The sequence below is a fragment of the Microcella sp. genome, from assembly GCF_046293215.1.
In the GTDB taxonomy this organism is placed as follows: domain Bacteria; phylum Actinomycetota; class Actinomycetes; order Actinomycetales; family Microbacteriaceae; genus Microcella.
The window spans coordinates 55,416-113,086 of sequence record NZ_JBKBPI010000010.1; the positions used below are offsets into that span (position 1 = coordinate 55,416).

Here is a 57,671-nt window from a genome sequence, read left to right on the forward strand (position 1 = left end):
TGTGTGCGGTCCATACGCAACGGCAGATGCCGCCGCGTGGAACGTGGACAGAACCTGGCGGGTGCCCTTCCCGAACGATCCGACGACGGATGCAGTGGCCTATCTCGCGCTCGGAACTCCCCCGGCAGTGGCGGATCGCTTCCAGGATTGCGCCGGATGGTTCACGATTGCTGCCCGAAACGCCGAGGGCCACCCGGTCGCCCTGGCCGCCGCGGTCGACCGCAGCGACACCCTCGTACTGCGCGTCAGTGGCGACCGCGACCACGCTCGTCTCGACCTGATTGCCCCCGCGGCGGTGGCCGAACCACGCGCGGTCCGAGCCCGCCCCGTTCACCCACGCCTGCACGTGGCCCACACCAATGGCGGTCACGACAGCGCTCACGCCTTCCTGCGTACGGCACTCAGCGCGGTGATTCCGACCGCGCACCGGGACGCTTCGACGCCCCTCATCGCCGATACCTGGGGTTTTGGCACCGCGATCACCGGCGACATCGTCGATGACTTCATCAGCGCGGCCGCTGACCTCGGCGCCGATATCGTCACCCTCGACAAAGGTTGGTCGGCGGCCGTGGGCGACTGGGAAGCCAGCTCGGCATACCCGGCCGGAATCGCCGGAATCGCTCAGTCCCTGGCGGATCGTGGCATGCAGCTCGGACTGTGGCTCGGGGTCGGCAACGCGGACCCCTGGTCGCGGATCGCGCACGAACATCCAGAGTGGATCGCTCAGTGGCGCGGCGTTCAGCAAACAGTGTCTCACCGAACCCATCAACTGTGCATTGGGCACGAGGCGGTGCGTCACGCGATCGCCGAGGCGATCGACCGCCTGGTCGCCGACGGGCTGGCATGGATCCTCCACGACTTCGAAACGATCAGCCGGTGCGACGCTGCGCACCACGATCACGACCCGGGCGACGGTGAACACGACGCGGTGACCGGCTGGTACGAACTGCTGCGCGGCGTTCGCGCTCGCCATCCACACGTGCGCATCGAGAATTGTTGGAACGGCGCCCGCCCGCTCGACCTCCAGATGATCGCCCACCACGACACAACAATCGGAGACGATTGGTGCGACACCGAGCACGCCATCACCGCCAAGCTCGGGCTCGGTCACTACCTGCCGGCGTCATGGTGCAGCGCCTACATGGCTGACGAAGTGGGTCGTCCCGACCGTGCAGCTCTCGCCGTCTTCGCAGTGGGGGGGCCATGGGTACTCATGGGCAATCTCGCCGCCTGGGATGACGAGCAACGCGCCCGAGCATCGCGAGCGATCGCCACGTACCGCCACTGGTCACCCCGGCTGTCACGACTGTACGTGGAGGCATCACCCATTGACGGCGACGGTGGTGACCGCCTGCCGCCCGCGGTGCAGGGAATTCAGCTGCGAGATGGCGCGGAGATGGTCGTCGCAATCGTGGTCGGTGCTGACGGTGTCGGGAAACACGCCGAGTGGACTGCTCCCGACGGCTCGACGGTGCTGGCATTCGTCGACGAGTTCACGGGAGAGGCGCGCCGCTGGGACCCGGAGGTCGCGCCTATGCGCATCTCGATCCCGACCGATGAACCGGACGGCCACCTGTGGAGCCTCAGACTCGGCCTGACGAAGCCGGTTACGGCCTGAGCTACGCGGCCGCGAATGCGAGGCCGGGGCGTTGCACCGCGAGGCGCAGCTCTTCGCCCACCTGGGGCAGTTCGACGGCCGGCAACCGCATGCGTACCCGCGGCCCCGTGACGAGGTCGCACGTCAGCATCGCGTCGTGGCCGGCGTATGAGATGCCCGACACCCGGGCGTCGGCGCCGGCAGCGGCCCGCGCGAGCAGGTCGGGGCGGGGAACGATCCACTCGGGCCTCAGCATGAGTCGCACGCGCTCACCGTCGCGGGGGTCGAAGCCCACGGCGGCAGCTTCGACCGAGCCGAGAGCGCACGACACGCGGCCCTGCCGCCACTCACCCTCCAGCTCGACAACGTCGCCCACGAACTGAGCCACCCAGTCGCTCGCCGGCTGCTGGTACACCTCTTCCGGTGTCCCAAACTGCTCGAGGCGGCCGTCTCGGATGACGGCGACGCGGTCGGCGAGAGTCAGTGCTTCTTCTTGGTCGTGGGTGACGAGCAGCGAGGTGGTGCCCTGCTGGCGCAACAGCTCGGCCACCTCACGCCGGAGCCCCACGCGCAGCTGCGTGTCGAGCGCCGCGAAGGGCTCGTCGAGCAGAAGCACATCGGGCCGGGGTGCGAGGGCGCGGGCGAGCGCTACGCGCTGAGCCTGGCCGCCCGATAGCTGGTTCGGGGCGCGGCCGATCAGCCCTCCCAAACCCACCAGCTCGGCGAGTTCGGCGATGCGGGCTGAGCGCTCGCGGCCCCGCGCACCCCCGCGTCGGGCACCGCCGCTGAGGGCAAAGCCGATGTTGTCGCCCACGGTGAGGTGCGGGAACAGGGATGCTTCCTGCGGCACCCAGCCCACGCCCCGCTTCTCGGGTGGCACCGTCGCGTTCCGGCTCGACAACTCGCGGTCGCCAACCGATATGCGCCCGGCGCTCAGGGGCAAGAGTCCAGCGATCGCCAGCAGCAGCGTCGTCTTGCCGCACCCCGACGGGCCCAGCACGGCAACAAGTTCGCCCGAGTTGACCCGCAGCGACACGTCGGCGACACCGACCGTCGACCCGTAGTCGACGCTCGCGTTCTCGACGACGAGCTCGCTCACAGCTCCTCCTTGGCGGTGGTGCGCACTCCGGACAAAATCATGGCCGGGACCGCGGCGACGAGCACCAGCAGTGCGGCGTAGGGCGCGGCCGCACCGAACTCGAAGACGACCGTCCTGTTCCACAACTCGGTGGCGAGCGTGTTGATTCCCGTCGGCCGCAGCAGCAGCGTTGCGGGCAATTCTTTCATGGTGGCGATGGCCACCAGCAGCGCCCCGACTCCCACCGCGGGGAGGGCGAGGGGAACAGTGACGCGCCACCAGGCAACGAGCGGGGACGCACCCGTCGTGCGGGCAACGGCGATCAGGCGCGGCGGCACGTCGCCGAGTCCCGCCCGCATCGTGCCAATCGCCTTCGGCATGAAGAGCACGGCGTACGCGAAGACCAGCACCACGACGCTCTGGTACAGCGCCGGCACGACAGCAAGGGCGAAGAAGACGAGTGACAGGCCGACGACGATCCCGGGAAGGGCGTGACCGAGGTAGCCCACCGACTCGATCGCGGTGATGAGGCGGCCACGGTAGCGGGCGGCCAACGCCGCGATGGGCAGCGCGAGAAGCGTCGCCACGATCGCCGCGGCGACGGCCACACCGAGTGTCGCGCCGACGGCCGCCAGGAGGCGCGGCACATCGATCGCGCGCAGCGTGTCGGCCTGCAGCAGGCGCGTCGCCAAGCCGAGCAGCGGCACAGCAACGCCGACGACCGGCGCGACGGCCACGACGGGAAGAAGCGAGAACAGCATCCCTCGCCCGACCGGGCGCGGGCGGACGGCCCGCGCGACCGTGCTCGGCAACTGACGGCGCGCCCCGCGCTCCCCGGCGACGACGACCAACGCCATGACGACGAGCAGCAGCGCAAGGGTCGCCGCCTGAGCGCGATCGAAGCTGGCGGAGTATGCCGAGTTGATTCCCCAGGTCAGAGTCGGGTAGCGCATCATGGCAACGAGCCCGAACTCGCTGAGCGAGTAGAGGGCCACCAGTAGGGATCCGGCAATCGCAGCGGGCTGAATTTGCGGCCAGGTCGCGACGAAAAACGCGCCGATCGGTCCCCGTCCCAGGCTGCGGGCGACGCCCTCCAGGTCACCCGTCGCACTGCGGAGGGCGGCGGCGACCGGAAGGGTGACATAGGGAACGGTCACTGCGGTGAGCAGCAACCAGCTCGGCACAAACCCGCTGAGCGTCGGAATGGACACCAGCCAGCCGTACCCGGCGAGATACGACGGCACGGCGAGGGGAAGCGAGGACACGAGCAGCCACGTACGCGGAAACGGCACGCGGATGCGCGTGAGCACGACGGCGACGGCGGTTCCGAGAACGAGGGCGGAGGCGGTCGTCGCGAGCGCCAAGCTCAGCGTGTTGGCGGCGTACTCGAGCACCCGGCCCCGCGAGAGGGTTTGGATGATCGACTCGATTCCCGTGCCGCCCGCCCGGACGACCAGGTACACCAGCGGGATCGCCGCGGCCGCTGCCGCGATTCCCGCGAGCACGACGAGGCCGACGGGGGGACGCGTGTCCGTTCCCGTCGGCCTCGAGCGCGCGAGTGTAGTCATGGATGTAGTGAAGCACTGCGGGGCTGGGATACGGCAGGGCCGGAAGCCCCGAAAGACACCCGGCCCCGCGTATCCGCGGTGATGGCCCCTAGATCAGGCCAACGCGGGCGAGCATCTCCTGCGTGGTGGACAGGTCGTCGAGATCGCTCAGGTCGAGCTCGGGGTTGAGCAGCGACTCGAGCGGGGGAACACCCTCGGGCTCGGCGATACCCGGCACCAGGGGGTACTCGAAGGTCTGCTCGACGAAGTAGTCCTGGCCCGCCTCCGAGATGAGGTACTCAACGAACGCGAGAGCGGCAGCGTTGTCAGCCGAGCCCGCCATGATGCCGGCGCCGGTCACGTTGACGATCGAACCGGGGTCGCCGGCGTCGAGGTACTTCAGCTGGGCGCGCATGTTGTCGGCGCCGACCTCGGCGGCCTGGCGGTACCAGTAGTAGTGGTTGATGAAACCGGCGTCGACCACGCCCTCGTTGACAGCGGTGAGGATCGCGCCGTTGCCGTCGAAGATTTCCGGGCCGGCCGCCTGAAGGTCGGTCAACCACTGTTCGGCGGCCTCGTCTCCCAGGAGGACGCGGTGGGCGGTGACCGCCGACTGGAAGCTGGCATTGGTGGGCGCCACTCCCAGCGAGCCGTCGAAGGTTCCGTCGACGTAGCCGTCGATCGTGCTGGGCAGCTCGGCCTCGTCGAACTGTTCGCCGTCGTACACGACGACGCGGGCGCGGCCGGTCACGCCGACCCAGCTGCCGTCGGTCGAGGTGAAGCCCTGCGGCACCGCACCGGCGATGTCATCGGGCAGCGGGGCGAAGAGGTCGGCAGCGCTGAGGGCGCCGAGCGCGCCGGCATCCTGCGACAGGAACACGTCGGCCGGAGTCGCCGCGCCCTCTTCCAGCAGCAGGGCGCCGAGTTCCGCGGTGTTGCCGTACCGCACCTCGACGGCGATGCCGGTCTCGGCCGTGAACTGGTCGATGAGGGGCTGCACGAGGGCTTCGTCGCGGCCGGAGTAGAGGGTGAACGAGCCGGCGTCGGCGGGCGGCGCCGTCGTCGGGTCAGCGGGATCGGTGCTGGGGTCCCCCGTGGCACAGCCGGCCATCAGGGCGATGACGGCGGTGAGAGCGGCGGGGGCGATGAGGCGGCGAGCGCGCATGCGAATATCGGCTCCAGAGAAGAGAGGAAGAACCTGGCGGAGACTCCGGCAGGCGGCGCCGACTGTGGCGCCGAGAAGTTAGGTTAGCCTAACCTCGCTCCGGATGCACACCCCGATTTTCAGAACCAGCTCGCGTCCGTCACGATCGACTCGCGAACGCCTCCAGTACGTCGGCCAGCTGATCGACCGCCCAGTCCAGATCGTCGCGCTCGATGACGATCGGCGGAGCCAGGCGAATGGTCGAGCCGTGGGTGTCTTTAGCGAGCACCCCGCGCTCGAGTAGCGCCTCGCACACCTCACGTCCCGTGGCGAGCTGAGGGTCAATGTCGATGCCCGCCCACAGCCCGACGCCGCGCACGGCGAGCAGGCCGTGGCCGACGAGTTCATTCAGGCGGTGCAGCAGGTGCGTGCCGAGTTCGCGAGACCGGCGCTGCATCTCGCCGGTCTCGAGCAGTTCGACGACGGCGAGCCCGACGGCGGCCGCGAGCGGGTTACCGCCAAACGTGCTGCCGTGCTCCCCCGGCCGCACGACGCCGATCACGTCGGCGCGTCCGATGACGGCACTCACGGGCACGATGCCGCCCCCCAGTGCCTTGCCGAGCACGTAGAGGTCGGGAATGATGCCCGCGTTGTCGCACTGGAACGTGGCGCCGGTGCGACCGAGGCCCGACTGAATCTCGTCGGCGATCAGCAGCACGTCGCGCTCATGCGTGATGCGGCGAAGGTTCGGCAGGAACTCCGCGGGCGGCACGATGATGCCGGCCTCGCCCTGGATCGGTTCGACGAGTACCGCGACCGTGCGTTCCGTGATGGCGTCGGCCACAGCATCCGCGTCGCCGTAGGGCACGGTGACGAAACCGGGCGTAAACGGGCCGAAGCCGTCGCGCGCCGCCGCGTCGGACGAGAAGCTGATGATCGTCGTGGTGCGCCCGTGGAAGTTCTCGCTCATCACGATCACCTCGGCCTCGCCGTCGGCGATACCCTTCACCCGGTGCCCCCAGAGGCGCGCCAGCTTGATGGCCGTCTCGACGGCTTCGGCTCCCGTGTTCATGGGCAGCACCATCTCGACGCCGGCGAGCGCCGCGAGCGCCTCGGCGAACGGCCCCAACCGGTCGTTGTGGAAGGCGCGGCTGGTGAGCGTGATGCGCTCGAGCTGGTCGCGCGCGGCCGCCACCAGATCGGGATGCCCGTGGCCGAAATTCACGGCCGAGTACGCGGCGAGGCAGTCCAGGAAGCGTCGGCCGGTGATGTCGGTCACCCAGGCTCCGCTGCCGCTCTCGACCACCACCGGAAGCGGGTGGTAGTTGTGGGCAAGGCGCGCGTCCTCGAGGGCGATCGCGGTGGCCGTGCGGTCGTCGAGGTGCGCGTGCTCCGTGCCGCGATCGTCGCTCACAGCGGTCACCAGCGCAGGTCGAGCGTGCAGCACTTGACGCCGCCACCACCGAGCAACAGCTCGCTCAGGTCGACGCCGATCGGGTTGTAGCCCCGTTCGCGCAGCTGACGGTCGAAGTCCGTCGCGCGGCTGGCGATGACGATGTTGTAGCCGTCACTGTACGAGTTGAGGCCGAGCACCGCGGCGTCTTCCTCCGTGCAGAGGATCGCGTCGGGATACCGCTCGCGCAGCAGGCCGAGCGAGTGCTCGTCGAAGGCGCTCTCGAGGTAGGCGATGTTCTGTCGGCCACCCTCAATGGGCTCGGGGTCGAGCACGGCGATGGCGGTGTCGAGGTGGTAAAAACTGGGGTTGATGAGGTTGAGGCTCAGCACCTCGAGGCCGGTCACCTCGGCGAGTTCGGCGTGGCTGCGGCTGTCGCTGCGGAAGCCCGTGCCAGCGAGAATGACATCGCCGACGAGCAAGAAGTCGCCCTCGCCCTCGTTGGTTTCGACCGGGTCGTGAACGCGGAAGCCGTTGTCGCCAAACCACTGCATGTAGGCAGGGCCCTCCGGCTGGCGCTCGGGGTAGGTGAATTTGGCGCCGTAGGCGACGCCCCCATAGGTGAAGCCGCCGTTCGCGGCGTAGACCATGTCGGGCAGCCCGGCGATGGGGTCGATGAGGTGCACCTCGTGACCGAGCTCGAGGTAGATGTCGTAGAGCTTCTGCCACTGCTGCACCGCGAGGCTCGTGTCCGTCGGGTTCTCGGGGTGCATCCACGGGTTGATCCGGTAGCTGACGGTGAAGTGCTCGGGTCGGCACATCAGCACGGTGCGCTTGGTCGGAATCCGCGAGGTCGTCGCGGGCGTGGTCGCGGGGGCGGGGGTTTGCTCGGTTACGGTCACGCCCTCCAGTCTCACACCTTCGGCGCGTGCGCGTCGGGGACCGTGCGCAATGATCGCGCGTCGCCACGGGCATCCACGCAATGGATGCGCGTAGCCTGACGGCATGGACGCGATCGATTCCCGCATCATCGACCAGCTTCGGCAGAACGCGCGGGCCGGCTACGGCGACATCGGCGACGTGGTCGGGCTCTCGGCGTCGGCCGTGAAGCGCCGCGTCGACCGGCTGGTCGCCGACGGGGTGATTCGCGGGTTCACGGTGCAGGTCGACCCGGCCGTCGAGGGTATGGCCGTCGAGGCGTACGTGGAACTGTTCTGCCGGGGCACCGTCTCGCCGGAAGACCTGCGGCGCCTGCTGTCGGCCGTTCCCGAGGTGGTTGACGCCGGCACGGTGACCGGCGAGGCCGACGCGATTGTGCACATGCGCTCGCGCGACATCCCCTCGCTCGAGGAGGCTCTCGAGCGGGTGCGTGCGGCGCCGAACGTCGACCACACGCGCTCGGCGATCGTGTTCTCGCGGCTCGTGCACCGCGAGTATCCGTAGGGGCCGTCGGCGTCGCATGACTCTCGCGTACACGGCCTGGGGTGACGCCCCGCCGAGCGTTCTGTTGCTGCACGGAATGCTCGGCAGCTCCGACAGCTGGTGGCGCGTCGCCCCCGTACTCGCCGATCGCGGGCACGGCGTTATCGCACTCGACCTCCCCGGCCACGGACGCTCCGCTCCCGACCGCGCGGCGACCGTCGCGCGCGTCGTGGATGCTGTGGTCACCACCTGGCGCTCACTTAGCGACGCTGCGCCCCGCCTCGCGATCGGCCACTCGTACGGCGGCACCGTGCTGGCGGCGGCGCTGCCGTCGCTCACGCCCGAGCGCGCGGTGTTCGTCGACTCGCCGTTCATCAAGCAGGGCGCACACGACGCCGATGAGGCACGCGCCTACTACTCGGAGAGCGTGGCGGCCCGCACGGCTGAGGGGCTTCGCGCGCGGCGCCCCTTCTACTCGGAGCGCGACATCGAGGTGGAGGCTCTCGCCGCCTCGCGCTTTGACGTCGAGACGGCGGTGGCGCTGTCGGCGTCGCCCGGCGACGACTGGACGCCCGACGGCTCGACGCCCGCGCTCATGGTGCGGCCGGCACCGAGCCCCTACATCACCGACGAAGTCGCCGAGGCCCTGCGCGCCCGCGGAATGGCGGTGACCGACGTTCCGGGCGCCGAGCACTCCCTCTGGTACAGCCACTTCGACGAGTTCCTCGCCGCGATCGACGACTGGTATTGACCCGGGCGCCTCGAACGCCCGCCTGTATTGGCAGACGGGCGTTCGCACGCGTTGGGCCAGGCCCCTCGCCAAGGTCAGGCGGTAACCGACTCGCGGGCCGCGCTCGACTCCCGCTCCGACTCGGTCGACGGGCCGCGCTCGACCAGGTACCGCGTGTAGGCGGGCACCGTGAGGAAGGTCGGGAAGACCTCCTGCAGCGCCACCTCGCGGAACACGTCCTCCGCCTCGGCGAGCTTGTGGCCCTCCGGGGTCGGCAGGTCGGCGAGCACCTCGCGCAGCAGGCGCTCCACCAGCTGGCGCGTGATCTGTTCGCCCTCCGCCGTGACCGTGTCCTGGTGGATCCACTGCCACAACTGCGAGCGACTGATCTCGGCCGTCGCCGCATCCTCCATCAGGTTGTCCAGCGCCACCGCCCCGATGCCGCGCAGCCACGCCTCCAAGTAGCGCACGGTGATCGAGATGTTGGCCCGCACACCGGCGAGCGTCACCTCTCCCCCGGCGGACCGGATGTCGAGCAGCTCGCGAGCCGTCACGTGCACGTCGTCGCGCATCCGGTCGAGCTGGTTCGGACGCTCACCGAGCACGCGATCGAACTCGGCACGGGCCACGGGAATCAGATCGGGATGCGCGACCCACGACCCGTCGAACCCGTCGGTGGCCTCGCGGCGCTTGTCGGCGGCGACGCGCTCGAGGGCACGCTCGGTGACCTCGGGGCTGCGGCGGTTCGGGATGAACGCGCTCATTCCACCGATGGCATGTGCGCCCCGCTTGTGGCAGGTCTGCACGAGCAGCTCGGTGTATGCCCGCATGAACGGCAGTGTCATGAGGATGCGGTCCCGGTCGGGCAAGACGAACCACTGGCCACGGCCGCGGTAGTTCTTGATGATCGAGAACACGTAGTCCCAGCGCCCGGCGTTGAGGCCCGCGCAGTGATCGCGCAGTTCGTAGAGAATCTCGTCCATCTCGAACGCGGCCGAGAACGTCTCGATGAGCACCGTCGCGCGAATCGTGCCGTGGGCGAGCCCCAGGCGGTCTTCCGTGAAAGTGAAGATCTCGTTCCAGAGGCGTGCCTCGCGGTGCGACTCGATCTTCGGGAGGTAGAAGTACGGCCCGCGACCCCGGCGCACCAGTTCATGCGCGTTGTGGAATGCATAGAGGCCGAAGTCGACGAGGCTTGCGCTTGCGGCCAGTTGCTGGCCGGTGCGGTCGGCGTGCTCGATGTGCTTCTCGACCAGGTGCCAGCCGCGGGGTCGCATCACGATCGTCGGGGTGCGCTCCGTATCGGTGACCCGGTACTGCTTCCCCTCCGGTGAGGTGAACTCGAGCTGATCGCGGATCGCGTCGAACAGCGAGAGCTGGCCCTCGATGATGTTTGCCCAGGTCGGGCTTGTCGCGTCCTCAAGGTCGGCCAGCCAGACGTTGGCTCCCGAGTTGAGAGCGTTGATCGTCATCTTCGGGTCACACGGGCCCGTGATTTCGATGCGGCGGTCCTCGAGGCCGGGGCCGGCGCCGGCGACGCGCCAGTCAGCATCCTCACGGATCGATGCCGTTTCGGGCACGAAGCCGAGGTCGCGGCCGTTTCCGAGCTCGTAGCGACGCTTCATGCGGTCGGCGAGCCGGTCGTGGCGGGGTCCGGCGAACCGGTCGTGCAGCTCCGCGACGAAGTGCAGAGCCTCAGGGGTGAGGATCTCGTCGTAGCGCGGTCGCATCGCACCGGTGATGGTCAGCGTGCCCAATGTGGTGGGGGTCGTCGTGGTCATGATCGTCTCGTTTCGTCGAGTCGGCGCGCCTCGGGCGCGGATCAGTGGAACTGCTCGGACTCGGTTGATCCCACGAGCGCGAGCGTTGCGCTCGTCGGGTTCAGGGCCGTGGCGATCCGGTCGAAGTAGCCGGTGCCGACCTCGCGCTGGTGGCGCGTGGCCGTGTAGCCGTCGACCTCGGCGGCGAATTCCGCCTCCTGCAGTTCGACGTAGGCGCTCATCTGCCGCTCGTTGTAGCCGCGGGCGAGCTGGAACATGGAGTGGTTGAGGGCGTGGAAGCCGGCGAGCGTGATGAACTGGAACGCGTACCCCATCGCCGATAGCTCGCGCTGGAACTTCGCGATCGTCGCGTCGTCGAGGTGCATCTTCCAGTTGAACGACGGCGAGCAGTTGTACGCCAGGCGCTTGCCCGGGTACTCGCGGTGAATGCTCTCGGCAACGGCGCGGGCGAGCTCGAGGTCGGGCTCGGACGTCTCGACCCAGATCAGGTCGGCGTACTCGGCGTAGGCGTGCGCCCGGCTGAGCACGGCCGGCAGCCCCGGCTCGACCTCGTAGAAGCCTTCCGCGGTGCGCTCGCCGGTGGTGAACTGGCGGTCGCGCTCGTCGACGTCGCTCGTCAGCAGGTTGGCGGCAAGTGAGTCGGTTCGGGCGATGATGACGCTCGGCACGTCGGCGACGTCGGCGGCGAGCCGAGCTGCTTGGAGGGTTCGGATGTGCTGGCTGGTCGGCACGAGCACCTTGCCGCCCATGTGGCCGCATTTCTTCTCACTGGCGAGCTGGTCTTCCCAGTGCACGCCCGCGGCGCCGGCCTCGATCATGCCGTGCATGAGTTCGTAGGCGTTCAGCGGGCCACCGAATCCGGCCTCGGCGTCGGCGACGATCGGCACCATCCACTCCCGCGCGTCCGGTTCGATCTGGCCGGCGCGCAGCAGAGCGTTGTTGATGCGCCGCACGACCGCCGGCACCGAGTTGGCCGGGTAAAGGCTCTGGTCGGGGTAGGTCTGGCCCGAGAGGTTCGCGTCGGCGGCGACCTGCCAGCCGCTCAGGTAGATGGCCTTCAGCCCTGCGCGCACCTGCTGCACGGCCTGGTTGCCGGTGAGGGCGCCGAGCGCGTACGTCCACTCACCGGGGTCGGTGGTGTTCTTCTGGATGAGCTCCCACAGCTGCTCGGCGCCGCGGCGGGCGAGCGTGCGCTCTTCGCGCACCGGGCCGCGCAACTCGATGACGTCGTCGGCCGAGTAGTCGCGGCGGACGCCGTCCCAGCGGGCGTCAGTCTTCCAGCTGGTCTCGAGTTCGGCGGCGGTCTGCGTCTGGTCGCCGGGGCGGGTGGTGCTCATGGGATGCTCCTTCGTCGGTGTTTCTCACGGTCTCGGAAGAACCGTCGGTAGGTCGTGTCATCGACTCTGAGCGAAATCGGGAGCCTCGAACCCAGAAATCTGGACTGAAATAGTTCGCTATTTCAGTTGCGCTGAAGAACCCGCGCTGGCAGGCTCGGCGCATGCTCGAGACCGCGACGACCGGCGACCAGGCTGGTGACGTGACCGATCCGTTGCTGCTGGGCAAGCGCATCCGCCAATTACGCACCGATGCGGGGCTGACGCTCGCCGACGTCGCGGGGGCGGTCGGGGTCGCGCCGTCGCACCTGTCGAGCCTCGAGAACGGCAAACGCGAGGCGAAGCTCAGCGAGCTGCAGACCATCGCTCGCACGGTCGGGGTGGGGCTCGATGCGCTGCTCACCCCGCAGGCGCCCAGCCGACGGGCGGCGCTCGAGATCGCGCTCGAGAAGGCGCAACGGGGGCCACTATTTGCCGGCCTGGGGCTCGCGCCGCTGCCGGTGCGCAAGAGCCTCAGCGATGAGGCAATTGAGACGATCCTCGCCCTGCACGACGAGTTGCAGCGGGTGCACCGCGAGCGAGCGGCGACCCCGGAGGAGGCGCGGCGGGCGAACGCCGAGCTGCGGCGAGCCATGCGCGAGCGCGGCAACTACTTCGGCGAGCTGGAGGCTCAGGCGGCCGCGCTGCTGACGGCCGTTGGTCACGACGGCGGTCCCCTGCCGCAACGCGTCGCCGCCGAGCTGGCGGCGCACCTCGGGTTCTCGCTGCACCACGTGAACGACCTGCCCGCATCGACGCGGTCGGTCACCGACCTCGAGAACGGGCGCATCTATCTGCCCGCGCACCTTCCGCCGGGCCGCGACCCGCGCACCGCGCTGCTGCAGGCCCTCGCCGGGCACGTGCTGGGCCGGCCCGAGCCCGCCGACTACGCCGACTTCCTGCGCCAGCGGGTCGAGACGAACTATCTGGCGGCGGCGCTGCTGATTCCGGAGCGCGACGCGGTCGACTTCCTGACGAGAGCGAAGGCGCGGCGCGAGCTCGCCGTGGAGGACCTGCGTGACGCCTTCGCCGTGTCCTACGAGACGGCGGCGCACCGCTTCACGAACCTCGCCACCGAGCATCTCGGGATTCCGGTGCACTTCTTGAAGGTGTCGACGAACGGGGTGCTGTCGAAGGCGTACGAGAACGACAGCGTGCAGTTTCCGACGGATGCCCTCGGCGCGGTCGAGGGGCAGGTCGTGTGTCGCAAATGGTCGGCCCGCCAGGTGTTCGACGAGCCCGACCGCTTCAGCGCGTACCACCAGTACACGGACAAGCCGACGGGCACGTACTGGTGCACCTCGCGCATCGAGTCGGGGTCGGCGGGCGAGTTCTCGATCTCGGTGGGCACGCCGTTCGCGCACGTGAAGTGGTTCCGCGGCCGGGAGACGGCCCGCCGGGGCGAGTCGACGTGCCCCGATCCGTCGTGCTGCCGGCAGGCGCCCGAGCCGCTCGCCGCCCGCTGGAGCGGGGCCGCCCGGCCGCAGGCGCGCATCCATTCGTCGCTGCTCGCGGCCGTGCCGGCGGACGCGTTCCCCGGCGTTGACCGCGGCGAGGTGTACGGGTTTTTGGAGCGGCACGCGCCGGGCGGGGCGTGACCCCTCTGTGAGAAAACGTCGACGGGTGGGGCGGTCGTGACTACGGTGGGTGGGTGATCGCCACCGAACTTGCCCTCGTCGTCGGCGGGCTTCTCGTTGCAGCAGGCCTCCTCTTTGCGCTTCTTGCGCACGTTCCGGCATACCGCGAGCGGCAGTTGATGCGGCGTTCCGCGCGCGCCGGGCTCGCCGTGCCCGACGACCTGGCGGCGCCGCTGATGCGCCGTCAGCGCTTCGAGGAGCTGGGCGCGGCAGTCGCCCTCGTCGTGTCTGGCGCGGTGGTGGCGGTGAACGCATCGGCGATCGGCATGGTGATGCTCGAACGCCCGGCCGTCGTGTCGCTCGCTGTGCCGCTCATCGCGGTCACGCTGCAGCGGTTCGGGGCGGTGCTGGGTCGGCGTCTGGCCGGGCCGATCCTCCCGGCGGTGCCCGTCGCCGACGCCGAGAGTGGAAACGTTGCCCAGCTCGCGGCCCTCGCGCAGCCCTGGGAGGAACGGTGGGCCTCGGCGTGGATCGTCATTGCTGCTGTGAGCAGCATCGGCACGCTGCTGTATGGGGCGCTCGTGTTGACCGGCGATTCCGGCGTGTTCGTGGCAACGGTCGCCGTAGGCGCCCTCATCATCACCGCAATCGCCGCAACCCTGCTTGTCGCGCGCCGCCGCATGGCTGTGCGCGGGCTGCCGGCGAGTCACACCCCTCAGGCCGACGAGAGCGGCATCGTCGACGAATCGTGGGTCTGGGCGCGGATCCTGGACGCGGAGCGCCTGCGCGAACCTCTCGAGTTCGCCTACGCGGCGACGACCGGCGCCATCGGGATGGTCGTCATCGCGCACGTGTCCCTCACGTCGGCGTCTACCGGCACGGCGGCCGTGATGCTGGGCGTCATCGCACTCGTCATTCTGGTCTCGGGGGGCCGTAGCTCGCTGTTCGTGCCCGCGGAGCGGTACGTGCGCGACCGCGCTCTCGAACCTGCTGCCTAGCACCTCCCTGAGAGCAACGCTCGTGGTCGACATCCGGTCCGATGTCTTTTCGGCACGCTCGTCGGCCCCGTCATCGCCTTCGGTGTCGACGTAATCGCCTGTATCGGCTGGCAGTTCTGGACGACCTTTCAACCGGAGCGTTTCAACGTCGCGACGCATGCCTGTGCCCGGCGCTAGAACCTGACGATCGCGCCACAGACCCGGGAGGCACTCGATCGGCGGTCGACCCCGCGCTGCCAGCTAGGTCGCGCGTTGCCGGGGACATCTGGCTCAACGCCGCCGTGGGTTTCGCGATGCCGATGCTGGCGGTACTCATCGCTATCGTGTCCGCGCGCGAGCCGTCTCGTCACGTGCAGCGCAGCCTCTGGCCGCTGTGCGCCCGCGACGCGCAGTAGCCTCGACCCATGCTGGTCAGGGTCGACGCCGAGGCGGGGGTGCCGCCGTACGAGCAGATTCGCGTGCAGGTGCGCGACGCTGTGCGCTCAGGCAAGCTCGCCGCCGGGGCGAAGCTGCCGACCGTGCGCCGTCTCGCCGATGACCTCGGCCTCGCCGTCAACACGGTCGCCCGCGCCTACCGCGAACTCGAGGGCGACGGGGTGATCGAGACCCGCGGGCGCAACGGCTCGTTCGTGCGCGCGCAGGGTGACGCGAGCGAGCGTGCAGCGCAGGACGCGGCGCGCGCCTACGCCGACACGGTTCGGCGCCTCGGCATCGACGATGACTCGGCACGCGCCTACGTCGACGCAGCCCTCCGCGACTGACGCCCACGACGGCCACGACGGCCACGACGGTCACGACGGTCAGACGGTATACACCGTTGTCAGCGCCCTCCAGAGAAGCGGAACGGGTGAAGCGCACTCACGCGTTCCGCTGTTGTGGAAGTCGCTGGGTCCGGCGCATGTCTGCCTGAGCGTGCGTGCCTGGGCGTGCGTGCCTGAGCGTGCCTGCCTGCGCGTGCGTGCCTAAGCGTGCCTGCCTGCGCGTCCCTGCCTGAGCGTGCCTGGCTGGGCGTCCCTGCCTGAGCGTGCCTTCCCGAGCGTGCCTGCCTGGGCGCGCCTGCCTGACACACTCAAGCGTTGGCGCGCCGATTCGCCTCAGCCGGCGCCGCCTAGACCTCCAGCTCCGCGAGCTGCGGATACGGGTTGCCGTAGCGGTGGGCCGTGATCGACACCGCCTGCTCGCGCAGGAACGGCAGCAACTCGACCCGCCCCGCGGTCGTCACGGGGCCCGCCCAGATGGCCACACCCGGATCACCGTCGATCGTGTGGAAAAGCTCGCGCGCAATGTCGGCTCCGGTGCGGCCGGTGCCGGCGACGACACCGTCCGACCCGACGAGGCGGATGCGCTCAGGCAGTTCCGCGCGGACGCGCGCAGCGAACGCGGAATCCGTCTCGACAACGACCCGTGCATCCGGGTCGGTACGCACGGCGGTGTGGAACTCGTCCTCGACGAGCGACAGCAGGGCGGGAGGCAGTGGTACCGAGACGCTCAGCGAAACGGTCGCCCGCGCCCTCGCAGCCGCGGCGAGAACGCGCACGAGGGAGGCGACCGATGCGCCCTCCGCCTGCCGCACCACGACCGATGCCGGCCGGTAGCGCAGCACGTTGCGCTCGACGCCCAGCGCCGATACGTCGCGCGAGACTCCGAACTCGGCCTGCCACGCCTTCTCGTCGCTGATGGCGCCGGCCCGCGCGGCGTCGAAGCCGACGAAGTCCATGCCGGGCTGCGCAGCCTCCAAGACGTGCGCCGCCGCCTCGCCGAGGTGGCGCAGCGACAGGTTCTTCTTCGGCTCACGAGCGACCGGCTGCCACGTGCCAAAGCCGTAGACGTACGAGGGCCCGCCGGCCTTCGTTGACCCGCCGACGCTCGAGCGCTTCCAGCCGCCGAACGGCTGCCGGCGCACGATCGCGCCGGTGATTCCACGGTTGACATAGAGGTTGCCGGCCTCGATGCCCTCCAACCAGGTGTCGACCTCGTCGGCATCGAGCGAGTGCAGCCCGGCGGTGAGGCCAAACGGCGTCGCATTCTGCAGCTCGAGAGCCTCGTCAAGGTCACGGGCACGCATGAGGCCCAGCACGGGGCCGAAGTACTCGGTCAGGTGAGCATCACTGCCGGGCGCGACCCAGCGCTTGACGCCGGGAGTCCACAGCCGGCCGCCGCCATCCAGCGCTCGGGGCTGCACGAGCCACTCTTCGTCTCCCTCGAGCTGGGTCAGGGCACGCAGGAGCTTGCCCTGTGCGGGCTCAATGAGCGGACCGACGACGCTGACCGCGTCGGTCGGCCAGCCCACCTTCATTGTGCGCACCGCGTCAAGAAGCTGCCGCTCAAACCGAGCCGAGTCGGCGACCGACCCGACGAGAATCGCGAGCGACGCGGCCGAACACTTCTGCCCGGCGTGACCGAACGCCGACTTGGCGATGTCGGCCGCGGCGAGGTCGAAGTCCGCCGACGGGGTCACGACGATCGCGTTCTTGCCGCTCGTCTCGGCCAGGATCGGCAGGTCGGGACGCCACGACCGGAACAGCGCCGCCGTCTCAAACGCCCCCGTCAACACCACCCGGTCGACGGCGGGGTGGCTGATGAGCTGTCGTCCCAGCTCGTTTTCCGGCACGTCGACGAGGCGCAACACCTCGCGCGGCACCCCCGCCGCCCACAGCGCGTCGACCATGACGGCCGCGCAGCGCCGCACCTGTGGGGCCGGCTTGATGATGACCGCGCTGCCCGCGGCGAGCGCCGCGAGCACACTGCCGGCGGGAATCGCGACGGGGAAGTTCCACGGCGGGGCGACGACGGTGAGCCGCACAGGCTCGAAGCGCGCCCCCTTCACGCTGTCCACCATCCGCGCGCTTTCGGCGTAGTAGTGGGCGAAGTCGATGGCCTCACTCACTTCAGGGTCGCCCTCGGCGAGCGTCTTGCCCGCCTCGGCCGTCATGACGGCAAGCAGCGCGGCACGGCGTTCGGCCAGTGCGCGACCCGCGGCGTGCAGCACCGTCGCACGGTGCTCGGCACCGGCCGCAGCCCACGTGGATGCGCTGCCCCGCGCATCCGCCATCATTCGTTCCAGCGCCCCCGCGTCGCGAACGGTCGCCTCGGCCAGCACCGCATCGCCGTGCGCGAAGACGGATGCATCGCTCGCCGCCGCCAGGATCTGTCGCCCCCACGCCCGGTTCGCGGGCAGCGACGGATCGGTGTCGGGTTCGTTGGCGAAGCCCTCGTCGACGCCGACTCCGCCCGGCAGCGGGTGCGGCGCATCCGTCGATCGATCTTGCACGCGGTGCACGGGCGGCGCCTCGGGCGCCTGTGCAAGGTCGGCGAGCGAGCGGCGGAACCGCTCTTCTTCTCGCGCGAACATTGTCGCGTCGTCGGCGAGTTCGAAGGCGCCGGAGAGGAAGTTGTCGCTCGAGGCGTTTTCTTCGAGTCGGCGAATCAAGTAGCTGATCGCCGAGTCGAAGTCCCGCGGATGCACGACCGGCGTGTACAGCAGCAGCCCGCCGGCGGTCTCTCGCACGGCGTCGGCCTGCGCGGGTGCCATACCAATGAGCATCTCAACCTCGACCCGGTCGGCCACGCCCCGCTCCTGCGCCAGTTGCAGCGCCCACGCGATGTCGAACAGGTTGTGCCCGGCAACACCGATGCGCACCGCGGAAATCCGCTCAGGGTCGAGCGCGCGATCGATCACGCGCTTGTAGTTGGCGTCGGTGGCCTGCTTGGACGGCAGCACCGCGCACGGCCAATCGTGCACGGCCGCCTCGACCCGCTCCATGGCGAGGTTCGCACCCTTCACCACGCGCACCTTGATGCCCGCACCCCCGGCAGCGCGGCGGGCCAGTGCCCACTCGGTCAGCCGGTCGAGCGCGGGCACCGCCTCGGGAAGGTAGGCCTGCAAGACGATGCCGCCCTCGTACTGCCCGAGACCGGGCCGGTCGAGCAGGCGCGTGAACACCTCGATCGTGAGATCGAGGTCACGGAACTCCTCCATGTCGAGGTTCAGGAAGGTGGGAGTTCCGCCAAACGCGGCGCGCTGGTAGAGCGGCGCAAGCCGCTCGACCACGCGCTCGACCGTTTCGTCGAACGACCACATCGACAGTTGGCTAACGATGGCCGACACCTTGACCGACACGTAATCGACGTCGTCACGGGCGACGAGTTCGTGTAAGCCTTCCAGGCGGCGATCGGCCTCCGCGTCGCCGAGGACGGCTTCGCCGAGCAGGTTGATGTTGAGACGGTCACCGTTCTCACGCAGCGTGCCGAGAGTGCGCGCGAGGCGCTCGGGTGTCGCGTCGATGATGAGGTGCCCGACCATGCCGCGCAGCACGCGCCGAGCGATCGGGATGATCGGCCAGGGCAGCAGCGGAGCGAAGCCGCCGCCGAGCACGATGAGCCCGCGCAGGTACCACGGCAAGAATTTCGGAACCCGTCGGCTGAGTCGCTCGAGCTCGCGAGCGGCGACCCGGAGGTCGTCGGGGCGGGCGACGCGGTCGACGAAGCCGATGGCGAAATCGAGGCCGTCCGGGTCTTGTAGCAGGCCGGCGAGCCGCTCGGCTGCAGGGTCGGCGGCGGCGTTCTGCGTATCGGCAAGCCAGGCGCGAACCTGCTGCACGGCGGCATCAGCGGACGACTCTGCGGTCGACGTCGTAGTCATGCCCTCTACTGTCTCACTCACGACTCTTCGGGTATAGCGGGCGTTTCCGCACAATTTCGTGCGAATATGACGAACAATAGATCGCTTCGAGAAGGGCATCGGGATGCTCGATCCCCGCCGACTGCGCCTGGTGCGCGAGCTGCGCCGCCGCGGCACGGTGCACGAGGTCGCCCGCGCGCTCTCGTACGCCCCGTCGACCGTCTCGCAACAACTCGCCCAATTGGAGCAGGAGGCGGGGACGCCGCTGTTCGAGCGGGTCGGCCGACGCCTGCAACTCACTCCCGCCGGCGAATTGCTCGCCGAGGGAGCCGGTGCCGTGCTCGACGAGCTCGAACGGCTCGAGCAATCGCTCGCTGAGGCGACGGAAGCCCCGAGCGGCACCGTGCGGCTCGCCGTGTTTCAGTCGGCGGCGCTCGGCATCATTCCCCGCGCCCTCACCCTGCTCGCCGACGAGCACCCCGCGATGCGGGTCGAGATCACCCAGCGCGAGCCCGAAAGCGCGCTCGACGAGGTCTGGGCCCGCGAGTTCGACCTCGTGATCGCCGAAGAGTATCCGGCACACTCGGCGCCCCGCCGCGACGAGCTCGACCGGGTGCCGCTGTGCCGAGATGCGCTGCGCCTGGCCACCGCCCCCTCGCCGCCCGCGACCCGTGCGCAGCCTCACCCCATCGCATCCCTCGCTGATACGGCGGCGCTGCCGTGGGTGATGGAGCCGCGCGGTACGGCCAGTCGTCACTTCGCCGAGCAGGTGTGTCGTCGCTCCGGATTCGAGCCCGACGTGCGGTTCGAGACCGCTGACCTGCAGGCACACATCCGGCTGGTGGAGGCCGGGCACGCCGTGGCGCTGCTGCCCGACCTCGTGTGGGGCGAGCGAGCCCCTAGCGTGCGACTCATCGACCTGCCCGAGGCGCCGAGGCGCACCGTATTCACGGCCGCGCGCCGCGCATCCGCGCATCGCCCGGCGATCGTGGCCTGCCGAGACGTGCTCAGCCGCGCCGTCGCATTCCTCCAGTGATCTCCCGAGGCGTGCACAGCATGCCCGCGCCTGCATAGGCTGGCCTCACCGCACCACCGCATTCCAGCACGCAGGAGCTTCCGTGACCACTCGTCGCGACGTCGTCATCATCGGAGGGGGCCACAACGGTCTCGCCGCCGCCGCCTACCTTGCCCGAGCGGGTCTCAGCGTCGAGGTGCTCGAACGCCTCGACACGGTCGGCGGAGCGGCCGTCTCGGCGCAGGCCTTCGCCGGCATCGACGCGCGGCTGAGTCGCTATTCGTACCTGGTCAGCCTGCTGCCGCAGCGCATCATCGACGACCTGGGGCTGTCGATTCGCCTCGCTCCGCGGCGGTACTCGTCGTACACGCCCGTGCCGGGCGGCGAGGGCGGCTTGCTCGTCGACAATCACGACACCGCGGCAACGGACGCGTCGTTCGCCGCGATCGGCGCCCGAAACGACGCGGATGCGTGGCGCACCTTCTACGACGGAACGGCTCGGCTCGCGCGCGCCCTCTTCCCCACCGTCACCGACCCCCTGCTCACCCGCAGCGAGGCGCGGGCCGCGGTCGGCGATGAGGCGCTGTGGAACTCCCTCATTGAGCAGCCCGTCGGCCGCACGATCACCGAAACGTTCGCGAGCGACCTCGTGCGCGGCGTTGCGTACACGGACGCCCTCATCGGCACGTTTGCGTCGAACGACGACGAGACGCTCGCCGCGAATCGCTGCTTCCTGTACCACGTGATCGGCGGGGGAACCGGCGACTGGAACGTTCCCGTCGGCGGCATGGGTGCTGTCACGGGCGAACTCGCTCGCGCGGCGCGCCTCGCCGGCGCAACCCTCACGACGGGCGCCGAGGTGACCGCCCTCGACGACGATCGTGTCGTCAGCTACCGGGTCGGTGACACCGAACATCGCGTCGCCGCCGATCGCGTGCTCGTGGGCGCATCGCCGCGTGAACTGAACCGCCTGCTTGCGGCGGGCCGTGCGAGCGGCGCGAGTGGCGCATCCCCGGTGACCGAGCCTGTGGCCGAGGGCGCCCAGGTGAAGGTGAACCTGCTGCTGTCGCGCCTGCCGCGCCTGAAGGACGCGAGCGTCGCACCCGACGCGGCGTTCGGAGGCACCTTCCACATCAACGAGCTGTTCAGTCAGCTGCAGTCGGCATACGACGCCGCCAGCGCGGGGCGCATTCCCGACCCCATGCCGGCCGAGATCTACTGCCACTCTCTGACGGATCCGACGATTCTCGGGCCCGAGCTCCGGGCGGCGGGCGCGCAGACACTGACCGTTTTCGCACTGCACGCGCCCGATCGACTGCTGACCGCCGAGAACAACGATCGCATGCGCGACGAGCTCCAGGCCGCCGTGCTCGCATCAGTGAACTCGGTGCTCGCGGAGCCCATCGAATCGGTGCTGATGACCGATGCCGCAGGCAACCCCTGCGTCGAGACGAAGACCACGCGCGACCTCGAGGAGGCGCTGCGGCTGCCAGGCGGCAACATCTTCCACGGCGACCTCGCCTGGCCGTGGCTCAACGACGGCGACGATGCCTCCACGGCGGCGGAACGGTGGGGTGTCGCCACCGGCCTGGAGGGCATCTACCTGTGTGGTTCTGGCGCCCGCCGCGGCGGTGCGGTCAGCGCGATCGGCGGTCACAACGCGGCCATGGCGGTGCTCGACGAGCGGAGCGGCACCTGATGATGAGTGCACAGAATGCGCGCGTCGCTCTCGTGACGGGCGCCTCCTCCGGCATCGGCGAGGCCACGGTCGAGCGTCTTTTGGCCCAGGGTTTCATCGTGTACGCCGGCGCCCGCCGCGTCGAGCGCATGGCCGCGATCGAACAGCGCGGCGCCCACACGCTCGCCCTCGACGTCACCGACGACGACAGCATGACGGATGCTGTGGGCCAGATCCTGCGCGAACGCGCGCGCATTGACGTACTCGTCAACAATGCCGGCTACGGCTCGTACGGCTCCGTGGAGGAGGTGCCGCTCGAGGAGGCTCGGCGGCAGTTCGAGGTGAACGTCTTCGGACTGGCTCGCCTCACGCAACTGGTCCTTCCCGGGATGCGCGAGCGCCGCACTGGCCGCATCATCAACGTGTCGTCGATCGGCGGACGCATCTACGAGCCGCTCGGCGCCTGGTACCACGCCACCAAGTTCGCGGTCGAGGGCTTGAGCGACTCGCTGCGGCTCGAGGTGGCCCCCTTCGGGATCGCCGTGACGATCATCCAGCCGGGCCCGATTCGCACCGAGTGGAATTCGATCGCCCGCGACAGCATGACCGCGGTGTCGGGTGAGGGCCCATACGCCGGCGTGGCCCGGCGCATGCGCGCGACGTATGAGCGCATCGACGGCGGCCGCGCGGCGGGCACGCCCGAACAGGTGGCCGAGGCCATCGTGCGCGCGGCGACGGCTCGCAAGCCGAAGACCCGTGAAGCGGTTCCCGCGTCGGCGAAGACCGTCGTCGGCGCCCGGCGCCTGCTCAGCGACCGTGCGATGGACCGGCTCATGAAGCGAGTCCTGACCGGCGACTAAACGGTTACGCCGTCAGCGCGAGCGCACCGGCCAGGGCGGCGCCGAGCGCTCCGGCGACGATCGTCACCGTCGCGGCCGAACGCATCAACGGCCAGGCGGCCCGTCGGTGTCCCGCGCTCGGGGCCAGTGCCGCGAAGACCAGTACTCCGATGGCGAGCACGGCGGCCCCGATCGTCACGAGCGGCTCTCCGACACGGATGCTCGTCACCGCGGCAACGAGCACCACGAGCGCGGCCTGCGCCATGGTGCGCTGCCAGGCAAGACGGGAACGGTCTCGGTCATCGTCGGCGGGGCGGGTCGCGCCGACACTACCGGACACGCTCACCCGGCCCGCTCGATCGCCTCGAAGGCGACGAACGCGGCGAGCAGGAGGGCGACGGCGACGGTTCCGGCGGTCAGCCACGGCAGTGCCGACGGCTTCGGAATCGGCCGGCCGAGTCGCAGCGCGCGCTCACCGGCGCGCCAGTGGCCGAGAGCCCAGGCCGCGAGCACGGCGCCGGCGAGGCTCGACACCGCGGCGATGACGAGCAGCAGCGTCGGCAGCTCACCGAAGCTGACGAGGGTGGCGAGCGCAACGCCGGCCGCAACGAGCGCGAGCGCGGTGCGCATCCACGACAGGGCGGTGCGTTCGTTCGCAAGCGACACCTGCGGGTCGGGGTCCTCACCAACCGAGTAGACCGAGTGCGGACGGCGGTCATCAGTGCTCACGACGGTGACGGTACTCCGCTCACGTCACTGGCCGCGAGGGCTTGACCGCTAGATCTCCCACGTGCTGGGCGCCGGTTCGCGCCGCGTCGGCAATGCCGCGCGCTCACTGCACTCGCGCACCCACTCGGGCAGCGGATGCGCCGCCAGATCTAACCCGAACAGCTCGGCGAGCTCATCCATCGGAACCGTTCCGCCCGACTTCGCCAAGAATCGCGCCTTCACGATCGCGCGGGCGTGAATCTCGCCGCCGCGCACGAAGCGCTGCTCAACGTAGCCGGCCTTGCCGTCCAGGCCGATGATGGCGGTCTCCACCTCGAACCGCTGCCACGGTTCGAGCGACTTCCGATAGGTGATGGTCGATGAGACGACCACCGGGTAGTAGCCGCGCTTCCGCAGCCGAGCCCAGGCGCCCGACCGCGCCATGAGATCGATGCGGGCGAGGTCCATGATCGACAGGTACACGCCGTTGTTCATGTGCATCAGCACGTCGAGGTCGGTCGGCCACACGCGAAACGCGGTGCGCGCGACATCGGTGGGCTGGATTCGCGGCCCGCGTCGGGTGCGGAAGCTCAGCCACAGCAGTCGGAAGAACATGTTCACGCCGCGACCGTAACCCTCTCAGCGTTCACGGTGGTCTTCGATGGTGAGTCGGGCACCGAAGCGTGGCGTCTCGACGCCGCTCGTTTCGATGTATCGCACAACCCGCTGTCGGTGACCGCGGTACGGCTCAAGCAGCCGCATCATCGCGGCGTCGTCGCCCCGCTCGCCCGTAAACCAGTGCGTCACGCCGTGAGCCAGGTGGTAGTCGCCCACGCTCACCGTGTCGGGGTCACCGTGTGAGCGCTGAACAATCTCGGCGACCGTCCACGCACCCACGCCCGGAATCGACCGCAACCCGGCGACGAGCCGAGCGTCGGCACCGGCGCCCCTGCCGATGGTGGCCGTGCGCTGCAGCGCTGGGGCGACCGCGGCGACGCGGCGGATCGTGTCCCGCCGGGCGGGAGTCACCCCCGCGCGATGCCACTCATGATCGGGGATGCGCCGCCAGGCCTCCGCCGTCGGCAGGATGCGCATGCCGGCTGGCGCAGGACCGGGCGCGACCGCGCCATGCGCCCGGATCAGCGTGCGCCACCCTCGCCTCGCCTCCACACCCGTCACCTTCTGCTCCAGCACGGCCGCCACCGCCGCCTCGATCACGATGCCCGTGCGCAGCAGGCGCAGCCCCGGGCGGCGGCGACGCAGTCGCTGCAGGGCCGAGGCTGCCGCGTCACCGGCCGCGGCGCGCTCAACGAGCAGCGCATCGAATGCGGGCCACCCCACGTCGTCGAGGCCCAGCAGTTCGCGCGCGTGCGCGATCGACCAGTCGGCGCCCGGCCCCCAGGCGCGCACGTCGATGCCGTCTGCGGCGCGGGGGCCGATGGCGTGCATCCGAATGGTGGCGGGGCCATCCGGCGTGAGCTGTCCGCGCCAGACCGGGCCGGAGCCACCGCGCTCGCCCTCCCACAGCTGCGTCGGGTCACCCGTGCCGCGACGCAGGGGAAACAGCACCGCGCCGAGCTCGAGTGGCCCCGAGGGGTCAATGAGCTCGGCGCGGTCGCCGACGGGTGCGGTCGTCACGACCGCCACGATGGCACGCTGCTGCTAGAAGGTGCTGTACTCGGTGATCGCCGCGAGCGAGCCGAACAGAGCGATCGACAGAATGACGACGAGCAGGCCGAGCACCATCAGCACCACGCTGATCCAGATCGCGGCGACAGCAAGGCCGTTCTTCATGCCGACCTTCTTCGACTGGTTGAGCGCGATGATGCCAAGAATCAGGCCGAGCAGCTGGAAGAAGAAGGCGCAGATCAGCGCAATGATGCCCAGCGTCTGGCCGGGGTTGACGGCCGGCTGCGCGGGCTGCGAGTAAGCGGGAGGGGGAGCGTCGGTCATGGGGACTCCTGACGGGTGTGGGGGTGGTCAACTACCGGGGCGGTGTTCGATCGCAACCCTACTGAGGAGTTGTCGTGAGGGGTAGTAGGTGAGCATGGGGATTCCGTTCGGTGGCGAACGAGGCGCGGGGTGCATCCGCCGTTTTCGCATCGGTTACCCGCACCCGCTTAGATAGCTGTATGCGTATCGGAATGCTGACCTCCGGCGGCGACGCCCCGGGGCTGAACGCGGTTATCCGCGGGGCCGTTCTCACCGGCACGACCGTGCACGAGCACGAGTACGTGGGCTTCCGTGACGGCTGGAAGGGTCTGGTCGAAAACGACACGATGACCCTCGGCCGACACGAGGTGAAGGGCATCTCGAAGCAGGGTGGCACGATCCTCGGCACCAGCCGCACCAACCCGTTCGAGGGGCGCGGGGGCGTCGACCGCATCAACGAGGTCATGAACGACAACGGCCTGGATGCCCTCATCGCGATCGGCGGGGAAGGCACGCTGGCCGCCGCCAAGCGCCTGACGGACGCGGGCGTGCGCATCGTGGGCGTTCCGAAGACGGTCGACAACGACCTGGATGCGACCGACTACACGTTCGGCTTCGACACCGCCGTCGGTATCGCCACCGAGGCGATGGACCGGCTGCGCACCACCGGTGACGCGCACAACCGATGCATGGTCGCCGAGGTCATGGGGCGGCACGTCGGGTGGATCGCCCTGCACTCGGGCATGGCCGCGGGGGCGCACGCGATCCTGATCCCCGAGCAGCGCACCAGCATGGAGCAGCTCTGCGAGTGGGTGCAGAGCGCCTACGACCGCGGGCGCGCACCGCTGGTGGTCGTCGCTGAGGGATTCACCCTGGAGGGCGACGACGAGCCCCACAACGACCGCGGCCTCGATGCGTTCGGCCGGCCGCGCCTCGGCGGCATCGGCGAGCGCCTCGCTCCGCTGATCGAGGCTCGCACCGGCATCGAGACGCGCGCGACGACGCTCGGCCACATCCAGCGCGGTGGTACCCCGAGTGCGTACGACCGGGTACTCGCCACCCGCCTCGGCATGGCCGCGGTGCGCGCCGTCAACGGCCACCGCTGGGGCCAGATGGTCGCCCTGCGCGGCACCGACATCGTGTTCGTCCCGTTCGAGGCCGCCCTTGGCTCGCTCAAGACCGTGCCGCAGGAACGCTACGACGAGGCCGCCCTGCTCTTCGGGTAATCCCGCCGCCGACACCGAGCAAAACGAGCCTCATTCGCGTGTCGTTCACAGCCCTTGTTAGGGTTGTCGTTTGTGCCCGCAATCGTGTGCGCGCACAAACGACTGAGGAGAAACGACATGTCCGACGAGATCTTTCAGATCGGCGCGATCGTCATCTATTTCGCGGCGATGCTTGGCATCGGCTTCTACGCCTACAAAAAGACGGATTCCCACGAGGATTATCTGCTCGCCGGGAGGAAGCTTCCGCCCGGCGTCGCCGCCCTCAGTGCGGGGGCATCCGACATGTCCGGGTGGATCATGCTCGGACTGCCGGGAGCGATCTTCGCCTTCGGTTTGATCGAGGGCTGGATCGCGATCGGGCTCACGATCGGCGCCTATCTGAACTGGAAGTTTGTCGCGCCGCGCCTGCGGGCCTACACGCAGCGCTCGCGTAACTCGATCACCGTCCCCAGCTTCTTCGAGAACCGCCTGCGAGACCAGTCGCGCGTACTGCGGATCGCCTCGGGTGTTGTCATCCTCGTCTTCTTCACCTTCTACGTGGCGTCGATGATGGTGGCCGGTGGCGTCTTCTTCGAGCAGTCGTTTGGCTCGACCTATCTGACGGGCATGCTGCTCGTCGCCGGCGTCACCCTCGCTTACACGCTGTTCGGCGGGTTCCTCGGCGCCTCGCTGACCGACGTCGTGCAGGGCGTGATCATGCTGATCGCCCTCATCCTGCTGCCGGTGATGGCCGTGGTGGCGATCGGCGGACTTGGTCCGACCGTCGACGAGCTCAACCGCGTCGCCCCCGACCACCTGTCGTTGCTCGCCGGGTCGGCGCTGACGGGAGCGACGGTCGTGAGCGTCATCTCGGCGCTCGCCTGGGGCCTCGGGTACTTCGGTCAGCCGCACATCATCGTGCGCTTCATGGCCCTGAAAGACGTGCCGGCCGTGAAGCCCGCCCGCCGCATCGGGATGACCTGGATGATCGTGTCGCTGCTCGGCGCCGTCGCGGGCGGCCTCGCCGGGCTCGCATTCTTCTCGAGCCGGGGCATCGAGCTCGGTGACCCCGAGACCGTCATGCTGTTGCTCGCGCAGACGCTGCTGCACCCGCTCGTCGCCGGCCTCGTGCTCGCCGCGGTACTCGCCGCCATTATGAGCACGGTCTCGAGCCAACTCGTCGTCTGCTCGTCCGTTCTCGTCGAAGACCTCTACAAGGTGGTCGCCAAGAAGGAGCCCACGCCCGGGTTCCTCGTCGCCATGGGCCGCGTGTGCGTTCTCGTGGTCGCGGCCGTCGGCGTGCTCATCGCACTGAATCCGGGCGGCACGATCCTTGAGCTGGTCGGTTTCGCGTGGGCGGGCTTCGGCGCCGCGTTCGGGCCGATCGTGCTCTTGTCACTGTTCTGGCGCAAGCTCACCAACTGGGGCGCCCTCGCCGGCATGATCGTCGGCGCGGCCACCGTTTTCATCTGGGATGCCGCCGGCTTCGCCCTGTACGAGATCATCCCGGGCTTCGTCGCGAACATGATCGTCGCGGTCGCCGTCAGCCTCGCAACCTTCCGGTCGAACGCGGAGGTCGAGGAGGAATTCGACGACACCGTCGCGATGACCGCGCCGGTCCGCACGGTCGGCCCCGCCGCGCGGTAGCGCGTCGGCCGCTGAGCGCGTCCGCCCGTCAGGTAATGACGGGCGGATGCGCGTCGTCCGGGTCCATAGCGTATTCCGCCAGGGCGCGCACGAGAGATGAGCTCGAGCGCTCTTCCGCGATGCGGTGAACCGTGAGACCGGCCGCGCGGGCGTCGAACGCGGTGCGCGGGCCGATGCAGACGACGACAGCCTCGCTCGGCAGCGGGCTGAACTGTGCGGCGATCTGGCGGGCCACGCTGCCCGAGCTGACGAGGATCGCGCGGATGCGTCGACCGGCGACATCGGCGATTACTTCAGCGGGCGCGTTGACCCCCACCGTCCGGTATGCGGCAACGAACTCGGCGTCGACGCCGCGCTCCAGCAAACCCTGAAGCAGTGACTGATCCGCAATCTCGGACTGGGGCAGGAGGGCGCGCAGCCCGGCCCCGCCCGGCCACTCGCGAAGGAGGCCGCGGGCCGAATGATCACTCGGCACGAAGTCGACCCGGTAGCCGGCGAGTTGGAGTGCCTGCGCGGTCGTTTCGCCGACCGCCGCGATGCGGGTCGTGTCGGGCGGCCGCACACCGTGGCCGACCAAGACGTCGACCGTGGTGGCGCTCGTGGCGAGCAGCCAGTCGTAGTGACCCTCTCGCAGGCGGCCCAGCGCCGCCGTCAGCAGCTCTGGCTCTTCGGGTCGCGCGAAGTTGATGAGCGGGGCGATGACCGGCTGCGCGCCGAACGATCGCAGCTGGGCCGCGATGCCGTCGCCCCACTTGCCGCCGCGCGGTACGAGCACGCGCCAGCCGAGTAGCGGCTTAATGACGGGCAGCGCAGCGGTCGGCGTGCGCTCGATGGTGGTCCCGTCGCGAAGTGAAGACATCGCCTACCATGATGAACCGCTCTCGCTGGGAACCCAAATCGGCGGGTCGCATGCTGAGGGCCTAGTCGTCGCCGGCAATGGCCCACGCGACCAGGCCGACGACGACCGCGGTCGCCAGCGCAGCCCCGATCAGGTACGGCACGGGGTTGCGCTCGTAGCCGGAGCGCACGCGGCGGCCGAACTCGGCTCCCTTGACGCGCGGGTTCAGTCGGTTATCGATCTCGTTCAGAGTCGCCTCGAGTTCGGCGCGCAGTTCGTCGGCCCGGCGGGCGGGGTTGTCGCTCACGATGTTCCCTTCGACTCTCCGCGCACGACACGAATGTCTTCGGCGATGCTCTCGATCGTCTCGGTCGGTGTCGGCGGCAGCCCTCGCTTCAGCTGGGCAATGCCGATACCGGCGAGAATGCCGGCCAGCAGCAGAATGGCACCCCCCACGATGAGCGCTGCCGCCCAGGCGGGAAGGACGGTCGCGAGCCCCAATACGGCGGCGGCCAGCAGCACGAGGGCGGCGAAGAAGGCGAAGACGCCGGCGCCAACCAGCAGCCCTGCGCCGATGCCTGCCGACTTCAGCTTGCTCGAAACCTCGGCCTTGAGCGACGCAATCTCGGCCTGGATGAGCTCGGTCACAATGCGGGGAATGTCGGCCAGCAGGGCGCCGATCGAGCGCCGGGCTGCACGGGGGGGCACGGGCGGAGTCGACAACGGGTCAGTCATGTCGAAACCCCCGGACTACGACGAGCTCGAGCGTGAACCCGAGCTCTTCGACGTCGTCGAACGCTTGGCGGGCGTCTTGCGCGATGAGGATGAGCTCTTCGTGCTCGATCCCGATGAGGTGCTCGTGGAGCGCCCGGACGATGATGACTCCGACTTGTTCATGACCGTCGTGACAACTTTTTTCGCCCCATCGGCGACGAATTCGGCGACCTCGGGAGCCTTGTCGCGCACATAGCCGTCGACCTTGTCGACCTGCCGCTGCACGCGGGGGTCACCCCAGAATCGGTCGGCCGCCTTCTTGATCTGCTCGTAGCGTTCGCGACCCGCGCGCGTGCCGAGCACGTACCCAACAGCGAGGCCAGTGGCGAACAGGATCTTGCCGCGCATGGTGTCCTCCGTCTCTTCCTCGGCCGGATCGGTCGGCCGAAAACACCTGCCCCAGCGTAGTCGGGGGCTCGTGTGGCGCGCGGGGTTCGTGGAGGCTATTCCCAGACGCTACGGCCGCGCCGCCGCTGCGGCTTTCGCCGCCGGCACCGCTGCCGCAAGAACCCGCTCGACCGCCGCGTCGTCGTGCGCGGCCGACACAAACCACGCCTCATAGACGCTCGGCGGCAGCGAGACGCCGTGCTCGAGCATCGCGTGAAAGTACGGCCCGAAGCGGAATACGTCTTGTGCCTGCGCCTCGGCGTAATTCTGCGGGGCGCTGTCGCGGAAGAAGATCGAGAACTGTGAGCCGGCCCACGCGACCGTGTGGGCGACGCCCTCGGCACTCAGCGCCTCCGACAGACCGTCGGCGATCTCGTGTGCCACGCGGGGCAAATGCTCGTACACCTCGGGGCCGGCGCCGCGCAGCATGGCGGCGCCGGTCGCGACGGCCACGGGGTTCCCGCTGAGGGTTCCCGCCTGGTACACGGGGCCGAGCGGGGCGAGCAGGTCGAGAATCTCGGCGCGGCCGCCCAGGCCAGCGAGCGGCAGCCCGCCGCCGATGATCTTGCCGAAGGTCATGAGGTCAGCCTCGTACGGCACGCCCTCGCGCTCTTCGAGCCCCCACCAGCCAGCAGCGGTCGACCGGAACCCGGTCATGACCTCGTCGACAATGAGCAGAGCGCCGTGCGCGTGCGCGGTGTCGGCGAGTAGCCGGTTGAAGCCCGGCTTCGGCGGCACGACGCCCATGTTGGCGGCCGCCGCTTCGGTGATGACGGCCGCGATGCGGTCGCCATGGGCCGCGAAAACCTCGGCGAGCGCGTCCTCGTCGTTGTAGGGAATCACGATCGTCTGTGCGGCGGTCTCGGGGGTGATGCCCGCCGAGCCCGGAATGCCCAGCGTCGCGATGCCCGAGCCCGCCTCCGACAAGAGCGAGTCGGAGTGCCCGTGGTAGTGCCCGGCGAACTTCACGAGCAGCGGCCGCCCGGTCGCGCCGCGTGCGAGGCGGATCGCCGTCATGGTCGCCTCGGTGCCGGTCGAGACGAGGCGCAGCTTCTCGATGCCGCGTCGCTCGGCGCCATCGGGGCCGGTGAGCGTCAGGCGGTCGAGCACGAGTTCGGCGAGCTCGACCTCGCCGGTCGAGGCGGCGCCGAATCCGAGCCCCTTATCGACGGCCGCGCGGGCGGCCGCGATGACATCGGGATGCGCGTGGCCGAGCAGCGCCGGCCCCCACTGCCCGACAAGGTCGACGTACTCGGTGCCCTCGACGTCGACGACATACGGCCCGTGCCCGCTCGCCAGGAAGACCGGCGTTCCCCCCACCGAGCGGAACGCACGGACGGGCGAGTTCACCCCGCCCGGTGTGACAGCGAGCGCCCGCTCGAACGCTTCGGCGTTAGTGGTCGGGGTGCGGCCCGAGATGAAGCGGGTCATGACAGAAGTCCCTTCTGGGCCAGGTCGAGCGCGGCGTACGACAGCACGGCGTCCGCCCCGGCGCGGCGAATCGAGAGGAGCGCCTCGAGCTGTGCGCGGTCGCCATCGAGCCACCCGTTCTGCGCCGCGGCGGCGATCATCGCGTACTCACCCGACACCATGTACGCCCACACGGGCACGGTCGAGAGGTCGGCAACCTGGCGCAGCACGTCGAGGTAGGCGAGCGCGGGTTTCACCATGACGACGTCGGCGCCCTCGTCGAGGTCAATGAGCGCCTCGCGCACGCCCTCGCGCCCGTTCGCCGGGTCGAGTTGGTAGGTGCGGCGGTCGCCCGTGAGTTGCGAGTCGACGGCGTCGCGGAACGGCCCGTAGAACGCCGAGGCGTACTTCGCCGAGTAGGCCAACAGAGCAACGTCGGTGAATCCAGCGTCGTCGAGCGCGGTGCGCACGGCGGCGGTCTGGCCGTCCATCATGCCGCTCAAGCCGAGCAGCTGCGAGCCGGCCTCCGCCTGGGCGATCGCCATGGCGGTGTAGCGCTCGAGCGAGGCGTCGTTGTCGACGCGGCCCCGTTCATCCAGAACGCCGCAGTGGCCGTGGTCGGTGAACTCGTCGAGGCAGAGATCGGTCTGCACAACCAGCGCGTCGCCCACCTCGGCCGCGATCGCGCGCGTGGCGACGTTGAGGATGCCGTCGGGGTCGGTCGCGCCCGAGCCGACCGCGTCGCGCGTCGCGGGCACGCCGAAGAGCATCACGCCACCGAGCCCCGCCTCGGCCGCCTCGACCGCGATGCGGCGCAGGCTGTCGAGCGAGTGCTGCTCGACCCCGGGCATGGAGCCGATCGGCTGCGGGGCGTCTAGCCCATCGCGCACGAACAGCGGCAGCACGAGGTGCCGCGGGCGCAGCTCGGTCTCGCTGACGAGGCGGCGCATGGCGGCCGACTGCCGGAGGCGTCGGGGGCGGATGCGCGGGGCGAGGTCGCGGGAATCGTTCGTCACGGGGTTCCTCCCAGCGGTGCGAGGTCGGCGGCGCCCTGCTTCAGCAGGTCGTCGACGACGCGCTGGGCGGCGTCCTCCGCCGGGGTTTTCGTGTCTTCGAGGTAGAGGGCGTGTGCGCTCGAGACCCGCTCGCCCGTCTCGGGTGAGTAGACCCGCGCCGAGAGGAAGAGCATGCCGCCGTCGATGAAGGCGTGCGCGCCGAGCGGGGCCGAGCAGCCGGCCTCGAGCAGGCGCAGCACCGCGCGCTCGGCGTCGACCGCGACGCGGGTGGCCGTGTGATCCATGCTCTTCAGCGCCGAACGCAGCGGGCCGCGCGCATCCGCACGGGTCTCGACGGCGAGCGCGCCCTGGCCAGGAGCCGTCGGCCAACCGTCGATTCCCAGGTGTTCGGTGATCACGTCCTCCCGGCCGATGCGCTCGAGGCCCGCGGCCGCGAGCACCACGGCATCGAGGTCAGCATCGATCACCGCGCCTGTCTTGGCGGACACTGCGTCGCCCAGCACTCGCCCGATGCGGGTGTCGACGTTGCCCCGCAGGTCGACGATCTCGAGCTCCGGACGGCGCCGGCGCAGCTGGGCGCGCCGCCTGGGCGAGCCCGTGCCAACCTTCGCGCCGTCGGGGAGCTGATCGAGCGTGACCGCGTCCCGCGAGACCAGCGCGTCACGCGCATCCGCCCGTTTCGGCATGGCCGCGATGACGAGTCCGTCGTGCGGGGTGGTCGGCAGGTCTTTCAGCGAGTGCACGACGACGTCGCAGTCGCCCGCGAGCAGGGCCTCGCGCACCGCGGCGACGAACACACCGACGCCGCCCATGCTCGCGAGCGACGCCGTCGACGTGTCGCCGTGGGTCGTGATCGGCACGAGCTCGACCGGCTGGCCCGTGCGGGCCGCGATCGAGTCGGCAACGCGCTGCGACTGCGCCAGCGCGAGGGCGCTTCCGCGAGTGCCGAGCCGGATCGGGGCGGACTCGGCACCACTCACGGCTGCAGGCCCGAGATCGCCGGCTTGAAACCCGCGCGCACGTTCTCGCAGCAGCCCGGCCGGCACACGTCGTACCAGGGCCCGAGGGAGGTCTCGCGCACGCGCTCGCTCGCGGGGGTGCCGTTCAGGCGCTCTTCGATCAGGTCGACGAGCCCGCTCACGTACACGGGGTCAACGCCCGGGGTCGGAACGCGAATGGCCCGGAGGTTGTGCTCCTCACAGGTCTCCATCGCCTCCGTGTCGAGGTCCCACATGACCTCCATGTGGTCGCTCACGAAGCCGACGGGCACCATGACAATCGCGGTCGCGCCGGCGGCGGCGTGGTCGGCAATGGCGTCGTTGATGTCGGGTTCGAGCCACGGCTGGCTCGGGGGGCCCGACCGGCTCTGGTAGACGAGCTGCCACTCGACGTCGGGCAGGTTCGCGTGCTCGTCCTCGGCGCGCAGTTCGGCGAGCGCCTTCGTCATGATCACCTCGCTGACGGCGAGGTGCTGGGCGGCGTAGGCACCGCCCTCGCCCCAGTCCACATCGCGCGGTCCGCTGCGCTCCGCGTCAGTGGTCGGGATGCTGTGGGTCGCGAACAAGACACGCGTCGTCGTCAGGTCGGCGCCCTCCGCGATCAGCGTGCGCAGCGCATCCACAACGCCGGCGACGAACGGCTGCACGAAGCCGGGGGCGTCGAAGAACTGGCCCACCTTGTCGATGCGCACCTCACCCCAGAGGCCCGTCGCGTCGAGAGCCTTCGCGAAGTCTTCGCGGTACTGGCGGCAGCTCGAGAAGCTCGAGTAGGCGCTTGTCGCGAGGCCCAGAATCGTGCGGTGGCCGTCGTCGTAGGCCTTCTGCAGGGCCTCGGGCAGGTACGGGTCCCAGTTGCGGTTGCCCCAGTAGATCGGAATACCGAGGCCGCGGCGGTCGGCCTCGGCCTGCAGGGCGGCCTGCAGCTGGCGGTTCTGCTCGTTGATCGGGCTCACACCGCCGAAGTGGCGGTAGTGGTGCGCGACCTCCTCGAGGCGCTCGTCGGGGATGCCGCGGCCGCGGGTGACGTTGCGCAGGAACGGGATCACGTCGTCCTGGCCCTCGGGGCCACCGAAGCCGGCGAGGATGACGGCGTCGTACGCGACCGGCTCCTCGACGCGACCCGGCAGCGCGTACTTCTGTGCCGTGTCGGTGGCAGCGCGGGCGAACTGCTCGCCCTCGTAGCGGCCCTCGTTGAGATCGACGACGACGGCCTTGCCGTCGGGGCCGAGGCCGTTGTTGGCGATGTTTGATGTGCGCTGTGTCATCGCACTACCTCCAGGATCTGCGCATCGATGTCGGCGCCGGCGCCGAAGCGCTTGCCGGTGAAGAACGGAACCTCCTCGCGCACGTGGCGGCGCGCCTCCGTGTACCGCAGGTCGCGCATCATGTCGACGAGGTCCAACAGATTGTCGCTCTCCAACCCGAGCAACCACTCGTAGTCGTTGAGCGCGAACGCCGCGACGGTGTTGGCGAGCACGCCCGTGAAGGCGCTGCCCTTGCGCCCATGCTCGGCGAGCATCTCGCGGCGCTCGTCGTCGGGCAGCAGGTACCACTCGTACGACCGCACGAAGGGGTAGACGCACAGCCACTCGAGCGGGTCCTTGCCGAGCATGAATGCGGGCGCGTGGCTGCGGCTGAACTCCGCCTGCACGTGCACGCCCATGGCGTTCCAGGTCGGCAGCAGCGTCGACAGCAGCGGAGCGCGACGGAGGGTGCGCATTGCGGCCTGGATCGCTTCGGGGCTATCCCCGTGCATCCAGACCATGATGTCGGCGTCGGCGCGCAGGCCGCTCACGTCGTACAGGCCGCGCACGACGACGTCGGTCTCGGCGACGGCGGCGAGTGCCTCAGCGACGCCCGCGCCGCTCGCCTCGCGATGCGGGTCGCGGCGCAGCACGGCGTACAGGGTGTAGGCGACGGTGTCGGTCATTCGGTGAGCTCCTTCGCGATGCGTTCGGCGTGAGAAATGACGGCGGCGAGTCCAGTTCCAGCGACCTGCTCGCCGACCGTCGGGATGCTCGGGTGCGGTTCCGCGCGCCCGGCGCGCGTCCACGACACGGCCCGGCTGTCGACGAGCCGCCGGTCGTCGATCGCCGTGCCGAGCAGCGCGCTCGCGTCGGCGAGGGCCGTGGCGTCATCGGCGGGTTCGGCGTAGCTGAGGCGCAGCACCTCAAGCCCCTCGGCCTTCTCGCGCAGCCACGGCCACTTCGCGGTGGCGTGGGTGAGGGCGCGGGCGCGCACACGCCCCCCGCGCGCGACGAGCAGGCCGGTGCCGCGGGGGTTCTCGGCGAGCGATGGTGCGTCGACAACGAGGGTGACGAGGTGGGTCGGGGTGACGGTGGACGCCGAGCCGGTGAGGCCCGGCGCGGCGAGGATCAGGCGGCCGCGATCGGTGCGCGATGTCGAACCCGCCCCGGCGAGCATGACCGAGTCAGGTGTCAGCTCCGTGGCCCGCGTCTCGGTGACGATGTCGACGCCCACAGCCTCGAGCCGTGCGGCCAGAGCGTCGGTGAGCGTTCGCATGCCTCCCGTGAGCGACGCGACGAGACTGCCAGCGGGGGCGTTGTCGCGCACGCGGCGCACGGCGCGTGTCAGCGAATCGCCCTGCGCCATGTGCTCGGGAACGCGCCCGAGCGCGCTCAGGGGAACGCGATCGGGATGCTCGGAGTGCACGCCCTCGACGACCGGTGCAACGAGGCGATCCACCACGGCCGTGCCCATGCGCGTACGCACCAGCTCGCCCACGGTGGACGCGGCGGCGCCGCGTGAGGCGGGAATGAGGGGCTCCAGCGCCGCGCGTGCCGCACCGCGCCAGCCGAGCACCGCCGCGACATCGCGCGCCAGCGGAACACTCGGAATTCCGAAGATGCTGGCGGCGGGAAGCGGGCGACTGCGCCCGTCGACCCCGTGCATCCAGGCAGAAAGGGGCGCGGGATTCGCGACGCGATCGCTCAGGCCAAGATCCGACAGAAGATCGGGGATGTCGGTTCCCCGCGTTGCGAAGGCCTCGGCGCCGGCGTCGAGTTCGATGCCGGCAACCGTGTGACCCGTCACCTGGCCGCCGAGTCCGGTGCGCGCCTCGACGAGGCGCACGGCGCGACCCGCCTCGGCGAGTCGAAGCGCGACGAGGAGGCCGGCAATGCCGGCCCCCACCACGATGTCGCGCTCCATACGACTCAGTCGTCGTCGCTGAATTCGCCGTGCACGTACTGCACGATGCGCGTGAGGACGTCGGGGTCAGTCTCGGGGGGAACGCCGTGGCCGAGGTTGACCACGTGGGCGCGGGCAGCGCGACCGCGCAAGAGAACGTCATCGATGTGGGCACGCAGCGCGGGCCACGGTGCGCCCAGCAGTGCAGGGTCGATGTTGCCCTGCACGCTGAAATCATCGCCGAGGATTGCTGCGGCGTCGTCGAGCGGTAGGCGCCAGTCGATGCCGACCGTGTCAACCCCGAGCGCAGCGATGTCGGGCAGGATGCGGTCGGTACCGAGCCCGAAGTGCACCATGGGCACGTCCAGCCCTCGAAGGTGGTCGAGCGCACGCTTCGAGTGCGGGGCAACCCGCCGCCGGTAGTCGTCGCGCGACAGAGAACCCACCCACGAGTCGAACAGCTGCGCGGCGCTCGCGCCGGCCTCGATTTGAGCACGCAAGAACTGACCGGTGATGTCGGCGCACCAGTTGAGCAGACTGGCCCAGGTCTGCGGGTCTGAGCGCATCAGCGTGCGGGCGCGGATCTGGTCCTTCGACGGACCGCCCTCGACAAGGTACGCGGCAAGGGTGAAGGGCGCACCGGCGAAACCGATCAGCGGTGTGTGCCCCAACTCGGCGACGGTGAGCGCAACCGCCTCGCGCACCGGGTCGAGGGCCGCCGGGTCGAGGGGCCGGAGCTTCAGCACGTCGGATGCGGTACGCACGGGACTGTCGAGAACGGGGCCTCGCCCGGCAACGATGCGCACGTCGACCCCAGCCAACAGGACGGGCACGACGATGTCGCTGAAAAAGATGGCGGCGTCGACACTGTGCCGTCGCACCGGCTGCAGGGTGATCTCGCTCGCCATCGTCGGCGTGAGGCATGCCTCGAGCATGTCGCCGCCCGCACGCAACGCGCGATACTCGGGGAGCGACCGGCCCGCCTGCCGCATGAACCAGACAGGCGTACGCTCGGGGCGCTGCCCGCGGTAGGCCCGCACCAGGGGCGCGGCGCTCGTACGGCCGTCGACGAGGGGGTGTGTCGGTGTCAGAGGCACGAGGCTCAGGATAGGCCCCCAGTGTCGCACGAGTCTGACGAGTGCATGAGAGAGAAAGCCCCGGTCACTGAGTGATTTTCGACTGCCGCACCTGAACGGTCACTCATCCAGGTGGGCGTACCATTGCGGTCGTGCTTCTCTGCGTCACCGCGAACCATCGCAACACGCCGTTCGACCTGCTCGAGCGGCTGTCTGTTGACGCCGAGGCCTTGACGGCCCAGGTCGCCGCCGCCCACGCCGCCGTGCGGGGCGCTGTCGGCATCTCCACGTGCAACCGGGTCGAGGTTTACCTCGACATCGATGCTCCCGATCCACTCGCGCGCGAGATCGCGTCCCGGGCCGTGGCCGACGCCCTCGACAGCGTCGCGGGCGTCGGCACGTCAGAAGCCCTGACCACCGCAGAGTTGCTCAACGACGCTCGAGCGATCCACCATCTCTTCTCCGTGTCGGCCGGGCTTGAGTCCGTTGCCGTTGGAGAGGAGGAAATCGCGGGTCAGGTCAAGCGCGCGGCCTCCGTTGCTCGTGAGAGCGGCGCCAGTTCGCCCGCTCTCGACCGAGCCTTCCAGCACGCGATTCGCACGGCGCGGGCGGCCCGCGCCGAGGGTGACGCCAGCCGCACGGGTCGATCCCTCGTCCGTCTCGCACTCGACCTCGTCGGTAGCCGGCTGCGCTCATGGGAGGGCGTCAACGTTTTGCTCGTCGGAACGGGCCAGTACGCCGCGACCACCGTCGCCGCGCTGCGTGAGCGCGGTGCCGACCGCATCCGCGTGTACTCGCCGACGGGGCGCGCCCAGGTTTTCGCCGCCCGCAGCGAGACGGAGCCCACGAACGACCTGGCGCCGTCGCTCGTGTGGGCCGACGTCGTCATCACGTGCACGACTCGCCTGTCGATTGCCGCGGCGGATGTACCCGAGGACGCTCGATTCTTCGCCGTCGATCTGGGGTTGCCGCGCAACATCGACCCCGCGGTCGGCGAGCTTTACGGTGTGACGCTACTCGACTTGGAGACACTGCGCATGCACGCGCCGCTCGTGCACTGGAGCGCCGAGGAGGATGCCCGCGCTGTTGTCGACTCGGCAGCGCACGACTTCGCCTCGCACGCCCAGGTCACACCCGCGATCGTTGCCTTGCGCGAGCATGTGCTGTCACTCGTCGACGACGAGATCGAGCGTGCACGCCGCCGAGGTGACGACGGCCGCACCGAGGAAGCGCTTCGCCACCTCGCCGGCGTCTTGCTCCACACCCCATCGACGCGTGCGCGCGCTCACGCGGCCCGGGGCGAGGCTGATGCGGTCAGCAGCGCCGTGGAGACGCTGTTCGGCATCGAGGTGCAGCGCGCCATGCCGTCATACCCGCACGCGGTCGAGCAGGGCGAGCACGGCGAGGCCGTAGGCCTCGGGAGCTGACACGCTCTCGTAGCGTCGTTCGCTTCCGTCGATGACCGCGGTGACGACGTACGCATCCTCCGTGCGGTCGAGACGTCGGAAGGCGCCCCGCAGAAGGTCGCGGAGCTGATCCTCGCGGGGTAGCCAGAGTGCGTCCTCGACGGCTACGGAGTCGAGCGCCCACTCGGTGGTGCCGTTGAAGCCGAGCACCGTGCCTGTTGGGTAGTGGTGGGGTTCGATGGTGAGGTCGCTCACCGTGAAGATGTCACCGTCGAGTTCGGGCCGGTCGATTTGGAATCGGTCGCCGGATGCGGGGTGCCATGCGAGACCGGCTTCTCGCAGTTCTCGGGCGAGGGCAGTGCTGATCATGTTTGTCACGGTGACAGCACGAACCGGATGCCTCCTGTGCGGAAGCATCCGGTTCGCTAAGGGGTGCGGGTCGGGGGCGGGTGCTGTATTCGGGTCAGCTCCTGACCCCCGACCGCGCGGCGTGGGGTGCTGGGTATTACACCTCCACGCGACGGCGGGTGGCGACGACGCCGATGCCCGTCAGAGTGATGAGCAGAGCCACGATGCCGAGCGTTCCGAGCATGCCGCTCGCGCCAGTGAGGGCAAGAGTCGGCAGGTCCGTCAACACGGGCGGCGCCTCCTCGTCGCACGCCTCCTCGTTGGCCGGCAACACCTGAACAACGACGGTCAGCTCGCTGAAGTCATCGCTGATATCGACCAACGAGACGGTCGGCTCCGAGCCCGGCCCAGTGAATACCGGCGGCTCCGACTCGTTGAACACCGATTCTTCATCAGCAATGAAGAAGAACGTCACCTGTCCGGGAACGGAAGTGTCGGTGCTCTGCAGGCTGGCGTTCGCGCTGTCGGCCACGTTGACCTCGACAGTCTGGGGCAGGTCACACGTCGGTGCCGTGTAGGTAAAGGCAACGCTCGCGGTTCCCAGCGTCGGGAAGTCGAAGTCACACTCTTCACCCGTCAACGCGGGGTCGAGCTCACCATCCAAGGTCAGCGTGAAGCCGTTTTCGTCAACGCCCTCGCCCGCGGGGAAGATGTAGCCGAGCTCGGCAGTGAAGACAACCTCGTAGGAGAGTCCGTTGACAGTCACGTCGGTGCTGAACACGCCGACGGTCTCGAACGATGTCGGGTCTGCGAGGCTCTGTGCCGAGTCACAAGTGGGATCGATGAAGGCGAGCGCCGCCGACGCCGGCAGCGGCTCTACCTCTTCCTCACACTCTTCACCCGTCAACGCGGGGTCGAGCTCACCATCCAAGGTCAGCGTCAAGCCGGTCTCGTCAACGCCCTCGCCCGCAGGGAAGATGTAGCCAGGCTCGGCAGTGAAGACAACCTCGTAGGAGAGTCCGTTGACAGTCACGTCGGTGCTGAACACGCCGACGGTCTCAAACGATGTCGGGGCCGCGAGGCTCTGCGGCGAGTCACAAGTGGGATCGATGAAGGCGAGCGCCGCCGAAGCCGGAAGCGGCTGCACCTCTTCTTCACAAAGTTCCGCGTCGGCGGGGAGAATCTCTACGACGACAGTCATCACGGTGTTCTCGGGGCTGTTCAAGCTCCACGTAAACGACGGCGCCCCGTCTGCCGGACTGAAAGTCGGGGCATCAGCCGCGTCTTCACCGAAGACCGATCCCGCCTCGGAGGTGATCGTGAAGGTAACCGTGTTCCCGAAAACGTCGGGCTCGGAAGCCGTCGCATTGATGAGCAAGCTGTCGTCAATACTGACCGTCTGCGCGGTGTCACATTCTGCCGGAGTCCAGGTGAAGCCCGCGCTCGCCAGCGGCTCGGTGGTCAGGTTGCAGTCGATGTCGAGGAAGGTGACGAGGTCGTCATGTTTCCAGTCGTAAAGGGCCGGGCCGATCCTGTCGTCAGGGTACTTGAGGGTGCTGGGCCACGTGAAGTCACCGAAGTGGCTCACCTTGTCTTGCTGCAAACCGTAGCCGCCGACGCACACGTCATCGGGAATCGAGGCGCTCGGGAAGTCGGCGGGACCGAACCAATCGGATCCGGTCTTCGACTTTACGAAGCTCTGCACATCCGAGTTCTCCCAGGCTGCCGGGAGTTCCGGGTTGAGCTTCTTGTAGATGTACATGCCAACTTCGAAGATCGGGTCCGGACAGACAACCTCATCCACCCCAGGCACGTAAGGCTGCTCGATCACCTTCGTTGCCGTCCAGAAGAACCAGTCAGCATTACCCTGACCGGGGTTGTCACGTTGGAACGGAACGCCGACAGGGTCATCCCTATGCGCGCCACTGTCCTTGTTAGTGGTGTTGGCCTGCCAATGCGCGCTACTCGGAGGGACGATCGTGGGCGCCTCCGTAATGGGACCGCCAACCCAGGAATACCTCTGGTACTCCATACGAGAACGTTCGGGAATCTCGGGCACTGCGTCTTGCGGCACGCACTCTTCGACAGTGACCGCAGGGTTGACGCTAGAGGACGGGACCGTAGCGAGGGCCGCACCGGCACCGCCGACGCTCATACCGAGCGCAAGGACGGTTGCTGTGGCGGCCGCGAGGATGCGTCTGCGCAACATGATGGATCAGCTCCTGGGGGTTGGGAGCACAGCGCACCACAAGGGCGCGCGGCATTCGGGTATGGGTTGGTGCGGCGCGGTCGGGGAACCGCGTTCTCGCAGTGGGTGCTGCGATTCGGGTAGCGCGTGTCTCGACCTTCGGCAAACGTCGGGTGAGCCGAATTCGGGACGCGCTCACTCTAGCGACGCTGAGAATCGCGCGACAACGTAGACTGTCTAGTCTAGCCCCGCATTGGGGCGTGTGGAGGATTCCCCGACTTTACGAGTGGGTCCCCGTCAGTGCACCCACTCCAACAGGTCAAGCCCGAACGTGCGCATCGCATCCAATACCCGCAGTCGGGACGCGAGGTCGCGATCCTCGAACTGCACGGACAGAGCGTACGTCAGTCCCCCTCGCGGCCCGCGCAACACGCCCGCCTCCGAGCGAACACCGTCATCCGAGCCAGTCTTGTTGAGCATCCACGTGTTGTGTTCGACGCCGCGGTGCGCGAGCGGATCGTGCCCGAAGGCGCTCGCCACCATCGAGAGGTCGGTGTTCAGCGAGAGCCAGTTGAGCACGCGGTCGCTCGTCTGCCGGTCGACGATCTGCCCGTGCATCAGGGCGTGGAACAGCCACGCCAATTCGGCGGCTGAGCCCACCGACAGCTGCGGCGCGTGATCGGGGCCGCGGGTGTCGCGCACCACGTCGAGCAGGGCCGTGCGCACGAGTCCGAGCTGTTCGGTGCGGGAGCGAACCGCGTCCAGGCCGATCTGCCGCAAGAGCACGTTCGTCGCGAGGTTGTCGCTCGTAGCTCCGACGAGGGCAGCCAGGTCGGCGATCGGCATCGCGGGCGCCTGGAGGTGCTGCCAGATGCCGCTGTCCGCGGCCGCATCCTGCGGCGCGCGGTCAATGATCGCGAAATCGGACAGGCGCCGCTCGCTGAGTCGCGCGCTCACCTCGACGAGCAACAGAATCTTTCCCACGGATGCTGTCGGCAGCACAATGCGCTCGTCGACCGCGAACAGTGGTCGCCCCGTGTCCAGCTCGAGAACAGCGACCGACACCCGCGCGCCCTCATAGGCGAGGGCGCCCAGGGCGCGGAATGACGGTCGGAAAGACGGGTCGCGGTGCTCGGCGACATGGCGCGCCGACGTCGGGGAGGCGCGGCGCGCATCCCGTCGTCGTGTCAGCGGCGCGTCATCTACCAAATGGTGACTCGCTCCTCGGGCGCGAGCCACAGCTCGTCATCGGACGTGACGGCGAAGGCGTCATAGAAGGCGTCGATGTTGCGCACGATCTGGTTGCAGCGGAACTCGTTCGGCGAGTGCGGGTCGATCGACAGCAGGCGCAACGCCTCCTCGGGGCGGATCGCGAGCTGCCAGGCCTGCGCCCACGACAGGAAGAAGCGCTGCGCGCCGGTGAGGCCGTCGATGACGGGGGGCTCCTCGCCGCTCAGCGACAGCAGATACGCCTTCCACGCGATGCCGAGGCCGCCGAGGTCGCCGATGTTCTCGCCGATCGTGAGCGCGCCATTGACGTGGTGACCCGGCGTCTCGGTCGGCTCGAGCGCGTCGTACTGCGCGATGAGGGAGCCGGTGCGCTCCTCGAACGCGGCCCGGTCCTCGGCCGTCCACCAGTCGCGCAGGGCGCCGTCACCGTCGTAGCGCGACCCCTGGTCGTCGAAGCCGTGCCCGATTTCGTGCCCGATGACCGCGCCGATCGCACCGTAGTTGGCCGCTGCATCCCGATTCGGGTCGAAGAAGGGAAATTGCAGGATCGCCGCGGGGAACACGATCTCGTTGAACCCCGGGTTGTAGTAGGCGTTGACCGTCTGCGGGGTCATGAACCATTCGTCACGGTCGATCGGCGCGCCGATCTTCGCGAGCTCGCGCTGGAACTCAAACTCGCCGGCGGCCCGCACGTTCGCCAGCAGATCGGTGGGGTCGACGGTGAGCGCCGAGTAGTCGCGCCAGCGGGCCGGAAATCCGATCTTCGGGGTGAACGTCGCAAGCTTGTCGAGGGCGCGCTCGCGGGTCGCGGGGGTCATCCACTCGAGGGTCTCGATTGACTGGCGGTAGGCGGCGATGAGCATCGCGATGAGCTCGTCCATCTGCTCTTTCGCCTCCGGCGGGTAGTGCCGGTCGACGTAGACCTTGCCGACCGCCTCGCCCATGGCGGCCTCGACAAACGAGACGCCGCGCTTCCAGCGGGCGCGCAACTCGGGAGCGCCGGTCAGTGTTCGGCCGTAGAAGTCGAAGTTTTGCCGCACGAACGCGCCAGAGAGGTAGGGGGCCATCGAGCGGATGGTGTGCCAGCGCAGCCAATCACGCCAGTCGTCCAGCGGGGTGTCGTGCAGCACGGCGACGAGGCCCTCGGTGACGTCGGGCTGGCGCAGCACAACCTCGGCGAGCGCCCGCTCGGGGATCCCGTAGCCGTCACGCCACAGCGTGAGATCGACGTCGCCGGCGAGGGAACACCAGTCGTCCCAGCCGCGCAGGTTGTAGGTGGCCTGCGCATCGCGGTTCTTCACGGTCGACCAGTGGTGGCTGGCCAGTGCGGTCTCGAGCGCGATGATTCGCTCCGCGCGATCGCCCGCGTTGTCGAGTCCGGCAAGGGCGAGCATGGCCTCGACGTGAGCGCGATACGCCACGCGCGTGTCCGCGTGGGCATCGTCACGGTAGTACGACTCGTCCGGCATGCCGAGTCCGCCCTGTTCGACGAAGACGAGATAGCGCTCGGGGTTTCCGGGGTCGTTGTCGACGAACAGCTGGAACGGGCCACTGACGCCCTCACGCTGCAGCCGTCCGATCGTGGTGATCAGTGCATCCCGATCGGCGATGGCGTCGATCTGCGCGAGCAGCGGCGCGAGGGGCTCGGCGCCGAGGGCCTCGATGCGCTCCTCGTCCATGAAGGAGGCGTAGAGATCGCCGACCTTGCGTTCCTCCGTGCCGGGCTCGGCGCTCTGCGCCTCTTCGATGATGCTGCGAACGGCCTTCTCCGCCTCCTCGGCGAGCACCATGAACGACCCGTAGCGCGCCTTGTCGGCCGGGATTTCCGTGCGGCCGAGCCAGCGACCGTTGACGTGCCGATACAGATCGTCTTGCGGGCGGATGCTCGGGTCGAGTTCGTCACGAAGGATGCCGCTTGCGAGGTCTGCAGTCACGAACACCGAGCCTAACTTCTGGTGCCCTGCCGGAGCTAGGAATCCCCGTAGCGTTGGTGCGTGCGCGCACTGCCCCGACCCTCGCCGCTCGACCGTGACATTCTGCGGCTCGCGGTTCCGTCGCTCGGTGCGCTCATCGCCGAGCCAGTGTTCGTGCTCACCGACACGGCGATGGTCGGGCACCTGGGTGCCGAATCGCTCGCGGGTCTTGCCGTCGCCAGCACCGTGTTGCAGACCGTGATCGGGCTGCTCATTTTTCTGGCGTACGCCACCACCCCGATCGTCGCGCGACGGCTCGGGGCGGGAGACCGCCGCGGCGCGCTGTCGGCCGGCATCGACGGCGTGTGGTTGGCACTCGCGCTCGGCCTCGTGCTGCTGGCCGCGATGCTGCCAGCCTCACCGTTGATCGTCGAGCTCTTCGGCGTCGAGCCGACGGTCGCGGCTGCCGCGCTCGATTACCTGGAGATCGCGTGGTGGGGGATCCCCGGCATGCTGCTCGTGCTCGCCGCCACGGGCGTGCTGCGAGGGCTGCAGGATGCCCGAACGCCGTTGGTGGTCGCGGCCGCTGGCTTCGCCGCCAACATCGCCCTCAACGCCGTCCTCATCTACGGTGTCAGCCTCGGCATCGCGGGATCGGCGCTCGGCACGGTCATCGCGCAGTGGGGCATGGCCGCGGTTCTCGTCGTGATCGTCGTGCGCACGGCGGCCGCGAACGGCGCTGGGCTGCGACCCGGCATGACGGGGATTCGCGCGGCCGCGCGAGCCGGCTCGTGGCTGTTCGTGCGCACGGTCAGCCTGCGCGTCGCGCTCGTGGCGACGGTCGTGGTGGCCGCAGGCCTCGGCACGGAGGAGCTCGCCGCCACGCAGATCTGGTTCGCGCTGTACAGCCTGCTCGCCCTCGCGCTCGACGCCCTGGCGATCGCCGGTCAAGCGCTGATTGGTCACGGCTTGGGCGCGAGCGATGTGCCGCGGGTGCACGCCATCACGCGCCGACTGGTGGGCTGGGGCGTCGCGGTCGGAGCCGCCCTCATGGTTCCCCTCCTTGCCGCCACGCCCCTGCTGGCGCTGGCCATGACCGGCGACCCCGCCGTGCGCGCGCTGGTTCCGCTCGCCGTCGTGACGCTCGCGGTCGGCCTGCCCCTGGCCGGACTGGTCTTCGTGCTCGACGGGGTGCTCATCGGGGCGGGTGACGGGCGCTACCTGGCCGTGACGGGCATCCTGAACCTGCTCGCCTATCTGGCGGTTCTGGGACTCGCCATCGGAATGCTCGGTGCGGGTCTCGCCGGCCTGTTTCTGTCGTTCATGATCGGCTACCTCGCGGCGCGCGCGGCCACCCTCGGCTGGCGTGCGCGGGGCGAGCGCTGGATTGTGACCGGCTCCGGCTAGCGGCGCGGAGCGGGGCCGGTTGTGTCGCCCACGCGCAGGATGCTCGTGAATACCCGGTCGCCCAGCGCGCCCTCCTCGGCGAGGGCGCCCAGGACCAGGCGAGCGGCCGCGCGGCCCTTCTCGGCGATGGGCTGAACGACGGTGGTGAGCGTTCGGGTCGTCAGGCCGTCGACGCGCGCGCCGTCAAAGCCGACGACGCTGAGGTCATCGGGAACCTGCCTACCGCGCTCCTCCGCCGCCTGGATCGCGCCGAGGGCAAGCAGGTCGCTCTGCGCCATGATGGCCGTGATCTCGGGGTGCGCATCGAGCAGAGAAGCGGCTGCGAGCATCCCCTCGTCGATCAGCGAGCCGGAGGCGACGATCGCCGGTGCGTCGGGGAAGACGGCGCGAGCACCCGCCAGCCGCTCGAGGCCGGTGTAGGCGTCAGAGGAGACCAAGCGATCGCTCGTCAACGGCCCCCGCGTGCGCGCGCGGTCGAGCGGGAGCGTGATGATGCCCACCCGCTCATGCCCCAACTCGCTGAGCAGGCGTGCGCTCTGCTCGACCATCTCGCGGTCGTTGCTATTGACCAAGCGCATGCCGTCGCGCGGCGTCGTTTCGACGCCGACCAGCGGCACGTGCCGCTGGCCGAGCACCGCGACGGCGGGATCGAGGTCGGTCGAGCAGCCGAACAGAATCGCCGCGTCCATCGGAGCGTCGCGCAGTCCCCCCGCCTCGCGGTCGGGGCTGTCGGTGAGCAGCAGCATGCTGTACCCCGCTGCGCCGATCTCGTCGGCGATGCCGTCGAGCATGGCGATCGCCATGGGGTCGGTGAAGCCGTCGCGGATGCGCTCCTCCATCACGACGGCGATGATGCCGCTGCGCCCGGTGCGCAGGCTGCGGGCACGCGGGTCGGGGCCGCCGTAGTCGAGCTCACGCGCGGCGGCGAGAACGCGCTCACGCGTGTCGTCAGAGACGGGCCCTGCGCCAGAGAACGCGAGCGACGCTGTCGACGGGCTTACCCCGGCGCGCCTAGCGACATCGGCGAGGGTCGTGCGACCGGCCGCCGCCGGGGGCGTCGCCTCGCCGTTTGCCGGGCCTGTCATGGATTGGTAGCGTAGCCGAATGAGCACATCGAATCGATTCGATACGCGGCCGAGCCTGGCCGCGTGGCGCCTCGCCGTCTTCGCCGTCTTCGCCATCAACGGCGCGACGATGGCCACCTGGGTGGCGCGCACGCCCGCGATTCGCGATGCGCTCGACGTGAACCTGGAACAGTTCGGCATGCTGATCTTTGGGCTCGCTGCCGGGTCGATCATCGGCCTGCTCGGGTCGAGTCACCTGATCGCGCGTATCGGAACGCGTTCGGCGATTCTCGGCGGCATCCTCACGACCCTCGTCATGATCGCCGTCGTCGGCGTCGGGTCGGCGCAGTTCGGCTCGTACGTCACGGTGCTCATCGCGATGGCCATCTACGGCGCCGCCATGGGCATCACCGACGTCGCCATGAACGTCGAGGGCGCCGGTGTCGAGCAGGCGCAGGGCTCAGCGATCATGCCGTGGTTCCACGCCGCGTGGAGCGGAGGCACGATCGTGGGCGCCGGCATCGCCGCGGGCGTCGCGGTGCTCGGCATCGGACTCGACGTTCACACGGTCGGCATCGCGCTCCTCCTGGGAGTCGGGATCCTCGTCACCATCCGCGCGATACCCCGCCACCGCATTCTGCCGGGCCTGGACGACGACGGCCCTGGGCCCGAGCGGTCGACCTTCGGCGAGCGCATGGCCATCTGGAAAGAGCCGCGCACACTGATCATTGGGCTCGTCGTGCTCGGCATGGCCTTTGCGGAGGGAACCGCCAACGACTGGCTCGCGCTCGCCATGGTCGACGACCGCGGCGTCGACGAGGCGACCGGCGCCTTCTACTTCGGGGTCTTCGCCGTGGCGATGACCACGGGCCGCATCGTCGGTGTTCCCCTCCTGAACCGCTTCGGCCGGGTGCCGGTGCTGCTCGGCTCGGCCATCTTCGCGATCATCGGGCTCAGCGTGCTGATCCTCGTCGACCAGCCGGTCATCGCTGGCGTCGCCATCTTCGTGTGGGGCCTCGGCGCATCGCTGGGCTTCCCGGTTGGCATGTCGGCGGCGGCGGACGATCCCGACAAGGCGGCTGCTCGCGTTGCCGCCGTCGCGACGGTCGGCTACTTCGCCTTCCTCGTCGGCCCGCCCCTCATCGGGTTCCTGGGTGAACGCGTCGGCCTCATCAACGCACTGTGGGTCGTGCTCGCGCTCGTGACACTGACGGCCGTGTCCTCGCCGGCAACGCGCGAGCGCGGCGTCAACACCCGCACCCCGCAGGGGGCACCCGCGGCGTAGGCTCCGGGCATGACCTCGCCTGCCGACCTCAACCTCACGGGGCGAACCGCGCTTGTCACCGGCTGCGGGTCGCCCACCGGAATCGGATTTGCGACCGCGCGGATGCTCGCCGAACGCGGAGCGCGCATCCTCATGACGGCGACGACCGACCGCATCAACGACCGCGTGCGCGAGCTCGCCGAGCGTGGACACGATGCCCACGGCTTCGTTGCGCGCCTCGAGACCGAGGCGGGGGTCGAGCGACTGGCCTCCGCGATCGCCGAGCGCGGCGCCCTGCCGGACGTGCTCGTGAACAACGCCGGCATGGTGGCGTTTGGCGAAGAGATGCCCCGTGGCGACCTCGACATGACCCTCGCCGAGTGGCGCAGCGCCGTCGACGTGAATCTCACGAGTGTCTTCCTCGTCACCCGAGCCATGATCGGCGGGATGCGCACTGCCGGCTGGGGACGCATCGTCACGGTGGCGTCGACCACCGGTGCCGTGCAGGCGGCGCGCGACGACCTCGGGTACGGCACCGCGAAGGCCGGCGTGCTCGGCTTCACTCGCGGGCTCGCCATCGACGAGGCCCGCCGGGGCATCACCGTCAACGCGGTGGCGCCCGGCTGGATCGCGACCGGTTCGCAGCTCGAGCAGGAGGCGGTCGAGGGCGACCTCTCGCCCGTGGGGCGCAGCGGTCGCCCCGACGAAGTCGCCAGCGCGATCGCCTGGCTGTGCTCCCCCGGGGCGAGCTACGTCACCGGCCAGCTGATCGTGGTGGACGGCGGCAACAGCGTCGCCGAGGAGCGGCGACCGGGTCTCTGGGGGTGAGCGAGCGCGCCTAGTCTTGTCGGGTGCGTCTCGTTATTGCCCGCTGCTCCGTCGACTATGCCGGCCGCCTGCAGGCGCACCTTCCGATGGCGACGCGGTTGCTCATCCACAAGAACGACGGGTCCCTGCTCGTGCACTCCGACGGCGGCAGCTACAAGCCGCTGAACTGGATGAGCCCGCCGTGCACGCTGACCGTGCATGAACCCGACGATGACCAGAAGGATGCGGGGGTCGCCGAAATCTGGCGCGTCACGCACGCGAAGACCGCCGACATGCTGGTCGTATCCATCTACGAGATGCTGCACGACACGGCACACGAACTCGGCGTCGACCCCGGCCTGCAGAAGGACGGGGTCGAGGCCCACCTGCAGAAGCTGCTCGCCGAGCAGATCGAGCTCGCCGGTGACGGGTACACGCTCGTCAGGCGGGAATACATGACCGCGATCGGACCGGTCGACATCTTGGCCCGGGATGCGGCGGGCCAATCGGTGGCCATCGAGATCAAGCGCCGCGGCGGCATCGACGGGGTCGAGCAGCTGACGCGCTACCTCGAGCTGATGAACCGCGACCCGTTGCTCGCCCCCGTCGCCGGAGTGTTCGCCGCGCAAGAGATCACCCCGCAGGCGCGCACCCTCGCCGAAGACCGCGGCATTCGGTGCCTGCTTCTCGACTACGACGCGATGCGCGGCATCGACGACGGCGTGCCCCGACTGTTCTGAGGCGGGGCACCTAGGCTCAGGAGCGTGAGCCTGCCCTACACGACGATCCTGCTCGACCTCGACGGAACCGTCGCCGACTCCGCCCCCGGCATCATCGACACCCTCAAGCGCACGTTCGCGACGCTTGAGTTGCCCGTTCCGAGCGACGCCGAGCTGCTGCGCTATGTCGGGCCGCCGATCCTCGACTCGTTTCGCGATCGTGCGGGCATGACCCTCGCCGAGCGGGAGCGCGCACTCGAGGTGTACCGCGAGCAGTATCTCGATCAGGGTGCATACGACGCCGAACTCTTTCCGGGCATGGGTCTGTTTGTCGCCGACATCGACGCGTCGGGCCTGCCGCTCAGCCTCGCGACCTCCAAGCCCGAGGTTCCCGCCACGCTGATGCTCGAACACTTCACGATCGCGCACCACTTCGACGTCATCACGGGAGCATCCGCCGACGAGGTGCGCAGCGCCAAGGCCGACGTGATCGCCGAAGCACTTGTGCGCCTCGACGCGATCGGAGCCGACCTCAGCCGGCCGATCATGATTGGTGACCGCGTCTACGACATCGAGGGTGCGCGCGTCCACGGCATCCCCGCGATCGGGGTCAGCTGGGGGTACGCCGTCGACGGCGAATTCGACAATGCCATCGCGGTCGTCGACACCGTCGACGAGCTGCGCGGCCTCATCGGACTCCCGGCAGAGAGCGAGCGCCGCGAGTAGGCTGACAGCCACCGTTCACCGCTGAACCCGGGCCCCGCTCGGCCCTCGAGGAGCCCCGTTGTCCGACCCCGCACTCGACGACGATCTCGGTGCGCTGCGCGCTGGCGCTGCCCGCTGGGTCGCCATGCCGCTCGGCGAGAAGCGTGCGCTGCTGCGCGGCGTACGCGCGGCGACCCTCGCGGTCGCGTCCGACTGGGTCGCCGCGGCCTGCGCCATCAAAGACGTTGACCCGCGGTCACCGGCGGCGGGGGAAGAGTGGTCGAGCGGCCCGTACGCGCTGATCACGATGACGAGCGCGCTCGAGAAGACGCTGAAGCTTCTCGAGAAGGGTCGCTCCCCCCTCGACGAGGTGGAGGTGACGGGCGCCCCGGGCGGGCGCATCGCGGTAAAAGCCTTCCCGTACCTGCCGAAAGATGTCGTGCTGACCGGCTACGAGGCGCACGTCTGGCTGCGCCCCGGTCTCGACCTCGACGCCGTTCGCGCCGGGGTTGCCCGCGCGCTACGCGACCCGGAGCGCGAACCCCGCGTGACCGCGGTGCTTGGGGCGGGCAACGTGACCGGAATCGCCGCGCTTGACGTGCTCAGCGCGTTGTTCGCCGAGGCCAGCGCGGTGATCGTGAAGCTCAACCCGCTGAAGAGTCGCCTTGCCGACGCGCTCTCGTCAGCGTTCGCTCCGCTCATCGACCTCGACCTCGTGCGCATCACGACAGGCGACGCCGACCTCGGGCAGGCCCTCGTGCACCACGCCCTCGTCGATGCGGTACACATCACCGGAAGCCGTGCCACGCACGATGCGATCGTATTCGGGAGCGATGACGACGCTGAGCGTCGGCGACAGGCCGACGAGCGCCTGATGACCAAGCCGATCACGAGCGAGCTCGGCGGCGTCGGCCCCGCGATCGTCATTCCCGACGACGACTGGACCGACGACGAGTGCGACGCGGTCGCGCGCGACCTGGCCACCCAGCGTCTGCACAACTCTGGCTTCAACTGCGTTGCCACCCAGATCGTCATCATTCCCGCTCACTGGTCGCGGGCTGACGACTTCGTCGACGCCCTGCGCGACTCCCTGCGCGATGCTCCCGCGCGGCGCGCCTACTACCCGGGCGCGTCAGGCCGTCAGCTCGAGGCAATCACGGCGCATCCGGATGCCAGCGTGCTGGGCGGCGACCCGGAAGCACCGCGCACCCTCGTCGACCACCTGGATTCCGCCAACGCCGATGAGCACCTGTTCACGACGGAGGCCTTCGGTCCGGTCATCGGCATCGTCCGCCTGCCGGCACCCCCCGACCCGGGAAGCTATCTCGACGCGGCGGTCACCTTCTGCAACGACCGCCTCGCGGGAACGCTCGGCGCCGGCATCATCGCGCACCCGCGCACCATCGATCAGCTCGGCGATCGCTTCGAGTGGGCGGTCGCGCAGCTGCGCTACGGCACGATCGGCGTCAACAGCTGGGTCGGCCCCATTTTCGGGATGCCCGCGGCGACCTGGGGGGCATACCCCGGCCACACGGTCCACGAGATCGGCAGCGGAATCGGGGTTGTTCATAACGCTCTCCTGCTCGACCCCGACCACGTCGAACGCACGGTGGGGCGGGGGCCGTGGCAGGCGTGGCCGACGCCTCTGTGGTTCGTCGACAATCGCACCGCGCACGTCACCGCGCGCCGGTTGACGCGGTTTGCCGGAATCGACTCCTGGGCGATCGCCGCGCCGCTCGGCGCCGCCGCGGTCGACAGCTACCGAAAGGGCTGACGCCGTGAGTGCGCCGGAACGCCACTATGACGTGATCGTGATCGGCTCCGGGTTCGGGGGGTCGGTTGCCGCGCTGCGCCTGGTCGAGAAGGGGTATTCCGTCGCGGTCTTGGAGGCGGGCCGCCGATTCGCCGACGACGAATTCGCCCGCACCAGCTGGGACGTGCGGAAGTTCCTGTGGGCGCCAGCCATCGGCTGTCTCGGTATTCAGCGCATCCACGTTCTCGGTGACGTGATTCTTCTGGCCGGGGCGGGTGTCGGTGGTGGCTCGCTCGTCTACGCCAACACGCTGTATCGTCCGCGCTCTGATGCGTTCTTCGCTGATCGCCAGTGGGCCCACATCACCGACTGGAAGGCCGAGCTCGAGCCGTACTACGACCAGGCGAGTCGCATGCTGGGCGTCGTCGACAACCCCAGCATCACACCGGCCGACGACATCATGAAGAAGGTCGCGGCCGACATGGGCGTCGCCGACAGCTTCCGTCGCACCCCCGTCGGCGTGTTCTTCGGCGAGGGAGCCGGGGTAGAGAGCCCCGATCCGTACTTCGGTGGCGCCGGCCCGGCGCGCTCCGGGTGCCTGGAGTGCGGCGAGTGCATGACCGGCTGCCGTCACAACGCCAAGAACACGCTCGTGAAGAACTACCTGCACCTCGCCGAGGCTGCCGGGGTCGACGTGGTCGAACGCACAACCGTCACCCGCCTGCGGCCCCTCGCCGATGGCGGCTACGAACTGCTGAGTCGCACCACCGGCCCTGGGCCGGGAGGAGAACGCCGCTGGAGCGCCACCCAGGTCGTGGTCGCCGCCGGCGCGTGGGGAACCCAGCAGCTCTTGCACGCGGCGAAAGTGCACGGCGACCTTCCCCGGCTCTCGGATCGACTGGGCGAGTTGACCCGCACCAACTCCGAAGCGCTCGGCGGCGCGACCACTCGATGGCGGCACCGCAACGACGTCGACTTCACGCGGGGTGTGGCCATCACCTCGTCGATCCACGTCGACGAGCAGACACACATTGAGCCGTGTCGCTACGGCGATGGCTCGAACCTGATGGCGCTGCTGGCGACCGTCATGGTCGACGGCGGCGGCCGCGTTCCGCGCTGGCTGCGCTGGCTCGGTCAGGTGGTTCGCCACCCCGCGCGGGTAGGGTCCATCCTCTTCGGCATCGGCTCGTGGTCGAACCGGTCGATCGTCGCCCTCGTCATGCAAACGCGTGACAACTCGCTCACCGTCACGGCAACCCCGAAGCGTGGTGGCCGCGTTGCGCTGCGCAGCAGGCAGGGCCACGGCGAGCCGAACCCGACGTGGATTCCCCAGGCCAACGCCGCCTACCGCCGCATGGCGGAACACATGCGCGGGTTCCCGGAGTCCGGCATCGGCGAGGTTGTGGATGTGCCCATGACCGCCCACTTCCTCGGCGGCGCCCCGATCGGCGATTCCCCCGACACGGGTGTCGTCGATGCCTACCACCGCGCCTTCGGGCACGAGGGCCTGCACATCGTCGACGGCTCGACCATCTCGGCCAACCTCGGCGTCAACCCCTCGCTGACGATCACGGCGCAGGCCGAGCGCGCCTTCGCGCTCTGGCCCAACAAGGACGACGCGGAGGCTCGGCCCCCTCTCGGAGCCCGGTACGTCCCCGTCGCTGCGGTCGCGCCGCGCTCACCCGTCGTGCCCGACACCGCCCCCGCCGCGCTCCGGCTCCCGACGGGACCGGTCGCCCTCGGGATGCCGTCCGTCCGGGCGGGCGGTGCCGGCGCTGACAGCCGCTAGCGCGGTTCCGGCGAGAAGCCCCTGAGGCGCAAAGAGTTACCGAGCACAAACAGGCTCGACACTGCCATGGCGAGGGCCGCGAGCACGGGGCTCAGCAGCCCCATCATCGCGACGGGAATCGCCGCCGTGTTGTAACCGAACGCCCAGAACAGGTTGCCAATGATCGTGCGCAGAGTGCGCCGAGCGAGTCGAATTGCGTCGGGAACGAGCGCGAGGTCTCCGGAGACGATGGTGAGGTCGCTCGCGGCCATCGCGGCGTCGGTGCCCGATCCCATGGCGATTCCGAGGTCGGCGGCGGCGAGCGCCGCGGCGTCGTTCACCCCGTCGCCGAGCATCGCGACCACGCGGCCGTCCGCCTGCAGTCCGCGGATCGCCTCCAGCTTGCCGACCGGGCTCACCCCCGAGCGCACGTCGTCAATGCCGAGCTGCTGGGCGACCCGCGCCGCCGCTCCGGCGTTGTCCCCGGTCAGCAGCACGGGGGTGAGGCCCAGCGCGCGAAGTCGCGCGATCGCCGCCGGCGCCTCGGCACGCACGGCATCCGAGATCGCGATCACGCCCGCGAACGCGCCGTCGATCGCGACCGCGACCACGGTCATCCCGTCGCTCTCGCGGCGCGCGATGTCGGCCAGCACATCGTGGTCGACCGTCACCGACCACGCGCTCGCGAGCCAGTCGGCCCTGCCGACGGCGACTGCGCTGCCGTCAACCACGGCAGAGACACCCGCGCCGTCGTGCGCCTGGAAGCCGTCGACCGGGGCCTGAGCGACTCCCGCTTCGCGGGCCGCGTCCACGATCGCCGCGGCGACGGGATGCACGCTGCCGCTTTCCGCACCCGCTGCGGCGGCCAGCACGCGGTTGGTGCTGTGGCCGACGGCAGGCACGAGGTCGGTCACGCGCATGCGGCCGGTCGTCAGGGTTCCCGTCTTGTCGAGCACGATCGTGTCGACGCGGCGGGTCTGCTCCAACACTTCTGGCCCGCGGATGAGGATTCCGAGCTGCGAGCCCCGGCCGGTTCCGACGAGCAGGGCGGTCGGGGTCGCAAGACCCAGCGCGCACGGGCAGGCAATGATCAGGGTGGTCACGGCGGCGGTGAAGGCCTGCTCGATGGTGCCGCCGACCAGCAACCACCCGAGCAGCGCGAGCAGCGCGAGCACCATGACGACCGGGACGAACACGGCCGAGACCCGGTCGGCGATGCGCTGCACGCGCGCCTTCCCCGTCTGCGCCTCCTCGACAAGTCGGCCGAGGCGCGCCAGCTCGGTGTCGGCGCCAATGCGCGTGGCCTCCACCGTGATCACGCCCGGGCCGACGTTGACGGTTCCGCCGACGACGCGCGTGTCGACGCCCACCTCGACGGGAACGCTTTCGCCCGTCATGACCGACGTATCGACGGCGGTTGCGCCCTCGCGCACGAGGCCGTCGGTGGCGATGGTGTCGCCCGGGCGGGCGATGAAGAGGTCACCGACCACGAGTTGGTCGACCGCGATGCGCGTTTCGACGCCGTCGCGCAGTACGGCCGCGTCGGTTGCCGACAGCTCGAGCAGGGCGCGCAGGGCTTCACCGCTGGCGCGCTTGGCTTTCGCTTCGAGGTAGCGGCCCGCGAGCATGAAGGCGGTGACGGCAGCGGCCACCTCCAGGTAGATCTCGTGCGAGCCGGTGTCGGCGCTGCCGAAGAGCTGCAGGCTCATCACCATGCCGGTCACCCCGGCCTCGCCGAAGAACAGCGTGTACAGGCTCCACAGGAACGCGGCCCCCACGCCGACCGAGATCAGCGTGTCCATGGTCGCGGTGCCGTGGCGCGCGTTGACGAACGCCGCGCGGTGGAACGGCCATGCACCCCAGACCGCCACGGGCGCCGCCAGGGCGAGCACGAGCCACTGCCAGTTCGGGAACTGCACCAGCGGCACCATCGACAACACGAGCACCGGCACCGTGAGTGCCACGACGATCGCCAGCCGTCGCCGGGCGTCGGCAAGCGGATCACCCGCGGCACCCCCGTTCGCGGCGGCGGATGCGCGGCGTTCGGTGGGCGGGACCACGAGCGTCGCGCTGTACCCGGCCTTCTCAATCGCCGCGATCAGGTCATCGACATCGGGAAGGGTCTCGGCACCGTCAAGCGGGGTGACGGTGGCTTTCTCGGTCGCGTAGTTCACACTCGCGCTCACCCCACCCACCTTGGTGAGGCTGCGTTCGACGCGTCCCGCGCATGCCGCGCAGGTCATGCCGCCGATCTCAAGCTGCACAGGTGCCATCATCATGGCCCCATTGTGACATACCCCACCGGGGTACTGCACGCCGCGGGTCCTACCAGCCGAGTTCCACCATCAGGGTGAGCGTTTCGCCGCCGTCATTGCTGACGAAGACGCCCTCGGTCGTTGCCACGTAGATGACCTCGCCGCTCTTGCCGAGGGCGAGCGCGGCGGGCACGACCGCGAGCGCGCCAAATTGCTCCCAGCGGTCTCCGTCGCTCGAGCGCCAGAGCGCCCCGGCGGAGTCAACGCCGACGATGCGCCAGTCTTTGGTGCCCACCGGGGGCGTCGCCACGAGCTGCAGGGCCGGTGCCGCCTCGGGTTCGACGAAGGTGCGCCCACGGTCGGTGCTCACCTTCACGCCGACGGGCGTGACAGCGACGAGAGTCGAGCCGTCGCTCGTGAACGCGAGCGACGTCGCTCCGATGACCGCGCCCTTTTGCCATGACTCCCCGCCGTCTGGGCTGTAGTACAGCGAGTTGCTGGCGGTGTCGGCGGCGGCGATGATCGCGTCGGCGGGCGTCGGGCCGGCCGCCGTTATCGCGTGGAAGTCCACCTCGCCGGCCAGCGCGAACGGCTGCCACTCTCCCGAGCTCGCGTCGCCCACCCACAGGCCCAGGCGCTCATCAGCGGAGGCGGCGGGGTCATGGGGATGACCGCTGATCAGCAACCGCGCTCCCACGCGCTGATACGCCTTGATGTCATCGGTACGATCGCCGAGCACGGTCGTCGACCGTGCCGCCGTGTCGGTGTCGGGCAATGCGGCGACGTAGACACCGCGATCGGTCGCGAGGCGAATAACGCCGGCGCCTTCATCAATGTCAAGAGCGCTGACGCGCGTGGGCGCAACCGCCTCCTCAGGGGCGACCGTGGCGTCGGGCGCCGCGGCAACGTC

The 57,671-nt window shown here is 69.6% G+C and carries 50 protein-coding genes (2 of these 50 cut by a window edge); 19 read left to right on the forward strand and 31 right to left on the reverse strand.

Features of this window, described 5'->3' with window-relative positions; translation table 11 throughout:
* A protein-coding gene (locus ACK4SC_RS09815; RefSeq protein WP_409617498.1) for a glycoside hydrolase family 36 protein crosses the window boundary here: on the forward strand, positions 1-1,618 show its 3' portion. Its footprint begins 197 nt before the window's first position; 1,618 of the gene's 1,815 nt are visible here — the last part of the coding sequence; its start codon lies beyond the left edge, outside the window; its stop codon occupies positions 1,616-1,618.
* Between the two features lies 1 nt (position 1,619).
* Here the strand turns inward: ACK4SC_RS09815 and ACK4SC_RS09820 are convergent, their stop codons facing one another.
* From ACK4SC_RS09820 to ddaH, 5 genes are all read right to left on the reverse strand, one after another.
* Entirely contained in the window at positions 1,620-2,696 is a 1,077-nt protein-coding gene (locus tag ACK4SC_RS09820) for an ABC transporter ATP-binding protein (RefSeq protein ID WP_409617499.1), read from the reverse strand.
* On the reverse strand, positions 2,693-4,243 hold the full coding sequence (locus ACK4SC_RS09825; RefSeq protein ID WP_409617501.1) for an ABC transporter permease: 1,551 nt from the start codon (positions 4,241-4,243) through the stop codon (positions 2,693-2,695). Before ACK4SC_RS09825 ends, ACK4SC_RS09820 begins: the two co-directional genes overlap by 4 nt.
* A gap of 88 nt (positions 4,244-4,331) precedes the next feature.
* Entirely contained in the window at positions 4,332-5,387 is a 1,056-nt protein-coding gene (locus tag ACK4SC_RS09830; protein WP_409617503.1) for an extracellular solute-binding protein, read from the reverse strand.
* Positions 5,388-5,526: 139 nt separating this feature from the next.
* Positions 5,527-6,780 carry an ornithine--oxo-acid transaminase gene (gene rocD, locus ACK4SC_RS09835; protein ID WP_409617626.1) on the reverse strand — a complete coding sequence of 418 codons (1,254 nt, stop codon included), beginning with the start codon at positions 6,778-6,780 and terminating at the stop codon, positions 5,527-5,529.
* Positions 6,781-6,785: 5 nt separating this feature from the next.
* Positions 6,786-7,661, reverse strand: a complete 876-nt coding sequence (ddaH, locus tag ACK4SC_RS09840; RefSeq protein ID WP_409617504.1) for a dimethylargininase — start codon at positions 7,659-7,661, stop codon at positions 6,786-6,788.
* Positions 7,662-7,764: 103 nt separating this feature from the next.
* On the opposite strand from ddaH, the gene ACK4SC_RS09845 reads away from it, so the two are divergent.
* Positions 7,765-8,202 (forward strand): Lrp/AsnC family transcriptional regulator, encoded by a 438-nt coding sequence (locus ACK4SC_RS09845; RefSeq protein WP_130282727.1) that lies wholly within the window; start codon positions 7,765-7,767, stop codon positions 8,200-8,202.
* A 16-nt stretch (positions 8,203-8,218) separates the two neighbouring features.
* A complete protein-coding gene (locus ACK4SC_RS09850; RefSeq protein ID WP_409617506.1) occupies positions 8,219-8,932 on the forward strand; it encodes an alpha/beta fold hydrolase in 714 nt (237 codons plus the stop codon).
* Between the two features lie 74 nt (positions 8,933-9,006).
* Here the strand turns inward: ACK4SC_RS09850 and aceB are convergent, their stop codons facing one another.
* Positions 9,007-10,692, reverse strand: coding sequence for a malate synthase A (gene aceB / locus ACK4SC_RS09855; RefSeq protein WP_409617507.1), 1,686 nt, complete (start codon positions 10,690-10,692; stop codon positions 9,007-9,009).
* A 41-nt stretch (positions 10,693-10,733) separates the two neighbouring features.
* The gene (gene aceA, locus ACK4SC_RS09860) at positions 10,734-12,029 is read right to left on the reverse strand and encodes an isocitrate lyase (RefSeq protein WP_409617509.1); all 1,296 of its coding nucleotides are present in this window, start codon (positions 12,027-12,029) and stop codon (positions 10,734-10,736) included.
* 161 nt (positions 12,030-12,190) lie between these two features.
* Between aceA and ACK4SC_RS09865 the strand changes: the two genes are divergently transcribed.
* From ACK4SC_RS09865 to ACK4SC_RS09875, 3 genes are all read left to right on the forward strand, one after another.
* Positions 12,191-13,663: a helix-turn-helix domain-containing protein gene (locus ACK4SC_RS09865; RefSeq protein ID WP_409617510.1), complete on the forward strand. Its 1,473-nt coding sequence runs from the start codon at positions 12,191-12,193 to the stop codon at positions 13,661-13,663.
* Between the two features lie 53 nt (positions 13,664-13,716).
* Positions 13,717-14,640: a hypothetical protein gene (locus tag ACK4SC_RS09870; protein WP_409617512.1), complete on the forward strand. Its 924-nt coding sequence runs from the start codon at positions 13,717-13,719 to the stop codon at positions 14,638-14,640.
* 404 nt (positions 14,641-15,044) lie between these two features.
* Complete coding sequence (locus ACK4SC_RS09875; protein WP_409617514.1) at positions 15,045-15,401, forward strand: GntR family transcriptional regulator; 357 nt, start codon at positions 15,045-15,047, stop codon at positions 15,399-15,401.
* A gap of 347 nt (positions 15,402-15,748) precedes the next feature.
* On the opposite strand, the gene ACK4SC_RS09880 is transcribed toward ACK4SC_RS09875, so the two are convergent.
* Complete coding sequence (locus ACK4SC_RS09880) at positions 15,749-19,282, reverse strand: proline dehydrogenase family protein (protein ID WP_409617516.1); 3,534 nt, start codon at positions 19,280-19,282, stop codon at positions 15,749-15,751.
* A gap of 103 nt (positions 19,283-19,385) precedes the next feature.
* Between ACK4SC_RS09880 and ACK4SC_RS09885 the strand changes: the two genes are divergently transcribed.
* From ACK4SC_RS09885 to ACK4SC_RS09895, 3 genes are all read left to right on the forward strand, one after another.
* On the forward strand, positions 19,386-20,297 hold the full coding sequence (locus ACK4SC_RS09885) for a LysR family transcriptional regulator (protein ID WP_409617518.1): 912 nt from the start codon (positions 19,386-19,388) through the stop codon (positions 20,295-20,297).
* 82 nt (positions 20,298-20,379) lie between these two features.
* On the forward strand, positions 20,380-21,975 hold the full coding sequence (locus ACK4SC_RS09890) for a phytoene desaturase family protein (protein WP_409617520.1): 1,596 nt from the start codon (positions 20,380-20,382) through the stop codon (positions 21,973-21,975).
* Positions 21,975-22,814, forward strand: coding sequence for an oxidoreductase (locus ACK4SC_RS09895; RefSeq protein WP_409617522.1), 840 nt, complete (start codon positions 21,975-21,977; stop codon positions 22,812-22,814). The genes ACK4SC_RS09890 and ACK4SC_RS09895 overlap by 1 nt, the downstream gene beginning before the upstream one ends.
* A gap of 4 nt (positions 22,815-22,818) precedes the next feature.
* Here the strand turns inward: ACK4SC_RS09895 and ACK4SC_RS09900 are convergent, their stop codons facing one another.
* From ACK4SC_RS09900 to ACK4SC_RS09920, 5 genes are read right to left on the reverse strand one after another with little or no spacing between them, the layout of a single operon-like run.
* Complete coding sequence (locus tag ACK4SC_RS09900; protein WP_409617524.1) at positions 22,819-23,139, reverse strand: hypothetical protein; 321 nt, start codon at positions 23,137-23,139, stop codon at positions 22,819-22,821.
* The gene (locus ACK4SC_RS09905) at positions 23,136-23,522 is read right to left on the reverse strand and encodes a YidH family protein (RefSeq protein ID WP_409617526.1); all 387 of its coding nucleotides are present in this window, start codon (positions 23,520-23,522) and stop codon (positions 23,136-23,138) included. Before ACK4SC_RS09905 ends, ACK4SC_RS09900 begins: the two co-directional genes overlap by 4 nt.
* Before the next feature lie 48 nt (positions 23,523-23,570).
* Positions 23,571-24,116, reverse strand: coding sequence for an acyl-CoA thioesterase (locus ACK4SC_RS09910; protein ID WP_409617628.1), 546 nt, complete (start codon positions 24,114-24,116; stop codon positions 23,571-23,573).
* 24 nt (positions 24,117-24,140) lie between these two features.
* A complete protein-coding gene (locus tag ACK4SC_RS09915; protein WP_409617528.1) occupies positions 24,141-25,139 on the reverse strand; it encodes a DNA-3-methyladenine glycosylase family protein in 999 nt (332 codons plus the stop codon).
* 24 nt (positions 25,140-25,163) lie between these two features.
* The gene (locus ACK4SC_RS09920) at positions 25,164-25,454 is read right to left on the reverse strand and encodes a DUF4190 domain-containing protein (RefSeq protein WP_409617530.1); all 291 of its coding nucleotides are present in this window, start codon (positions 25,452-25,454) and stop codon (positions 25,164-25,166) included.
* 179 nt (positions 25,455-25,633) lie between these two features.
* Here ACK4SC_RS09920 and ACK4SC_RS09925 point away from each other — a divergent pair, with 179 nt between their 5' ends.
* The gene (locus tag ACK4SC_RS09925; RefSeq protein ID WP_409617532.1) at positions 25,634-26,659 is read left to right on the forward strand and encodes a 6-phosphofructokinase; all 1,026 of its coding nucleotides are present in this window, start codon (positions 25,634-25,636) and stop codon (positions 26,657-26,659) included.
* A gap of 117 nt (positions 26,660-26,776) precedes the next feature.
* Positions 26,777-28,285: a sodium/proline symporter PutP gene (putP, locus tag ACK4SC_RS09930; RefSeq protein WP_409617534.1), complete on the forward strand. Its 1,509-nt coding sequence runs from the start codon at positions 26,777-26,779 to the stop codon at positions 28,283-28,285.
* A gap of 28 nt (positions 28,286-28,313) precedes the next feature.
* On the opposite strand, the gene ACK4SC_RS09935 is transcribed toward putP, so the two are convergent.
* The 11 genes from ACK4SC_RS09935 to hemE form a co-directional block, all read right to left on the reverse strand.
* Entirely contained in the window at positions 28,314-29,144 is an 831-nt protein-coding gene (locus ACK4SC_RS09935) for a uroporphyrinogen-III synthase (protein ID WP_409617536.1), read from the reverse strand.
* A 61-nt stretch (positions 29,145-29,205) separates the two neighbouring features.
* Positions 29,206-29,430 carry a hypothetical protein gene (locus ACK4SC_RS09940; protein ID WP_096420172.1) on the reverse strand — a complete coding sequence of 75 codons (225 nt, stop codon included), beginning with the start codon at positions 29,428-29,430 and terminating at the stop codon, positions 29,206-29,208.
* On the reverse strand, positions 29,427-29,858 hold the full coding sequence (locus ACK4SC_RS09945; RefSeq protein WP_409617538.1) for a phage holin family protein: 432 nt from the start codon (positions 29,856-29,858) through the stop codon (positions 29,427-29,429). Before ACK4SC_RS09945 ends, ACK4SC_RS09940 begins: the two co-directional genes overlap by 4 nt.
* A gap of 15 nt (positions 29,859-29,873) precedes the next feature.
* Positions 29,874-30,245, reverse strand: coding sequence for a YtxH domain-containing protein (locus ACK4SC_RS09950; protein WP_409617540.1), 372 nt, complete (start codon positions 30,243-30,245; stop codon positions 29,874-29,876).
* Between the two features lie 108 nt (positions 30,246-30,353).
* The gene (locus tag ACK4SC_RS09955; protein WP_409617542.1) at positions 30,354-31,715 is read right to left on the reverse strand and encodes a glutamate-1-semialdehyde 2,1-aminomutase; all 1,362 of its coding nucleotides are present in this window, start codon (positions 31,713-31,715) and stop codon (positions 30,354-30,356) included.
* The gene (gene hemB, locus ACK4SC_RS09960; protein ID WP_409617544.1) at positions 31,712-32,710 is read right to left on the reverse strand and encodes a porphobilinogen synthase; all 999 of its coding nucleotides are present in this window, start codon (positions 32,708-32,710) and stop codon (positions 31,712-31,714) included. Before hemB ends, ACK4SC_RS09955 begins: the two co-directional genes overlap by 4 nt.
* Positions 32,707-33,690 (reverse strand): hydroxymethylbilane synthase, encoded by a 984-nt coding sequence (hemC, locus tag ACK4SC_RS09965; RefSeq protein WP_409617546.1) that lies wholly within the window; start codon positions 33,688-33,690, stop codon positions 32,707-32,709. Before hemC ends, hemB begins: the two co-directional genes overlap by 4 nt.
* On the reverse strand, positions 33,687-34,973 hold the full coding sequence (locus ACK4SC_RS09970) for a ferrochelatase (protein ID WP_409617548.1): 1,287 nt from the start codon (positions 34,971-34,973) through the stop codon (positions 33,687-33,689). The genes hemC and ACK4SC_RS09970 overlap by 4 nt, the downstream gene beginning before the upstream one ends.
* Positions 34,970-35,638, reverse strand: coding sequence for a hydrogen peroxide-dependent heme synthase (hemQ, locus tag ACK4SC_RS09975; protein ID WP_409617550.1), 669 nt, complete (start codon positions 35,636-35,638; stop codon positions 34,970-34,972). Before hemQ ends, ACK4SC_RS09970 begins: the two co-directional genes overlap by 4 nt.
* Positions 35,635-36,879: a protoporphyrinogen/coproporphyrinogen oxidase gene (locus ACK4SC_RS09980; protein ID WP_409617552.1), complete on the reverse strand. Its 1,245-nt coding sequence runs from the start codon at positions 36,877-36,879 to the stop codon at positions 35,635-35,637. The genes hemQ and ACK4SC_RS09980 overlap by 4 nt, the downstream gene beginning before the upstream one ends.
* 5 nt (positions 36,880-36,884) lie before the next feature.
* The gene (gene hemE, locus ACK4SC_RS09985; RefSeq protein WP_409617554.1) at positions 36,885-37,955 is read right to left on the reverse strand and encodes a uroporphyrinogen decarboxylase; all 1,071 of its coding nucleotides are present in this window, start codon (positions 37,953-37,955) and stop codon (positions 36,885-36,887) included.
* A gap of 131 nt (positions 37,956-38,086) precedes the next feature.
* Between hemE and ACK4SC_RS09990 the strand changes: the two genes are divergently transcribed.
* Positions 38,087-39,361, forward strand: coding sequence for a glutamyl-tRNA reductase (locus ACK4SC_RS09990; protein WP_409617556.1), 1,275 nt, complete (start codon positions 38,087-38,089; stop codon positions 39,359-39,361).
* Here the strand turns inward: ACK4SC_RS09990 and ACK4SC_RS09995 are convergent.
* The 4 genes from ACK4SC_RS09995 to ACK4SC_RS10010 form a co-directional block, all read right to left on the reverse strand.
* Complete coding sequence (locus tag ACK4SC_RS09995) at positions 39,302-39,709, reverse strand: pilus assembly protein CpaE (RefSeq protein ID WP_409617558.1); 408 nt, start codon at positions 39,707-39,709, stop codon at positions 39,302-39,304. The genes ACK4SC_RS09990 and ACK4SC_RS09995 overlap by 60 nt on opposite strands.
* A 136-nt stretch (positions 39,710-39,845) precedes the next feature.
* Complete coding sequence (locus ACK4SC_RS10000) at positions 39,846-41,747, reverse strand: hypothetical protein (RefSeq protein WP_409617560.1); 1,902 nt, start codon at positions 41,745-41,747, stop codon at positions 39,846-39,848.
* 426 nt (positions 41,748-42,173) lie between these two features.
* Positions 42,174-43,085, reverse strand: a complete 912-nt coding sequence (locus tag ACK4SC_RS10005; RefSeq protein ID WP_409617562.1) for a serine hydrolase — start codon at positions 43,083-43,085, stop codon at positions 42,174-42,176.
* Positions 43,079-45,040, reverse strand: a complete 1,962-nt coding sequence (locus ACK4SC_RS10010; RefSeq protein ID WP_409617564.1) for a M13 family metallopeptidase — start codon at positions 45,038-45,040, stop codon at positions 43,079-43,081. The genes ACK4SC_RS10005 and ACK4SC_RS10010 overlap by 7 nt, the downstream gene beginning before the upstream one ends.
* A gap of 60 nt (positions 45,041-45,100) precedes the next feature.
* Between ACK4SC_RS10010 and ACK4SC_RS10015 the strand changes: the two genes are divergently transcribed.
* Positions 45,101-46,426 carry an MATE family efflux transporter gene (locus tag ACK4SC_RS10015; RefSeq protein ID WP_409617565.1) on the forward strand — a complete coding sequence of 442 codons (1,326 nt, stop codon included), beginning with the start codon at positions 45,101-45,103 and terminating at the stop codon, positions 46,424-46,426.
* On the opposite strand, the gene ACK4SC_RS10020 is transcribed toward ACK4SC_RS10015, so the two are convergent.
* Complete coding sequence (locus ACK4SC_RS10020) at positions 46,423-47,511, reverse strand: LacI family DNA-binding transcriptional regulator (RefSeq protein WP_409617567.1); 1,089 nt, start codon at positions 47,509-47,511, stop codon at positions 46,423-46,425. The two genes, ACK4SC_RS10015 and ACK4SC_RS10020, sit on opposite strands and share 4 nt — an antisense overlap.
* Positions 47,512-47,530: 19 nt before the next feature.
* On the opposite strand from ACK4SC_RS10020, the gene ACK4SC_RS10025 reads away from it, so the two are divergent.
* The 6 genes from ACK4SC_RS10025 to ACK4SC_RS10050 are packed head-to-tail and all read left to right on the forward strand — an operon-like array spanning position 47,531 to position 54,527.
* Positions 47,531-48,775: an MFS transporter gene (locus ACK4SC_RS10025; RefSeq protein ID WP_409617569.1), complete on the forward strand. Its 1,245-nt coding sequence runs from the start codon at positions 47,531-47,533 to the stop codon at positions 48,773-48,775.
* 9 nt (positions 48,776-48,784) lie between these two features.
* Positions 48,785-49,582, forward strand: coding sequence for an SDR family NAD(P)-dependent oxidoreductase (locus ACK4SC_RS10030; RefSeq protein WP_409617571.1), 798 nt, complete (start codon positions 48,785-48,787; stop codon positions 49,580-49,582).
* A gap of 23 nt (positions 49,583-49,605) precedes the next feature.
* Positions 49,606-50,301: an endonuclease NucS gene (gene nucS, locus ACK4SC_RS10035; protein ID WP_409617573.1), complete on the forward strand. Its 696-nt coding sequence runs from the start codon at positions 49,606-49,608 to the stop codon at positions 50,299-50,301.
* Between the two features lie 24 nt (positions 50,302-50,325).
* The gene (locus tag ACK4SC_RS10040; protein ID WP_409617575.1) at positions 50,326-51,006 is read left to right on the forward strand and encodes an HAD hydrolase-like protein; all 681 of its coding nucleotides are present in this window, start codon (positions 50,326-50,328) and stop codon (positions 51,004-51,006) included.
* Positions 51,007-51,064: 58 nt separating this feature from the next.
* Positions 51,065-52,759, forward strand: a complete 1,695-nt coding sequence (locus ACK4SC_RS10045; RefSeq protein WP_409617576.1) for an aldehyde dehydrogenase family protein — start codon at positions 51,065-51,067, stop codon at positions 52,757-52,759.
* Between the two features lie 4 nt (positions 52,760-52,763).
* Positions 52,764-54,527 (forward strand): FAD-dependent oxidoreductase, encoded by a 1,764-nt coding sequence (locus tag ACK4SC_RS10050; RefSeq protein ID WP_409617578.1) that lies wholly within the window; start codon positions 52,764-52,766, stop codon positions 54,525-54,527.
* Here ACK4SC_RS10050 and ACK4SC_RS10055 read toward each other — a convergent pair.
* Both ACK4SC_RS10055 and ACK4SC_RS10060 read right to left on the reverse strand, forming a co-directional pair.
* Positions 54,524-56,785: a heavy metal translocating P-type ATPase gene (locus ACK4SC_RS10055; protein ID WP_409617580.1), complete on the reverse strand. Its 2,262-nt coding sequence runs from the start codon at positions 56,783-56,785 to the stop codon at positions 54,524-54,526. The genes ACK4SC_RS10050 and ACK4SC_RS10055 overlap by 4 nt on opposite strands.
* A 46-nt stretch (positions 56,786-56,831) precedes the next feature.
* Positions 56,832-57,671, reverse strand: partial view of a WD40/YVTN/BNR-like repeat-containing protein gene (locus ACK4SC_RS10060; RefSeq protein ID WP_409617582.1) — the 3' portion only. The gene runs 120 nt beyond the window's last position; the window shows 840 of its 960 coding nt (coding positions 121-960); its start codon lies off the right edge, out of view; its stop codon occupies positions 56,832-56,834.

Coding starts and splice junctions, on each gene's coding strand:
- ACK4SC_RS09935 (WP_409617536.1), bottom strand. CDS start 29,144: ATGTCTTCACTTCGCGACGGGACCACCATCGAGCGCACGCCGACCGCT.
- ACK4SC_RS09920 (WP_409617530.1), bottom strand. CDS start 25,454: ATGACCGACGCTCCCCCTCCCGCTTACTCGCAGCCCGCGCAGCCGGCC.
- ACK4SC_RS09865 (WP_409617510.1), top strand. CDS start 12,191: ATGCTCGAGACCGCGACGACCGGCGACCAGGCTGGTGACGTGACCGAT.
- ACK4SC_RS09875 (WP_409617514.1), top strand. CDS start 15,045: ATGCTGGTCAGGGTCGACGCCGAGGCGGGGGTGCCGCCGTACGAGCAG.
- ACK4SC_RS09885 (WP_409617518.1), top strand. CDS start 19,386: ATGCTCGATCCCCGCCGACTGCGCCTGGTGCGCGAGCTGCGCCGCCGC.
- ACK4SC_RS09925 (WP_409617532.1), top strand. CDS start 25,634: ATGCGTATCGGAATGCTGACCTCCGGCGGCGACGCCCCGGGGCTGAAC.
- ACK4SC_RS09825 (WP_409617501.1), bottom strand. CDS start 4,243: ATGACTACACTCGCGCGCTCGAGGCCGACGGGAACGGACACGCGTCCC.
- ACK4SC_RS09950 (WP_409617540.1), bottom strand. CDS start 30,245: ATGCGCGGCAAGATCCTGTTCGCCACTGGCCTCGCTGTTGGGTACGTG.
- aceA (WP_409617509.1), bottom strand. CDS start 12,029: ATGAGCACCACCCGCCCCGGCGACCAGACGCAGACCGCCGCCGAACTC.
- ACK4SC_RS09850 (WP_409617506.1), top strand. CDS start 8,219: ATGACTCTCGCGTACACGGCCTGGGGTGACGCCCCGCCGAGCGTTCTG.
- ACK4SC_RS09995 (WP_409617558.1), bottom strand. CDS start 39,709: ATGATCAGCACTGCCCTCGCCCGAGAACTGCGAGAAGCCGGTCTCGCA.
- ACK4SC_RS10055 (WP_409617580.1), bottom strand. CDS start 56,785: ATGATGATGGCACCTGTGCAGCTTGAGATCGGCGGCATGACCTGCGCG.
- putP (WP_409617534.1), top strand. CDS start 26,777: ATGTCCGACGAGATCTTTCAGATCGGCGCGATCGTCATCTATTTCGCG.
- ACK4SC_RS09945 (WP_409617538.1), bottom strand. CDS start 29,858: ATGACTGACCCGTTGTCGACTCCGCCCGTGCCCCCCCGTGCAGCCCGG.
- ACK4SC_RS09845 (WP_130282727.1), top strand. CDS start 7,765: ATGGACGCGATCGATTCCCGCATCATCGACCAGCTTCGGCAGAACGCG.
- hemQ (WP_409617550.1), bottom strand. CDS start 35,638: ATGACCGACACCGTCGCCTACACCCTGTACGCCGTGCTGCGCCGCGAC.
- ACK4SC_RS10030 (WP_409617571.1), top strand. CDS start 48,785: ATGACCTCGCCTGCCGACCTCAACCTCACGGGGCGAACCGCGCTTGTC.
- ACK4SC_RS10020 (WP_409617567.1), bottom strand. CDS start 47,511: ATGACAGGCCCGGCAAACGGCGAGGCGACGCCCCCGGCGGCGGCCGGT.
- ACK4SC_RS09895 (WP_409617522.1), top strand. CDS start 21,975: ATGATGAGTGCACAGAATGCGCGCGTCGCTCTCGTGACGGGCGCCTCC.
- ACK4SC_RS09880 (WP_409617516.1), bottom strand. CDS start 19,282: ATGACTACGACGTCGACCGCAGAGTCGTCCGCTGATGCCGCCGTGCAG.
- ACK4SC_RS09910 (WP_409617628.1), bottom strand. CDS start 24,116: ATGTTCTTCCGACTGCTGTGGCTGAGCTTCCGCACCCGACGCGGGCCG.
- ACK4SC_RS09830 (WP_409617503.1), bottom strand. CDS start 5,387: ATGCGCGCTCGCCGCCTCATCGCCCCCGCCGCTCTCACCGCCGTCATC.
- ACK4SC_RS10025 (WP_409617569.1), top strand. CDS start 47,531: ATGAGCACATCGAATCGATTCGATACGCGGCCGAGCCTGGCCGCGTGG.
- ACK4SC_RS09980 (WP_409617552.1), bottom strand. CDS start 36,879: ATGGAGCGCGACATCGTGGTGGGGGCCGGCATTGCCGGCCTCCTCGTC.
- aceB (WP_409617507.1), bottom strand. CDS start 10,692: ATGACCACGACGACCCCCACCACATTGGGCACGCTGACCATCACCGGT.
- ACK4SC_RS09970 (WP_409617548.1), bottom strand. CDS start 34,973: ATGACACAGCGCACATCAAACATCGCCAACAACGGCCTCGGCCCCGAC.
- ACK4SC_RS09955 (WP_409617542.1), bottom strand. CDS start 31,715: ATGACCCGCTTCATCTCGGGCCGCACCCCGACCACTAACGCCGAAGCG.